The sequence below is a fragment of the Providencia sp. PROV223 genome (assembly GCF_028479245.1).
GTDB lineage: Bacteria > Pseudomonadota > Gammaproteobacteria > Enterobacterales > Enterobacteriaceae > Providencia > Providencia rettgeri.
Window position 1 is genome coordinate 1 of record NZ_JAMPNG010000020.1, and the last position, 57,671, is coordinate 57,671.

General features: G+C 40.8%; 50 protein-coding genes, 1 tRNA gene and 1 pseudogene (1 of these 52 running past the window's edge). 31 read left to right on the forward strand and 21 right to left on the reverse strand.

Going from position 1 to position 57,671, the window contains the following annotated elements; translation table 11 throughout:
* Positions 1 to 243, reverse strand: a pseudogene (locus PR767_RS17880) (hypothetical protein); the annotation flags it as partial.
* Positions 244 to 676: 433 nt separating this feature from the next.
* On the opposite strand from PR767_RS17880, the gene typA reads away from it, so the two are divergent.
* Positions 677 to 2,500 carry a ribosome-dependent GTPase TypA gene (typA, locus tag PR767_RS17885; protein ID WP_272520705.1) on the forward strand — a complete coding sequence of 608 codons (1,824 nt, stop codon included), beginning with the start codon at positions 677 to 679 and terminating at the stop codon, positions 2,498 to 2,500.
* A gap of 76 nt (positions 2,501 to 2,576) precedes the next feature.
* On the opposite strand, the gene PR767_RS17890 is transcribed toward typA, so the two are convergent.
* Entirely contained in the window at positions 2,577 to 3,179 is a 603-nt protein-coding gene (locus PR767_RS17890; protein ID WP_004266094.1) for a hypothetical protein, read from the reverse strand.
* Between the two features lie 350 nt (positions 3,180 to 3,529).
* On the opposite strand from PR767_RS17890, the gene yihX reads away from it, so the two are divergent.
* From yihX to fabY, 3 genes are all read left to right on the forward strand, one after another.
* Positions 3,530 to 4,144 carry a glucose-1-phosphatase gene (gene yihX, locus PR767_RS17895; RefSeq protein WP_004266093.1) on the forward strand — a complete coding sequence of 205 codons (615 nt, stop codon included), beginning with the start codon at positions 3,530 to 3,532 and terminating at the stop codon, positions 4,142 to 4,144.
* A 61-nt stretch (positions 4,145 to 4,205) separates the two neighbouring features.
* On the forward strand, positions 4,206 to 4,643 hold the full coding sequence (dtd, locus tag PR767_RS17900; RefSeq protein WP_004266092.1) for a D-aminoacyl-tRNA deacylase: 438 nt from the start codon (positions 4,206 to 4,208) through the stop codon (positions 4,641 to 4,643).
* A 23-nt stretch (positions 4,644 to 4,666) separates the two neighbouring features.
* Complete coding sequence (gene fabY, locus PR767_RS17905) at positions 4,667 to 5,581, forward strand: fatty acid biosynthesis protein FabY (protein WP_004266091.1); 915 nt, start codon at positions 4,667 to 4,669, stop codon at positions 5,579 to 5,581.
* A gap of 79 nt (positions 5,582 to 5,660) precedes the next feature.
* Here the strand turns inward: fabY and PR767_RS17910 are convergent, their stop codons facing one another.
* Complete coding sequence (locus tag PR767_RS17910; RefSeq protein ID WP_240105550.1) at positions 5,661 to 7,415, reverse strand: AsmA family protein; 1,755 nt, start codon at positions 7,413 to 7,415, stop codon at positions 5,661 to 5,663.
* A 126-nt stretch (positions 7,416 to 7,541) separates the two neighbouring features.
* A complete protein-coding gene (locus PR767_RS17915) occupies positions 7,542 to 8,930 on the reverse strand; it encodes a uracil-xanthine permease family protein (protein WP_004266089.1) in 1,389 nt (462 codons plus the stop codon).
* 235 nt (positions 8,931 to 9,165) lie between these two features.
* Here PR767_RS17915 and gltS point away from each other — a divergent pair, with 235 nt between their 5' ends.
* Positions 9,166 to 10,380, forward strand: coding sequence for a sodium/glutamate symporter (gene gltS / locus PR767_RS17920; protein ID WP_004266088.1), 1,215 nt, complete (start codon positions 9,166 to 9,168; stop codon positions 10,378 to 10,380).
* 97 nt (positions 10,381 to 10,477) lie between these two features.
* On the opposite strand, the gene recG is transcribed toward gltS, so the two are convergent.
* From recG to gmk, 5 genes are read right to left on the reverse strand one after another with little or no spacing between them, the layout of a single operon-like run.
* Complete coding sequence (gene recG, locus PR767_RS17925; RefSeq protein ID WP_272520706.1) at positions 10,478 to 12,559, reverse strand: ATP-dependent DNA helicase RecG; 2,082 nt, start codon at positions 12,557 to 12,559, stop codon at positions 10,478 to 10,480.
* 15 nt (positions 12,560 to 12,574) lie between these two features.
* A complete protein-coding gene (trmH, locus tag PR767_RS17930) occupies positions 12,575 to 13,288 on the reverse strand; it encodes a tRNA (guanosine(18)-2'-O)-methyltransferase TrmH (protein ID WP_109912877.1) in 714 nt (237 codons plus the stop codon).
* Between the two features lie 22 nt (positions 13,289 to 13,310).
* Entirely contained in the window at positions 13,311 to 15,428 is a 2,118-nt protein-coding gene (spoT, locus tag PR767_RS17935; protein ID WP_272520707.1) for a bifunctional GTP diphosphokinase/guanosine-3',5'-bis pyrophosphate 3'-pyrophosphohydrolase, read from the reverse strand.
* A 19-nt stretch (positions 15,429 to 15,447) separates the two neighbouring features.
* Positions 15,448 to 15,723, reverse strand: a complete 276-nt coding sequence (gene rpoZ / locus PR767_RS17940) for a DNA-directed RNA polymerase subunit omega (RefSeq protein WP_004262665.1) — start codon at positions 15,721 to 15,723, stop codon at positions 15,448 to 15,450.
* A gap of 56 nt (positions 15,724 to 15,779) precedes the next feature.
* Positions 15,780 to 16,403 (reverse strand): guanylate kinase, encoded by a 624-nt coding sequence (gene gmk / locus PR767_RS17945; protein WP_004266082.1) that lies wholly within the window; start codon positions 16,401 to 16,403, stop codon positions 15,780 to 15,782.
* Positions 16,404 to 16,755: 352 nt separating this feature from the next.
* Here gmk and ligB point away from each other — a divergent pair, with 352 nt between their 5' ends.
* The gene (gene ligB / locus PR767_RS17950; RefSeq protein WP_272520708.1) at positions 16,756 to 18,480 is read left to right on the forward strand and encodes an NAD-dependent DNA ligase LigB; all 1,725 of its coding nucleotides are present in this window, start codon (positions 16,756 to 16,758) and stop codon (positions 18,478 to 18,480) included.
* Between the two features lie 17 nt (positions 18,481 to 18,497).
* On the opposite strand, the gene PR767_RS17955 is transcribed toward ligB, so the two are convergent.
* Positions 18,498 to 19,112: a trimeric intracellular cation channel family protein gene (locus tag PR767_RS17955; protein ID WP_004266070.1), complete on the reverse strand. Its 615-nt coding sequence runs from the start codon at positions 19,110 to 19,112 to the stop codon at positions 18,498 to 18,500.
* 122 nt (positions 19,113 to 19,234) lie between these two features.
* On the opposite strand from PR767_RS17955, the gene PR767_RS17960 reads away from it, so the two are divergent.
* Positions 19,235 to 20,563 carry a DUF3748 domain-containing protein gene (locus PR767_RS17960; RefSeq protein WP_110731463.1) on the forward strand — a complete coding sequence of 443 codons (1,329 nt, stop codon included), beginning with the start codon at positions 19,235 to 19,237 and terminating at the stop codon, positions 20,561 to 20,563.
* 302 nt (positions 20,564 to 20,865) lie between these two features.
* Here the strand turns inward: PR767_RS17960 and PR767_RS17965 are convergent, their stop codons facing one another.
* Positions 20,866 to 21,180 carry a YceK/YidQ family lipoprotein gene (locus PR767_RS17965; protein ID WP_004266066.1) on the reverse strand — a complete coding sequence of 105 codons (315 nt, stop codon included), beginning with the start codon at positions 21,178 to 21,180 and terminating at the stop codon, positions 20,866 to 20,868.
* A gap of 390 nt (positions 21,181 to 21,570) precedes the next feature.
* Between PR767_RS17965 and PR767_RS17970 the strand changes: the two genes are divergently transcribed.
* On the forward strand, positions 21,571 to 23,229 hold the full coding sequence (locus PR767_RS17970) for a putative transporter (RefSeq protein WP_109912882.1): 1,659 nt from the start codon (positions 21,571 to 21,573) through the stop codon (positions 23,227 to 23,229).
* Positions 23,230 to 23,586: 357 nt separating this feature from the next.
* On the opposite strand, the gene PR767_RS17975 is transcribed toward PR767_RS17970, so the two are convergent.
* Both PR767_RS17975 and PR767_RS17980 read right to left on the reverse strand, forming a co-directional pair.
* Positions 23,587 to 24,825 carry a valine--pyruvate transaminase gene (locus tag PR767_RS17975; RefSeq protein ID WP_272520709.1) on the reverse strand — a complete coding sequence of 413 codons (1,239 nt, stop codon included), beginning with the start codon at positions 24,823 to 24,825 and terminating at the stop codon, positions 23,587 to 23,589.
* Positions 24,826 to 25,030: 205 nt separating this feature from the next.
* Positions 25,031 to 25,594: a DNA-3-methyladenine glycosylase I gene (locus PR767_RS17980; protein ID WP_272520710.1), complete on the reverse strand. Its 564-nt coding sequence runs from the start codon at positions 25,592 to 25,594 to the stop codon at positions 25,031 to 25,033.
* A gap of 202 nt (positions 25,595 to 25,796) precedes the next feature.
* On the opposite strand from PR767_RS17980, the gene glyQ reads away from it, so the two are divergent.
* From glyQ to PR767_RS18040, 12 genes are all read left to right on the forward strand, one after another.
* Positions 25,797 to 26,705, forward strand: coding sequence for a glycine--tRNA ligase subunit alpha (gene glyQ / locus PR767_RS17985; RefSeq protein ID WP_004262647.1), 909 nt, complete (start codon positions 25,797 to 25,799; stop codon positions 26,703 to 26,705).
* Positions 26,706 to 26,714: 9 nt separating this feature from the next.
* The gene (gene glyS / locus PR767_RS17990) at positions 26,715 to 28,784 is read left to right on the forward strand and encodes a glycine--tRNA ligase subunit beta (protein WP_272520711.1); all 2,070 of its coding nucleotides are present in this window, start codon (positions 26,715 to 26,717) and stop codon (positions 28,782 to 28,784) included.
* Positions 28,785 to 29,003: 219 nt separating this feature from the next.
* Positions 29,004 to 29,080 (forward strand) — tRNA-Pro (locus tag PR767_RS17995).
* Positions 29,081 to 29,214: 134 nt separating this feature from the next.
* A complete protein-coding gene (locus PR767_RS18000) occupies positions 29,215 to 29,382 on the forward strand; it encodes a hypothetical protein (RefSeq protein WP_196720010.1) in 168 nt (55 codons plus the stop codon).
* A complete protein-coding gene (locus PR767_RS18005) occupies positions 29,372 to 30,895 on the forward strand; it encodes a ShlB/FhaC/HecB family hemolysin secretion/activation protein (RefSeq protein ID WP_272520712.1) in 1,524 nt (507 codons plus the stop codon). The genes PR767_RS18000 and PR767_RS18005 overlap by 11 nt, the downstream gene beginning before the upstream one ends.
* 620 nt (positions 30,896 to 31,515) lie before the next feature.
* Positions 31,516 to 33,123, forward strand: a complete 1,608-nt coding sequence (gene dppA / locus PR767_RS18010) for a dipeptide ABC transporter periplasmic-binding protein DppA (protein ID WP_109912888.1) — start codon at positions 31,516 to 31,518, stop codon at positions 33,121 to 33,123.
* Between the two features lie 168 nt (positions 33,124 to 33,291).
* On the forward strand, positions 33,292 to 34,311 hold the full coding sequence (dppB, locus tag PR767_RS18015; RefSeq protein ID WP_004262635.1) for a dipeptide ABC transporter permease DppB: 1,020 nt from the start codon (positions 33,292 to 33,294) through the stop codon (positions 34,309 to 34,311).
* Positions 34,312 to 34,321: 10 nt separating this feature from the next.
* A complete protein-coding gene (gene dppC / locus PR767_RS18020; protein ID WP_109912889.1) occupies positions 34,322 to 35,224 on the forward strand; it encodes a dipeptide ABC transporter permease DppC in 903 nt (300 codons plus the stop codon).
* Positions 35,225 to 35,236: 12 nt separating this feature from the next.
* On the forward strand, positions 35,237 to 36,217 hold the full coding sequence (gene dppD / locus PR767_RS18025) for a dipeptide ABC transporter ATP-binding protein (RefSeq protein ID WP_272520713.1): 981 nt from the start codon (positions 35,237 to 35,239) through the stop codon (positions 36,215 to 36,217).
* Positions 36,214 to 37,218 (forward strand): dipeptide ABC transporter ATP-binding subunit DppF, encoded by a 1,005-nt coding sequence (gene dppF / locus PR767_RS18030; RefSeq protein WP_004266044.1) that lies wholly within the window; start codon positions 36,214 to 36,216, stop codon positions 37,216 to 37,218. The genes dppD and dppF overlap by 4 nt, the downstream gene beginning before the upstream one ends.
* A 193-nt stretch (positions 37,219 to 37,411) precedes the next feature.
* Positions 37,412 to 38,110: a HAMP domain-containing protein gene (locus PR767_RS18035; RefSeq protein WP_164528286.1), complete on the forward strand. Its 699-nt coding sequence runs from the start codon at positions 37,412 to 37,414 to the stop codon at positions 38,108 to 38,110.
* Between the two features lie 169 nt (positions 38,111 to 38,279).
* The gene (locus PR767_RS18040) at positions 38,280 to 39,776 is read left to right on the forward strand and encodes a M16 family metallopeptidase (RefSeq protein ID WP_109912890.1); all 1,497 of its coding nucleotides are present in this window, start codon (positions 38,280 to 38,282) and stop codon (positions 39,774 to 39,776) included.
* A 60-nt stretch (positions 39,777 to 39,836) separates the two neighbouring features.
* Here the strand turns inward: PR767_RS18040 and PR767_RS18045 are convergent, their stop codons facing one another.
* Positions 39,837 to 40,841 (reverse strand): serine hydrolase domain-containing protein, encoded by a 1,005-nt coding sequence (locus PR767_RS18045; protein ID WP_117162948.1) that lies wholly within the window; start codon positions 40,839 to 40,841, stop codon positions 39,837 to 39,839.
* A gap of 210 nt (positions 40,842 to 41,051) precedes the next feature.
* Between PR767_RS18045 and PR767_RS18050 the strand changes: the two genes are divergently transcribed.
* Positions 41,052 to 42,113: an NAD(P)H-dependent flavin oxidoreductase gene (locus tag PR767_RS18050; RefSeq protein WP_123382628.1), complete on the forward strand. Its 1,062-nt coding sequence runs from the start codon at positions 41,052 to 41,054 to the stop codon at positions 42,111 to 42,113.
* A gap of 46 nt (positions 42,114 to 42,159) precedes the next feature.
* On the opposite strand, the gene yhjD is transcribed toward PR767_RS18050, so the two are convergent.
* Complete coding sequence (gene yhjD / locus PR767_RS18055) at positions 42,160 to 43,152, reverse strand: inner membrane protein YhjD (protein ID WP_004266030.1); 993 nt, start codon at positions 43,150 to 43,152, stop codon at positions 42,160 to 42,162.
* Positions 43,153 to 43,353: 201 nt separating this feature from the next.
* Positions 43,354 to 43,758 carry a DUF1090 domain-containing protein gene (locus tag PR767_RS18060; protein ID WP_004266026.1) on the reverse strand — a complete coding sequence of 135 codons (405 nt, stop codon included), beginning with the start codon at positions 43,756 to 43,758 and terminating at the stop codon, positions 43,354 to 43,356.
* A gap of 233 nt (positions 43,759 to 43,991) precedes the next feature.
* Between PR767_RS18060 and PR767_RS18065 the strand changes: the two genes are divergently transcribed.
* Both PR767_RS18065 and gorA read left to right on the forward strand, forming a co-directional pair.
* On the forward strand, positions 43,992 to 44,834 hold the full coding sequence (locus PR767_RS18065; RefSeq protein ID WP_004266023.1) for a 23S rRNA (adenine(2030)-N(6))-methyltransferase RlmJ: 843 nt from the start codon (positions 43,992 to 43,994) through the stop codon (positions 44,832 to 44,834).
* 138 nt (positions 44,835 to 44,972) lie between these two features.
* Positions 44,973 to 46,325, forward strand: coding sequence for a glutathione-disulfide reductase (gorA, locus tag PR767_RS18070; protein ID WP_004266020.1), 1,353 nt, complete (start codon positions 44,973 to 44,975; stop codon positions 46,323 to 46,325).
* Positions 46,326 to 46,380: 55 nt separating this feature from the next.
* Here gorA and PR767_RS18075 read toward each other — a convergent pair whose 3' ends face one another.
* From PR767_RS18075 to mobA, 4 genes are all read right to left on the reverse strand, one after another.
* A complete protein-coding gene (locus PR767_RS18075) occupies positions 46,381 to 46,980 on the reverse strand; it encodes a glutathione S-transferase family protein (protein WP_110731460.1) in 600 nt (199 codons plus the stop codon).
* A 49-nt stretch (positions 46,981 to 47,029) separates the two neighbouring features.
* Positions 47,030 to 47,728: a helix-turn-helix transcriptional regulator gene (locus PR767_RS18080; protein WP_109912894.1), complete on the reverse strand. Its 699-nt coding sequence runs from the start codon at positions 47,726 to 47,728 to the stop codon at positions 47,030 to 47,032.
* Positions 47,729 to 47,803: 75 nt separating this feature from the next.
* Entirely contained in the window at positions 47,804 to 48,322 is a 519-nt protein-coding gene (gene mobB / locus PR767_RS18085; protein ID WP_109912895.1) for a molybdopterin-guanine dinucleotide biosynthesis protein MobB, read from the reverse strand.
* A gap of 2 nt (positions 48,323 to 48,324) precedes the next feature.
* Positions 48,325 to 48,912 (reverse strand): molybdenum cofactor guanylyltransferase MobA, encoded by a 588-nt coding sequence (gene mobA, locus PR767_RS18090; RefSeq protein WP_228367385.1) that lies wholly within the window; start codon positions 48,910 to 48,912, stop codon positions 48,325 to 48,327.
* A gap of 216 nt (positions 48,913 to 49,128) precedes the next feature.
* Between mobA and PR767_RS18095 the strand changes: the two genes are divergently transcribed.
* The 5 genes from PR767_RS18095 to PR767_RS21290 all read left to right on the forward strand — a co-directional run bounded on the left by PR767_RS18095 (position 49,129) and on the right by PR767_RS21290 (position 54,648).
* Entirely contained in the window at positions 49,129 to 49,398 is a 270-nt protein-coding gene (locus tag PR767_RS18095) for a YihD family protein (protein WP_272520714.1), read from the forward strand.
* 6 nt (positions 49,399 to 49,404) lie between these two features.
* Positions 49,405 to 50,400, forward strand: coding sequence for a serine/threonine protein kinase (locus PR767_RS18100; RefSeq protein ID WP_272520715.1), 996 nt, complete (start codon positions 49,405 to 49,407; stop codon positions 50,398 to 50,400).
* A gap of 33 nt (positions 50,401 to 50,433) precedes the next feature.
* Positions 50,434 to 51,054, forward strand: a complete 621-nt coding sequence (gene dsbA / locus PR767_RS18105; RefSeq protein WP_004265973.1) for a thiol:disulfide interchange protein DsbA — start codon at positions 50,434 to 50,436, stop codon at positions 51,052 to 51,054.
* A 415-nt stretch (positions 51,055 to 51,469) separates the two neighbouring features.
* Positions 51,470 to 54,262 (forward strand): DNA polymerase I, encoded by a 2,793-nt coding sequence (gene polA, locus PR767_RS18110; protein WP_272520716.1) that lies wholly within the window; start codon positions 51,470 to 51,472, stop codon positions 54,260 to 54,262.
* A 338-nt stretch (positions 54,263 to 54,600) separates the two neighbouring features.
* On the forward strand, positions 54,601 to 54,648 hold the full coding sequence (locus PR767_RS21290) for a hypothetical protein (protein ID WP_438361642.1): 48 nt from the start codon (positions 54,601 to 54,603) through the stop codon (positions 54,646 to 54,648).
* Between the two features lie 111 nt (positions 54,649 to 54,759).
* On the opposite strand, the gene yihA is transcribed toward PR767_RS21290, so the two are convergent.
* Positions 54,760 to 55,371, reverse strand: coding sequence for a ribosome biogenesis GTP-binding protein YihA/YsxC (gene yihA, locus PR767_RS18115; protein ID WP_004265967.1), 612 nt, complete (start codon positions 55,369 to 55,371; stop codon positions 54,760 to 54,762).
* A gap of 323 nt (positions 55,372 to 55,694) precedes the next feature.
* Between yihA and ppiA the strand changes: the two genes are divergently transcribed.
* The 3 genes from ppiA to PR767_RS18130 all read left to right on the forward strand — a co-directional run.
* A complete protein-coding gene (gene ppiA / locus PR767_RS18120) occupies positions 55,695 to 56,267 on the forward strand; it encodes a peptidylprolyl isomerase A (RefSeq protein WP_004265959.1) in 573 nt (190 codons plus the stop codon).
* A gap of 431 nt (positions 56,268 to 56,698) precedes the next feature.
* Positions 56,699 to 57,274, forward strand: a complete 576-nt coding sequence (locus PR767_RS18125) for an aminodeoxychorismate synthase component II (RefSeq protein ID WP_004265957.1) — start codon at positions 56,699 to 56,701, stop codon at positions 57,272 to 57,274.
* A 129-nt stretch (positions 57,275 to 57,403) separates the two neighbouring features.
* Positions 57,404 to 57,671: the start of an aspartate aminotransferase family protein gene (locus PR767_RS18130; protein WP_272520717.1), read on the forward strand. It continues 947 nt past the right edge of the window; the window shows 268 of its 1,215 coding nt (coding positions 1–268); the start codon lies at positions 57,404 to 57,406; its stop codon lies beyond the right edge, outside the window.

A 57,671-nucleotide genomic window follows, 5' to 3' on the forward strand; every position in this document is an offset into this window, starting at 1 on the left:
TTCACCATGTTCATGTCCATGACGGCCTTCGCCGTGGCAGCGTTCACCGTGTCCACGACCATGACGGCCTTCACCGTGGCAGTGTTCACCGTGCCCATGGCGGTCATCACCATAATAGTCATCTCCGTGGTTGCAATGTTCGTGACTATGACGGCCTTCATTGTGGCAACATCCACCGCGATGGCCATGTTGATTTTCATCATGGCGTGCATAATATACATGACGACAAGATTTAATTAGCATATAGTTACTCCTTAGTTTATAACTTTAGATATATCGAATTTGTTTTCTGGTTTTACTATATTTAGATATATCTAATTAGTCAATTTAGATATATCTAAATAACGCAAAAAGATATTTAAACTGGTAGTTAAGAAAGAAAGTCTATTTTTTGTTCTTTTTTTGGGCTGCTAATATTAAGTTTTTAGCGTATTATTCTGCCACTTCGTGGTTTCGCAGAGATGATGCTCATTATTTTGTGAGGGAATCTGGCACTGTTACGCAACTGAATGTTTTTTCGCTAAAAACTTTTTATACAGTGATGGGTTTCACATTTATTCCACTTGTGCGGAAAAACGTGTAAAATAACAGCAAATTAACGTAGAAAGTATGCTTTGGGTGTGAATAACGGCTCAGTAAGCATATTCCTTTCCTGTCAATTAAACGGTAAAAATCCTTGTCAATTCAAAATTTAAGAAACATCGCCATCATCGCTCACGTTGACCATGGCAAGACCACACTGGTTGGTAAATTATTGCAGCAATCAGGCACGTTCGGTGAACGTGAAACTGTTGATGAGCGTGTTATGGACTCCAATGACTTGGAGAAAGAGCGTGGTATTACTATCCTTGCTAAAAATACCGCTATCCAATGGAATGATTATCATATCAATATCGTAGACACCCCAGGTCACGCCGATTTCGGTGGTGAGGTTGAGCGCGTTATGTCTATGGTTGACTGCGTACTGCTGGTTGTTGATGCGATGGATGGCCCAATGCCACAAACTCGCTTCGTAACACAAAAAGCGTTCGACCACGGTTTACGTCCTATTGTTGTTATCAATAAAGTTGACCGCCCAGGCGCACGTCCTGATTGGGTTGTTGACCAAGTATTCGACTTATTCGTGAACTTAGGTGCAACGGATGAGCAACTCGATTTCCCTATCGTTTATGCATCTGCATTAAACGGTATTGCTGGTCTTGACCACGAAAACATGGCTGAAGACATGACTCCACTGTACGAAGCTATCGTGGAACACGTTGCACCACCAGCGGTAGATATCGATGGTCCATTCCAAATGCAAGTTTCGCAATTGGATTACAACAGCTATTTAGGTGTTATCGGTATTGGTCGTATCAAACGCGGTGTTGTTAAGCCTAACCAACAAGTAACGGTTATCGATAGCGAAGGTAAAACTCGTAACGGTAAAATTGGTAAAGTTCTGACTCACTTAGGTTTAGAGCGTATTGACTCACAACAAGCGGAAGCGGGTGACATTGTTGCTCTGACCGGTTTGGGTGAACTGAATATCTCTGACACCATTTGCCAAGTCGGTAGCGTTGAAGCACTGCCTGCATTAGCGGTTGATGAGCCAACAGTTAGCATGTTCTACTGTGTTAACACCTCACCATTCTGTGGTAAAGAAGGTAAATTCGTGACTTCACGTCAGATCCTTGACCGTTTGAATAAAGAATTGGTTCACAACGTTGCACTACGCGTTGAAGAAACTCAAGACCCAGATGCATTCCGCGTTTCTGGTCGTGGTGAGCTTCACTTATCTGTTCTGATTGAAAACATGCGTCGTGAAGGTTTCGAATTAGCCGTATCTCGTCCAAAAGTTATCATTCGTGAAATCGATGGTCGTAAACAAGAGCCGTTCGAACAAGTGACGTTAGACGTTGAAGAACAGCATCAAGGCGACATCATGAAAGCATTAGGTGAGCGTAAAGGCGACCTGCGTGACATGATGCCAGACGGTAAAGGCCGTGTACGTCTTGATTACGTCATTCCAAGCCGTGGTCTGATTGGCTTCCGTACTGAGTTCATGACAATGACATCAGGTACTGGTTTACTGTACTCAACGTTCAGCCATTACGATGATGTTCGTCCAGGCGAAATCGGTGGCCGTCAAAACGGTGTTCTGATCTCTAACGGACAAGGTAAAGCGGTTGCTTATGCACTGTACAGCCTGCAAGACCGTGGTAAGCTGTTCTTGGGTCACGGTGCTGAAGTGTATGAAGGCCAAATCATTGGTATTCACTCACGTTCTAACGACTTAACTGTTAACTGCTTAACTGGTAAAAAACTGACTAACATGCGTGCGTCAGGTACTGATGAAGCGACAACTCTGTCACCACCAATTAAAATGACTCTGGAACAAGCTCTTGAGTTCATTGATGATGACGAATTAGTTGAAGTGACTCCGCAGTCTATTCGTCTGCGTAAACGTCATTTGACTGAGAACGATCGCCGCCGTGCAAACCGTTCTAAAGAAGACTAATTACCATGATGTAATGTTGTTTATTACTTTATTGTAGTTATGAGTATAGTAAGGCGCCTTTCGGCGCCTTACTTATTTATAAAGGCTTATCTTTTTTCATAAAATACAGTGATGAAATAAATAGTCCGAAAATTAAAGGGATTTCGTACAATTCTTCGATAAGGCTTTGAAGTTCAGAATGATATAGAAAAACTGAACTGAGAAACCTATGGTGTTCAACACTGTCTGAAATTAAAAAAGCACACAGGGTTAGTAGTAGGCTCCAAAGTGGAATAGCTGTGTTTTTTAGGTGAAAAACAATACTTTTTCTTAATGGTGAAGCACATAGCATCAAAACTAAACTGCTAATCAAGGTAATAGAAATTAGCCTGAAATAAGTGTGATCCAGATTAGGGAAAAATTCTCGTCCCCAATTTGTTCCTCTGCCAAATAATGTTACCCACCAGATAGTTGCCCATAACCAAAATAATTTCATTCCCTGACTTTTTTGCTGTAATGGTCTCATATAAAACCAAGTGAAAAAGACACAAAAAATTAGAGTGGCGGATTGAAAATGTTCAATAACTTTTGTTGTAAGGTCGATATTGAAATTCAGAGGGAAATAATTAAATAATGGAATTAAAAATAAACTTCCCCATAGAATAGCAATCGGCCAAGAGATTGTTTTATCTATTTTCATAGTCTGGCTTTTATATTTTAAGATTTATTTATTACTGATAATGCATTGATATCAGCTCACATTGCTTATGTGTAACTTGCTACGTACAAGCCATTATGCAAAAAGCCGATAGTGGGACTTAACATTTAGTATCAAAAACCGAGAGTGTGGTGTGAAATAGCACCTTTGGGATAAAAAACGTTTTCTCGGTAACAGAATAAATCGGCTGGTTTTCTGCTCGTTAATTGCGCTAAGTGTGGATTGCTTAATCGATAAATTGACAAAATAACGTGAATTATCACTAATTAGGGCTGTTCAGTTGCCCGAATAATGATTAAAGTAAATTTAGTGAATAACAATGAGGAAAATTTATGCTGTATATCTTCGATATGGGTAATGTGATTATTGATATCGACTTTAATCGTGTATTTGATAAATGGTCTGAACTCAGCGGCACACCAAGTGAAGAAATCAAATCACGTTTTACTTTTGGTAATATCTTTCAATTACATGAGTGTGGAAAAATTTCAGACATCGAGTTTGCTGAGCTGCTTTGTGAAGAAATGGACATTACACTAAGCTTTGAAGACTTTGCTGAAGGCTGGCACGCTATTTTTATTTCGTTACGACCTGAAGTTATTGATATTATGGAACGCCTGCGTGAACAAGGGCACCGAGTGGTCGTTTTATCGAATACTAATCGCCTACATCTCGACTACTGGCCAGCACACTACCCAGAAATTGCAGCTTCCTCCGATTTCTTATATTTATCCCAAGATTTAGGCATGCGTAAGCCTGATCCTGAAATTTACAAATATGTACTGCAATCCGAAGAGTTTGATGCTGCAGATGCTATTTTCTTTGATGATGTCGAAGAAAATATAAAAGCCGCAGAAGCCCTTGGTATTCGCAGTATTCATGTTGTGAATAAAGACACCATTCCTGAATATTTCCGCACTTACGATTTTAGTGCAGAAGTTGAATAATATCCTGATTTTATAGTGGGGCAACGGCTAACGTTGCTCCATCTTTTTGTAAAGAGTCATCATGATTGCATTAATCCAGAGAGTCACTCATGCGAGTGTAGTTGTTGATCAGAAAATAGTAGGACAAATAAATGCTGGGCTGCTGGTTTTGCTTGGTGTCGAAAAAGATGATGATGAACAGAAAGCCAAACGTTTGTGTGAAAAAGTATTAGGCTACCGTATTTTTAGTGATGAACAAGGGAAAATGAATCTCAATGTTCAACAAGCAGGTGGTAGCTTGCTGGTGGTTTCTCAATTTACTTTAGCAGCTGATACCAAAAAAGGTATGCGGCCTAGTTTTTCAGGGGGGGCAGAACCTGAAAGGGCAGATACTTTGTATCAATACTTTGTTGAACAAAGTCGCCAACAAGGGGTTGAAACACAAACGGGTGAATTTGCCGCTGACATGCAAGTGAATTTAACCAATGATGGCCCTGTCACCTTCTGGCTACAAGTGTGAGTCCATTTTTAAAGGGGGAAGCGATGTACCATTTACGTACACCGAAAGACGATATTGAATTTGCAACTTATTACCATTTTCGCTGGGAAATGTTGCGAAAACCGTTTAATCAACCCCTAGGTTCTGAAAAAGATGGCTATGACTTAACGGCACACCATCAAATGGTCGTCGATGATAAAAACCGTATTCTTGCCATTGGTCGTTTGTATATTAATGCTGACAACGAAGGCGCTATTCGTTTCTTAGCCGTTAACCCGGCAATGCAGGGAAAAGGGCTTGGTAAGTTGATTATCATGGCGCTGGAATCTGTTGCTCGGCAAGAAGGGGTAAAACGCATTGTATCAAGCGTTCGTGAAGAAGCAGTTCCATTTTTCAATAAAATGGGGTTTGAAAATCGAGGGCAAGTAGCAGGGCAGCTAAAAACGCCAGTGCGCCATTACTTGATGATCAAACCCATTGAGACATTAGACCAAATTCTGCATCGCCCAGACTGGTGTGGCGAGTTACAACAAGCCTGGTATAAGTATATTCCATTGAGTGAAAAAATGGGTGTCCGAATCGACCAATACACAGGAACTCGTTTTATTACCACCATGCCAGAAGCGGGCAACCAAAACCCTCATGAAACCATATTTGCAGGGAGCCAATTTTCATTAGCTACCCTAACAGGGTGGGGGCTGATTTGGCTATTAATGCAAGAACACCAGCTTGGTGGTGATATTGTGTTGGTCGATGCCAGTATTCGTTATGGTAAGCCAGTAAGCGGTAGGCCGACAGCAACTGCGGACTTAGCCAATATGAGCGGTGACCTTGACCGCTTAGCGCGAGGTAGCAAGGCGCGAGTAAAACTGAACGTTGAGGTTAGTAACCCTGATGGTAAAGTAGGCGCTGTATTCAGCGGTGTTTATATGGTGTTACCTGTAGAAACAGCCAAGTAAAGTTACCCATTGAATATTAAAAAAGAAAGGCAGGTTCGATTGACCTGCCTTTTGTATTTCTATGAATTGACAGTTTTTATTAATTGCTAAGTGCGGGGAGCGGTTCTGCCAAAGAAGGCTCAGTAGGCTGCAAATCGGTTTCGGACTCTACTGAAGAGGTGACAACCCCGTTCACAACAGTACGGAATAGACGTTTACCTTGCAATGGTATGGCCATCAATTCCCCATTCAAACTTTTTTCCACTGATGGGGCGAGCAAATCACCTTGTAATGTTGCATCAAAGTCACCGATGACTTGAGCGGGGAAGCCTGCCCAACCCCATTGATTTAAATCAACGAGGTCAATATTAGAACCTGATGCTCTCAGTAAAAAGGGAACTTTTTTCGGTTCTTGCTTTACCAGCAAGCCAATTTTACTGATGCCTTTATCGGTACTGACCGTTAAGCTCACCGCCGCTGAGGATTTACCACTTTGACGTACTTCAATAAATGGCCGGCGTACGAGAACTTGGTTGATTGTGCCGCTATCTGCAGTAAATGTCGCTTTACCGCTCCAAATTCCCCACTGTTTTTGTTTAATCAAATCGACATTTTCGATATTGCCGCTTAGAGCGGTCAATTCGAAAGGAAATTGTGCCTGGATATTCATCAAAAGTGATTGAGAAAGGGTGAACTTTTTGATGTTTAAACCAGATAACCACGTTGGGGTTGGTTCTGCGAAGAAGGACAACCAATTTTCAGGTAAGGTATATAAGATACCCGCGAGTTTACCTTCGTCAATGGTTAGTATTTGATCATTACGTTGCCAAGACCCACTGAGATTAAAGACACCTTTATTATAGTAACCCGATAACTTATTGATATTAAGGCTGTCGCCATTGATACTTAGCTCACCAATTAAGGTACTCAGTTGCTGGTCTTTTACGACGAATTGGTCGACATTAAAGCTAATATTGCCTTTGGGATTAGTCCAGCTTCCTCTTAAGAAGCTGAGTTGGTCAATTTCGGTACTTAAGCCAGAAAGTGCCCAATCCCTTCCTTGGATATCAACGTTGGTTAATTCTACCTGTTTGACCTGCAGCGATTTTTCACTCGTTATTGCATCAAATAGTGAATCGAAATCAACATTATTTTCCCAGCCGACTTTATTCATGGTGAGGGAGTCAACCATGATAGAGCCATCGCTAAGTACCTTCCCAGCACCCGCAATATAGCCATTATTTAAGTAGGCACTTGCTTGGCTTATTTCTGTTCCTTGCTGCTGCAATTTACCAGTAATGGCAACATTCTTGAAGGAAAGGCCATTGAATTTTAATTGGTTAGAGGTAAATCGAAAATCACCGTAACCAAAAGGGGATTTTTCGGCTGGTTTCCAAGGGGTAATTCCTCCCGTGAAGCCAGTGACTTGCACAGTATCGTTGTCTTTTTTAAGCGTAATTTGGCTATTTTCAAATTGCAAAATATTTGCAGAAATAGGGAACAGCACCGTATTTGGTAAGACGGTTGTCGATAATGTTCCTTGAGTGATAACTAAACGTTTGATAGCCGTACCGCTAAATAGGTTTCGCCAATTAATATCAATTACGACTTGTCGTGAATCTAAAGAGAGATCGCTGTTTTTAGACGTTAATTTAACATCTTGGAAAATGAATTCACCGGGGTTAGAAAACTCATGTCCCATAATTCCTACATCAATATCGTAGTCGGTAAATTTACTTAAAAATTGACTGGAGTAGGATGCACCCCAACGGGTTTGTAGCCCGATATAAGTAAAAATAAACAATAGCAGCAGTAACAAAAGTGCATAGGTAGTAAATTTGATTAACCATTTCACAGTTTACTGCTCCTTTGGTTTGTGGACGAATAGACACAAAAAGAAACCGTCTAATATAGCGACAATTTAAGGATAGCATACAGAAAAACCGCCAGAATGTTCAACACTGGCGGCTAGAATGAAAGATTATTTTTCGAGAGGGAAGACTAAATTCAGAACAATTGCAGTTAAACCACCCGCAGCAATCCCCGAAGAAAATAATGTTTTTAGCCAGTCAGGTGCGAATTGTAAAATCAAAGGTTGTTGTGAAACGCCCATACCCACTGCGAGAGAAAGGGCGATAATCATAATTGCACGGCGATTGAGTGGCTCGCGAGAGACTATCCTTACACCTGAAGCGGCGATGGTACCAAACATCACAATGGTTGCTCCGCCCAGCACAGGTTCGGGAATTTGTTGCACGAAGCCTGCAACGGCAGGGAACAACCCTAATAACACCAACATTAAAGCGACAATGTAGCCGACATAGCGGCTTGCCACCCCAGTTAATTGGATAACACCGTTGTTCTGCCCAAAGCAAGAGTTAGGGAAAGTATTAAATACCGCAGAAACCATTGAATTCAAACCATTGGCGAGTACGCCACCTTTAATTCGTTTCATGTATAAAGGGCCACGAACAGGTTGTTCTGATACGTCAGAAGTGGCGGTAATATCACCTATCGTTTCTAAGGAAGTCACCATAAAAATAAGAATTAATGGGATCAACAGGTTCCAGTCGAATGATAAGCCATAATAAAAAGGCTCAGGGACAGTAATAATTGGCTGATTAGCTTCCACGGGTTGCGCATTTGGCAACATATCCATCCACCAAGCGGCAAGGTAGCCAACCGCCATCGCGATGACGAGAGAAGCAACGCGCAAGTAAGGATTTTTCTGGCGATTCAAGAGGATAATAACGGCTAATACAATCCCCGCTAAAATCAAGTAATCAGGGGAACCAAAAGTATTGTCACTAATAGCACCATAGCCACCACCAATGGACGTTAATCCCACTTGAATTAAGGACAATCCAATAATCATCACGACCACGCCAGAGACCAATGGTGTGATAACGCGACGTGCTAAATGTAAGAAGCGTGAAAGAATGACTTCAGTGAGTGCGGCGACGAGTAAAGTACCAAACAAAGCTGCCATCATGGATGGGATATCAGCACCACCTTGTTTGAGTGCAACACCTCCCATAATTAAAGGTGCAACAAAGTTGAAACTGGTTCCTTGAATCGAAAGCAAGCCTGAGCCAATAGGGCCCCACGCGCGAATTTGAATTAAAGAGGCAATACCGGAGGCAAATAAAGACATACTGATGATGCGCTGAGTGTCGTGGGCTGGTAGCCCCAAAGCTTGGCAAATCAGCATTGCAGGGGTAATAACTGCGACAAACATCGCAAGAAGGTGTTGCCCGGCAGCAAACAAGGCTTGCGGCAGCGGTGGGCGGTCTTCTAATTTGTAGATGAGTTCGCTTTGCGTTTGTGTGGTCGCTTCAGTAGTTTGTTTTTCAGACGTCGCAGTATTCATTGCCTTCATTTCTCGCCAACAAAAAACGCATTGTAATGCGAGGAATTTAAAAAGCAATCGTTTGCGCGTAAAAAATATTGATCAATGTTAAATAAGGCTGTCACATTTTTATATCTTTTAACTTGTATTTATAACAGTTTTTTTTTCTAATCCTATAACCTGCTTTTGGCGTTTTAAGGAAGAAATTAACGTCTTACTAGTTTTTGATAATTTTAACAACAGACGAGGTACGTGAATGTATCATCTCGATGTCTACGGTACACTGGTAGCAGCTACCTTAGTATTATTGCTTGGGCGTAAACTGGTCAAATCAGTCCCTTTTCTTGAAAAATATACAATCCCTGAACCCGTTGCGGGTGGGTTGTTAGTTGCTTTTAGTCTTTTATTGCTTAAACAATTATTTGACTGGAGCCTTTCTTTTGACTTATCACTGCAAGAACCTATGATGCTGGCATTTTTTGCCACAATTGGTCTTAATGCCAACCTTGCAAGCTTGAAGGCTGGCGGTAAGGCATTGTTTATCTTCATTTTTGTAGTTGTCGGTTTATTACTTGTCCAAAATACAGTAGGGATTGCTCTTGCTGAATTATTGGGATTAGACCCTCTCATGGGGCTGTTAGCTGGCTCAATTACCTTATCCGGTGGTCATGGAACTGGTGCGGCATGGGGGAAAATTTTCACTGAAAATTATGGTTTCCAAAGTGCAACAGAAGTTGCAATGGCTTGTGCTACATTTGGGTTAGTTCTTGGTGGTTTAATCGGTGGACCTGTTGCACGTTTTCTAACGCGTAATATCCCAACGCCTGGAACGGCTGAAGATGATAAAGACGTTCCAACTGCATTTGAAAAGCCACAATCCGGCCGCATGATCACTTCAATGGTTTTAATTGAAACTATTGCATTGATCGCTATTTGCCTATTGGTGGGGAGCTTTATTGCAGGTCAGCTCGCTGACACGGTGTTCGCGTTACCTAAATTTGTGTGTGTATTATTTGTTGGGGTGATTTTAAGTAACAGCCTTTCTATCCTTGGCTTCTATCGCGTGTTTGACCGCGCAGTTTCTGTTATGGGGAACGTCAGCCTATCGTTATTCTTAGCGATGGCTTTGATGAGCTTGAAGTTATGGGAATTGGCGTCATTAGCAATTCCAATGATTGTCATTCTTGCGGTACAAGCCTGTGTGATGGCGGGATACGCTATTTTTGTCACTTTCCGTGTGATGGGCAAGAACTATGATGCTGCTATTTTAGCCGCAGGTCACTGTGGCTTTGGTCTTGGGGCTACACCAACAGCAATTGCGAATATGCAAGCAGTAACGGATAGGTTGGGTCCATCCCATCTTGCGTTCCTTGTGGTACCAATGGTTGGGGCTTTCTTTATTGATATTGTTAATGCGATAGTCATTAAATTGTATTTAATGTTGCCAATATTTCCAACGATTGCTGGGTAGTTTTTATTTAATAATAAATCAAGTAAAGCAGGTATTGCCGTGAAAATATTCACGGCAATTTTCATTTTAAGGAACGGATAAAAAGAAGATATAAGATTTAAGCGTGACTGTATTGTTCTCGCTCAGGTAACCAACGCTCAATAAGCTGTTGCGCATTCTCGGGGTAATTTTGTTGAATATGGCGTGCAAGGCGTTGCACTTCTGGCAACATATATTGGTCACGTAATAAATCAGCAACTTTAAATTCTGCATTTCCTGTTTGCCTAGCACCCAATAATTCCCCAGGCCCACGAATTTCGAGATCTTTTTGTGCGATAACAAAGCCGTCATTGCTGTCTCGCAACACTTGTAGTCTTTGTTTCGCGGTATGGGTTAGCGGGGTTTTGTACAGTAATACGCAGTGAGATGCGATAGCTCCTCGGCCGACTCGCCCTCTTAGTTGGTGCAACTGAGCTAAGCCAAGGCGCTCAGGGTTATCTATAATCATTAAACTTGCATTAGGGACATCAACGCCGACTTCAATGACCGTTGTAGCGACAAGCAGCTGAATTTCATTTCTTTTAAAGGCTGCCATAATACTTTGTTTTTCAGCAGGTTTCATCCGACCATGAACTAACCCTACTTTCAATTCAGGTAATGCCAGTGTGAGCTCTTCGCAGGTCACTTGAGCCGCTTGTGCTTCTAATAATTCAGAGTCTTCAATGAGTGTACAGACCCAATAGGCTTGGCGGCCTTCTTCAATACAGGCTTGACGAACGCGTTCAATAATATCGTTACGGCGAGTGTCTGGTATGGCGACAGTGGTGACAGGCGTTCGACCTGAAGGAAGTTCATCGATAACGGAGGTATCTAGGTCTGCATAAGCTGTCATCGCCAATGTACGTGGGATTGGCGTAGCGGTCATGATCAATTGATGAGGGTGATACCCTTGTTGTTCACCTTTTTCACGCAGAGCGAGCCGCTGATGAACGCCAAAGCGATGTTGCTCATCAATTATAACAAGCCCCAGAGCTTTAAAGCTCACTTGCTCTTGGAAAATAGCGTGTGTTCCCACTATCATCGCAACTTCTCCATTTGCGATAGCATCTTGCTGCGCCTGACGTGCCTTACCCTTTTGTTTACCTGCGAGCCAACCGACTTTAATGTCTAAAGGTTCTAACCATTGTTTGAACGTATTGGCATGTTGCTCTGCAAGAATTTCGGTAGGAGCCATCAAAGCCACTTGTTTGCCATTCTCGATGGCACAAACGGCCGCTAAGGCTGCAACGAGAGTTTTCCCTGATCCCACATCCCCTTGAATCAAGCGCATCATAGGGGCGTCTTTAGCGAGGTCTGCTTCAATTTCGCCAACAACACGATTTTGTGCATTTGTTGGTGAAAACGGTAATTGCGCGAGTAACTGAGATTTTAACTGACCACTTGTCACTAAAGGTTCAGCATATAGGCGTTCGTTGCCTGCACGGATGGCTAGCATGCTGAGATGGTGAGCGAGTAGCTCTTCGAGGATTAACCGTTTTTGAGCTGGGTGGTGTCCTTTTTCAAGTTCACTCAAAGCAACATTCGGGGGAGGGTTGTGTAATAAGCGAATGGCATCTGGTAAGCTTATCATGCCCCGGCTAAGTTCTTCCGGTAATAACTCCTTTATATTCCCACTATCGAGTAATCCTAGCGCTTGCTCCATGACTTTACGTAAAGTCACTTGGCGAACACCTTCAGTGGTTGGATAAACGGGTGTTAAGTTCTCTTGCAAGCTGATATTGCTAGTATCTTGCGAAACTTTATATTCAGGGTGAATGATTTCTGGCCCTGTATTTCCTCTGCGAACCTCCCCATAGGCAGTGACCTGTTTTCCTTCCGCTAAGTTATTTTTCATTGCCGCTGAAAAATTAAAAAAACGTAAAGTGAGGTTGCCTGTGCCATCGGAAATTAAGCAGGTCATCATTCTTTTGCGGCCAAATACGACTTTAGTTTGCAGTATTTCACCAGTAATCGTTGCAGTCGTGCCGGGTAGGAGATCTTTTATTTGATATAGACGGGTGTGGTCTTCATAGCGCAAAGGAAAATGGAGAAGAAGGTCTTGAACGGTGTTCAAACCGATTTTACGCATTTTTTCTGACTGGCTTGCTCCAATTCCGTGCAATGAAGTCAGTGAAATGGTATCAAGTAGCCCATTATTCATATTATTTCCTTTTATTTAACCAAACTGCTGTCTTTTCATTTTTTCGGTTAATTGCATTTGCGCCCACCACGTGTCATCAGCTTCAATTTGCCCTTGGTTATTGATAAATGGGCGAGGAAGTCCCTTACGTTTAGCAACTTCAGCCAGTACAGGATAACCGCCTTCAAATAACCAGGTTTGTTGCTCATCAGGTGAGAGTAGACAATGTTCACGCTCGTACATACCCGCTTGCTGCCGTTGCCTTTGGGCTTCATATAAAATCAACGCAGAAGCGACGGAAACATTCAAAGATTGCACCATGCCAGCCATTGGAATGATAATGTGTTTATCAGCCAATGCGAGGGCTTGTTGTGAAATCCCGGTTTTCTCTTGTCCCATCATAATACAAGTTGGCAAAGTATAATCAATTTCACGAAAATCAACGGCATGTTCCGACAAGTTAGTTGCCAAAACCTGCATGTTTTGTGATTTTATTTGGGAAATTGCTTCTTCGGTGGATGTGTGTGAAATAATTTTAACCCAGCTATTACTCCCTGCAGCAGAAGAAACGGATAGTTTGACTTGTTGGTCAGGCCAAATAGCATGAATTTGATGGATCCCTACGGCATCGGCACTGCGTACAATGGCAGAAACATTATGCGGTTTATGAATTTCTTCGAGGCAGAGAGTTAGGTCGGGCTGCCGCATCGCCATCATTTGGCAAATGCGGCGATAGCGGCGTTCATTCATAGTTATTAATTAGGTATGGTCGTTAATTACGGTTTCGGCTAACACGTAGAACGTCAGGCATAATACGGATTTTCCGCATTACGTTTGCCAATTGAACACGGTTTTTAGTCGTAAGGCGAATAAAGGCACAATATACACGGCCATCTTTTTCTTCTGTATTCATACTCTGAATACTTGAATTGGCATCATTAATAGCGGCAGTTAAATTCGCTAAAGCACCTTGATGGTTAATCATATCGACTTTAATTTCAGCAATGAAATCAGTGTCTGTGTCGTTATCCCACTCTACGGCCATAAATTTATCGGGTTCTTTTTGGTAACCACGGATGTTACGGCAAGACTCATGATGGATAACCAGACCTTTTCCAGGGCTAATATGCGCAACAATTGGGTCACCGGGAATTGGACGGCAACATTTTGCGAAAGTAATAAGAACGCCATCAGCTCCTTTAATGGATAGTTTATTGCGGCTTTCGACAACGGCCTGTTCTTCCGGTGTATTTTGTGGGTTGTTTTGTAAATTACGAGCAACAACCATACTCATGGCATTACCCAACCCAATTTCAGCAAGCAAATCATCGATAGAATGCAGCTTCATACGGGCTAATTCTGCATCAATATTGGCTTGAGGGATATCCGTGAGTTTATTTCCTGCCCCTAGGGCATGGTTGAGTAAACGACGACCTAAATTAATAGAGTCTTCACGTTTCAAGTTTTTCAATAACTGGCGAATTTTAGCTCGTGCTTTTGAGCTGACAACAAAATTGAGCCATGCCGCATTTGGACGTGCGCCAGGTGCGGTAATAATTTCGACAGTTTGGCCGCTAGTCAGGGATTGCGAAAGCGGGTAAGGCTGGCGATCAACGCGTGCGCCCACGCAAGCATGACCAATATCTGTGTGCACCGCGTAGGCAAAGTCAACAGGTGTGGCACCAGTAGGTAACTCCACAATGCGGCCTTCAGGGGTGAAAACGTAGATTTCATCTGGAAATAGATCCGATTTAACGCTTTCAATAAATTCAAATGAGCTACCTGCACTTTGTTGTAACTCAAGTAGGCTTTGCATCCAACGTTGAGCTCTAACTTGTGCAGTAGTACCTTGTTCTCCCTGCTCTTTATAGGCCCAATGTGCAGCAACGCCCATCTCAGCCATTTGGTCCATGTCTTCTGTGCGAATTTGCACTTCGACAGGCACACCATGTGGCCCAATGAGAGAGGTATGTAGCGATTGATAGCCGTTAGCTTTAGGGATGGCAATATAGTCTTTGATACGCCCCGGGCGCGGTTTGTATAAGCTATGCATTTGACCCAAAACGCGGTAGCAAGTATCCACATCTTTCACAATTACCCTAAAAGCATAGATATCCATAATGGAATGGAAGCGTTGCTCTTTTTGGTGCATTTTGCGATAGATAGAATAAAGGTGTTTTTCTCTGCCACTTACGCGACAAGGAACACCTGCCTCGGTTAGCCTACCGTCAATTTCCGAAAGAATTTTTTGGATCATCTCTTTTCGGTTACCGCGAGCAGCCTTGACGACTTCCTTAATAACACGATAACGGTTGGGATATAACGCTTCAAAACCAAGCTCTTCAAGCTCTGTTTTAATGTGGTGTATACCTAGCCTGTGGGCTAACGGGCTATATATTTCAAGGGTTTCACGTGCAATGCGTCGACGCTTATCGGGCCTAAGTGACCCTAACGTGCGCATGTTGTGAGTGCGGTCTGCCAGTTTTATCAAAATGACACGGATATCTTTTACCATTGCCATGATCATTTTGCGGAAGTTTTCTGCTTGAGCTTCTTTTTTGTCGCGAAAGTTGAGCTTGTCTAGTTTGGATACACCTTCAACGAGACCGGCGACGGTGGTACCAAACAATTCTTCTATATCTTGAAATGTCGCTGGAGTATCTTCAATCACATCATGAAGTAGCGCTGCCATAAGTGTTTCATGGTCCAAACGCATCTCAGCAAGAATACAAGCAACAGCAACTGGGTGAGTAATATAGGGCTCACCACTCGAACGGGTCTGTCCTTCATGGGCATCCCGTGCAACAACATAGGCTTTTCTTAGTAATTCAACTTGTTCTTTAGGAAGATACTTTTGAATGACTAAATTAAGGCTTTCAAACAGATACAAGGCAGACCCACCTTAGTGATTAGCGACGACCTTCAGCGATTGCAGAAACTGCTTGCATTTCAGCCGCTTCTTGCTCTTGCTGTTCTTGGCGTTCACGCACATCTAAAATGTGACCGTTGATTAAACCTTCTTCTACTTCACGTAATGCGATAACAGTATATTTATCATTTTCTTCAGGAACTAAAGGGTCTTTTCCACCCGTTTGTAACTGACGAGCTCTACGTGCCGCAACCAATACGAGGTCAAAACGGTTACCAATTTTCTCTACTGCGTCTTGAACAGTTACGCGTGCCATAAGTGTGCTACTCCAAAGAAATAAAAAAATGACCTGATATGATACTGAAACTATGCTCAGTCTGCTAGTAATTTGCTGATTAAAGCATCATGTCGCTGAACTTGGCGCTCTAACTTTAAACGCTCAGTACGGATGATAGATTGTAAATCGCTCAGCGCGGTATTGAAATCATCATTAACAATAAGGTAATCATACTCGTTGAAATGTTCAATTTCACCTACTGCTTGTGACATACGTTTTTCAATAACGTCATCGCTGTCTTGTCCGCGCCCTCTTAGGCGACGATAAAGTTCATCTTTTGATGGTGGGAGAATAAAAATGCTGCGTGCTTCAGGCATTGTAGCCCTAATTTGCTGCGCTCCCTGCCAATCGATATCAAGAAAAACATCAACACCGCTGTTTAATACATCTTCAATGATGGGTTTTGACGTCCCATAATAATTCCCAAAAACGCATGCATGTTCTAGGAATTCACCTTTGTCGACCATTTGTAAAAAATCAGTTTCAGATACAAAAAAATAGTGCTCGCCGTGAACTTCTCCTGGACGTGCAGCTCGAGTTGTATGAGAAACGGAAACCTGAGTGTCATACAGTGGTTGTGTTTTTAATAAAGCCTGAATCAGACTTGATTTCCCTGCACCACTAGGGGCAGAAACAATATATAACGTGCCTTGTATCATGATGATTTCTTGAATAGTCGAGGATTAAACATAAAAGATGGCGATAAACCCGACATAGTATACACGGACTTGCATCAACATGCAGCGATATCAATAAATCATGAATTTTAATTAAATGAATTTGATTAGTAACTAAATTGTGAACAGGCTCGAGAAATTAACTTATTACTCATGAAAGCAACATTCGTTTTGCGAAGCTTTTTACAAATAATTCATTTTACGGAGGCAGAGTGAGGGAAGTTGTTTCATGCTTAGCGAATGAGGGCAAAATACTTTAAAGGAATGGCATCCCAATGGATTAGTAATAACTGGGATTAGTAATAACTGGGAATAGTTATAACAAGGAATAGTTATGATTTATATTTTGTATGGTTATTGGTCAGCGTCAGCTTATAGGTTAGGTGGGGTAATCGTTGGGGTAATGGTATGTATTAATATTGCCCAAGCATCGCTGCAAGGTGCTATTAATGAACAGTGTGCAGAACAAAATAGTAAAATAATAAGGCAGGAGAGTTATCGGCTAGGTAAACAACTACAGCAGTGGAACCAAACTTACCGTTTGGCTGGTAGCAGTTCCATTAGTGACGAAGCTTATGATCAGCTCTTTAATTTGTGGCGTTCTTTACAGCGATGCCAGCAACTCCCTGAAGTGTTACCAGACGTACAACTACCTGAAAAATCAAAGTTAGCTACACATCCTATTCCTCATACAGGGTTGAAGAAACTCAATGAATTAGAGGTTTATAACTGGATAAAAACACGTAAAAACATTTGGTTACAACCTAAAGTTGATGGTGTAGCGGTAACGTTGGTTTATAAGAATGGGAAGCTTGTTTCTATGATTAGCCGAGGAAATAGCATTGAAGGAATAGAGTGGCGAGCAAAAGCAGACTTTATTCCTGCGATACCTAAACAAATTAAATATTCAGGGATGTTAGTCCTTCAAGGTGAACTATTTTGGCGTATGAATGGGCATATTCAAGCTAAAAGTGGGGGAGTAAACGCTCGTAATAAAATTGCGGGGTGGTTAATGCGAAAAAATACCCCAACCGTTCCCGAAGAAAATATTGGTATTTTTATTTGGGCATGGCCTGCGGGAGATGCTAATCCAAAAACACAGTTAACACTACTTTCTGAGATAGGTTTTCCGTTAGCTGAGCAATATAGCCATAAAGTTGAAAATAAAACCCAAGCTAAGCAACTGAGGGAATACTATTATCAAGGTCAACTACCATTTGCTACTGATGGTGTAGTACTTAAAAATTTTCCAGCGCCAGCGGCATCAGCTTGGCAATCAAAACAAAATAGTTGGGCAATTGCCTGGAAATATCCATTACGTAGTGTGTTATCAGAGGTCACTAAACTCAAATTTAATATAGGTAGAACAGGAAGGGTTAGTGTCGTTACCGAGATAACCCCCATCAATATTGACTCAAAAACTATTTCAAAGGTAAATGCTGGCTCGTTATCATCATGGGAAAAACGAGATTTAATTGTTGGAGATAAAATACTTGTATCTCTTTCAGGGCTTGGAAGCCCAAAGATTGAAGAAGTTGTTTGGCGGCGAGAGAAGCGCGAATATCCAAATGTATCAACATTCAAGCAATTTCATGCATTCAGTTGCCTGGCTTATACGGAGTCTTGCTCACAGCAATTTGTCGCAAGGTTAACATGGCTAGGTAAACAACTCAGTATTCGAGGCATAAATGAAGCTACATGGCGCCAGTGGGCTGAGAGGCATAATCTTACTCAACTAACAACTTGGTTGTCAGAACAATGGCAAAACGATTTACCTAAAGGTAAAAAGCACCAAATGTTAGTAAAGCAACTGAAAATGGCAAAGGCTCAACCTATTTCGCTGTGGTTAAAAGGCCTAGCGATTCCACTACCTAAATTACAAATAGAAAGGGTGAATGATATAGGTATGCTGTATGACTCTTCATGGGTTAACAGTATAAATTTGACTGAGCTGCAAAAGAAAAAATTAGCTAAATGGTTAGCGGAACCGGAAATTCAATCTATTTTGCGAATTTTGTCAGATATGCAAGCTACTCAGCCATCAATAGCAAACGATTAATGGCTGAAACAGTGAGGCTAATCTTGATTTTCGTAATTAAAGATAGGTAAACCAAGACGATAACGAATGGCTATTAGCCTTGCACTTAAGCCAACAACGAGTGTGATAATTACCACAATATCTTTAGGTAGAGGGGTTTGTAATAGTCCGATATAGATCCAAGCGGCGGCGAAAGAGACACCAGCATAGACCTCTTTTTGGAAAACTAAAGGGATTGTGTTGCACAGCATGTCTCTTAGCACGCCACCAAAAACACCTGTAATCACTGCTGCGATGGCAGCGATGATCGGGCTATAGTTCATATCGAGGGCTATTTGGGCACCGAGTATAGAAAATACAATGAGCCCGATAGCATCTAATATGAGGAATAATCGGCGTAAATGTTTCATCATAGGCGCTATCCAAATTGTCACAATAGCGGCGCCTGCAACAGTCAGGATATACTCAGGGTGTTCCACCCAACCTAAGGGGTAATGGCCAAGTAAGATATCACGGACGGAACCACCACCGATTGCCGTCGCAGATGCAATAATGATGACGCCAAAGACATCCATTTTTCGCCTGCCAGCTGCAAGTGCTCCAGTCATGGCTTCTGCGGTGATACCAATAATATAAAGTACACTTAATAACATGGTAGTTTTGTTCAAGACTAAGGTTATTGCTAAAGGGTAATATTACTTGTGAAACTTCTCGACTGAGATTTTCTAGTATTGACTAAACTAGATTAGTTAAAATAATCCGATAGCGATATTAAATGATGTCAAAGGATAACAGATTGAATAATAAATTGCCCTATAAAGAAACACGTTTAACATACGATGAGCGAAGCCATCAACTAACGAACATTAATGTTTGGACTCCAGATAGCGAATGGTTAGCTTATGATATACGACCAAACGGTAGTTCTTTTACTGGTTTATCTATAGAAAAAATTCATGTAAAAACATTACAGACCGTTGAAATTTATCACGCAAGCCATGGGGCTCACGTTGGGGTGGTAACGGTAAGTCCTCAACCACCAATTCAATATGCTTTTATCCATGGTCCTGAGCATCCAGATGAACAGTGGCAATATGACTTTCACCATCGAAGAGGGGTGTATGTCAAAGAAGAGCAATTAAACGTAGCTCACCCAATTGATGCAATGTGTATTACCCCTCCTTATTTAGTGGGTGCATTACGTGGAGGCACTCATGTCCATGTTTATAGTCCAGACGGAAAGTGGCTGAGTTTTACCTATAACGACCACGTAATGCATGAATTAGATGTGCAATTAGACCAACGAAATGTTGCAATTGCAGTGCCTATTGGGCCCGTTAATGTGAGCCCTAAAAAACATTTTCGAGAATATAATGGCGATTACTTTTGTTGTGTTGTGACGCGAACAACGCAACAACCTAAACCAAGCAGCGATGAAATTAGCCGTGCATATGAAGAGGGTTGGGTTGGCCAAAAAGGCTATCAAAAAGAGAATGGAAAGTGGCAGGAAAGAGCGCTGGTGTTTATTGGCGATACTCATTCTACAGATGGAGAAATTATTCCTGAGATCTACATTGTCGATCTGCCTTCACAGCCGGAGGATTACATGGTTGCGGGGGAATTACCTATCCAAGGAACAGAATCCAGTATGCCTTCTCCACCAAAAGGTATACAGCAAAGGCGCTTAACCTATACGTACAATAGAAAATTTCCTGGTTTATCAAAAACCCCTAGGCATTGGCTTAGAACTTCGCCAGATGGTAAATCGATCGCTTGTTTAATGAATGATGATAGCGGTAATGCTCAGTTATGGTTAGTTGATACGCTAACTGGAATACAAAGGCAAATAACGCATGCTTCTTCACCCATTCAGTCTGCTTTTAGCTGGGATAGTAAAGGTCAGAACATTTGCTTTATTCGTGACAATAGTGTCATGTATTGTCATGTCGAGACCGGAGCCATACAAAAATTAACGCAACGGACTGAGCTTGCCCCTGTTGTTGATGCAGTTGTATTTTCACCTAATGATGAGTTGATCGCATTTATGCGTGATATTGATGGATTTAGGCAAATTTATACAGTAGAAACCGGTTTAAATCGGTAAATGCAATAATTAGATTATTACAATTACGGGTACAAAAATTCTGGTTAACTTTTCTATTCGTAATTGTTTTGATTTGGCTCTAATTGGTATTTAGAACACTTAATTGCTAATTATTCATATGTTGAGTACAAAGAAACTTATAAATAAAATATTTAGTTAAAAATGGTTCTTATCAAAATAAGATAATAATTAAAGAAGTATTATATAAATGATTACTCAGATCTTAGATTAAAAATAATGTATTAGTAAATACATTTATTACACAGTAAAATTTTAATTACAAACGTTTGATTTAACCTAAATTATTTTTTAGTTTTATCTTTCTTTTCAAGTTCTTCTAGGCGTTTTTTTGGTGAATCAGCTTTATCATCATTACCCGATTTCGCGTAATCTAAAGGAATTAAAAGAGTATCCATAACAACAGAGAAAGGTAAATCAATAGCAAGCAAAGGCTTAACAACCCAGCCAGTTTCATCATCTTTAATCATTTTAATACTATTTTTCGAACCAGGGTAATAACCTTCTGATGGGCCTGCATGAGTCATAATACTCGAGCAACCACTCAAAATAAGCGGTGCGATAAGGAAACATAATCGTATTGAAATTAAACTCGGCATAGACGTTGTTAACCTGTATTTAGCTTGTTATTCCTAATATTGACTTATAATAACGAAAAACAAGAAATTCACAATAATAGTATCATATTATTATTTTATTTAACCGTATGTATTTTTTTAGTTAATAGTTTACTTGTATCTATTAACTAAAAATGTTTGTCTTCAGTATCTATTAGATGAATAATAAATAACGTTAAGAAATAAAGACATACTATTTTATATTTGTTATCAGTTTGAAAATTCTAAAAAAATAGATCATTTATTCATTCTGAACTGTGCTCTATGGCACATATTACCCTTATGCTATTTGGCATAATCGATTCAGTAGTATGTTTTATCACCTATTTGGGTGTGTTTAACGGGTAACTTGTCGTCAAAAGGATGCGGTCTATGAGTGAATTAGCTCTTACTGTAAGTTTGTTGGCGTTAGCTGCTGCTTTAGGGCTATGGATTGGTAATTGGAAGATCCGTAGTGTTGGGCTGGGGATTGGTGGTGTCCTATTTGGGGGGATCATCGTTGGGCATTTTGCTCAAAGTTACGGCTTACAACTGAATAAAGACATGCTGCATTTTATTCAAGAATTTGGCTTGATACTGTTTGTATACACGATTGGTATTCAGGTTGGACCTGGATTTTTCTCCTCTCTACGTGTTTCTGGTCTCAAACTAAATGGTTTCGCGTTGATGGTTGTTGTCTTAGGTGCGGTGGTAACAGCAATCATATATAAAGTCGCAAATATTCCATTGCCGATTATCTTAGGTATTTTTTCAGGGGCAGTAACGAATACGCCATCTTTAGGTGCTGGTCAGCAAATTTTAACTGACTTAGGCTCTGACCCTAATCTAATTGGCCAAATGGGAATGGGCTACGCCATGGCTTACCCTATGGGAATTTGTGGCATCTTACTGGTGATGTGGTTAGTACGCATCATCTTTAGAATTTCAGTAGAAAAAGAAGCTTCTGCATTTAATAATTCCTCTTTTCAACAGCGCGACTCTCTGCAGACTATGAATATTGCCATTCGTAACGCCAATCTTGATGGCTTAATTATGCAAGACATCCCACTACTTGGTAGCGAAGCGATTGTTTGTTCAAGATTAAAACGTGGAGACATGCTCGTTGTTCCTCAACCCACAACAGAAATACATTTAGGTGACTTATTGCACGTTGTTGGTTTAAAAGATGATTTAAATAAAGTTCGCTTAATATTAGGCGAAGAAGTTGATGCATCTCTGTCTACATCAAGCTCTATTTTACATTCCGTTCGTGTGGTTGTGACGAATGATGCTGTACTAAGTAAAAGGCTTAAGGACTTAAATTTAAAACAAAAATATGACGTTGTTGTGACACGATTAAACCGTACGGGTATTGATTTAGTTGCTAATAACAATTCAGTTTTACAATTTGGCGATATTTTAAATATTGTTGGTCGGCCTGAATCAATTGAAGCAGTCACCGCTTTATTAGGTAATGCAAAACAAAAACTACAGCAAGTTCAAATGTTACCTGTGTTCCTTGGAATCGGGCTAGGGGTTGTGCTGGGCTCAATACCCGTTTTTGTTCCTGGTTTCCCAGCAGCGTTGAAACTTGGACTAGCAGGAGGCCCACTAGTTGTTGCATTAATTCTTGGTCGTATAGGGACTATTGGGCGCTTATATTGGTTTATGCCTCCGAGTGCTAACCTTGCGTTAAGGGAGCTAGGGATTGTCATGTTCCTTGCAGTGGTAGGGCTCAATTCTGGTGGTGGCTTCATTGATACTTTAATTAAAGGTGATGGGTTGACTTGGATTGGCTATGGGTTATTGATTACGTTTGTACCGTTGTTTATTACAGGTGTAGTAGCTCGAATTTTTGGCAAAATGAACTATTTAAGCCTTTGTGGAGTGCTAGCGGGTTCCATGACAGACCCTCCTGCATTAGCATTCGCAAATAATATACATTCGACCAGCGGTGCTCCGGCATTATCTTATGCAACGGTTTATCCATTAGCGATGTTTTTAAGAATTATTTCACCTCAATTGCTGGCTATTTTATTTTGGGCTGTTTAGTACCCATATGATGATCAACCAAAATTTTATTGAAATTTTAAAAATTATAATTTTTTCAATGTGATAAGTGAGTTTCGATAATTGGAGTATAAGCGAGTAATGAAAGGTATCACGATATATAGGGGCAAAAAGTGCTTTTGTTCAAGCAATGACCAAATAGAAAAGATGTTCTAATAGTTTTGAATGATATTCGTATTGAAAAGTTAATTTGATTTCAATTACGGAGTTCTCGCTAATTTTTAGCCCTTTCTACATGAAAGGGCTTTTTTTTTACCTAACTATTGTAATAACAGGGTTAAAACCCTTGTTATTTCATAATCTAACAGGTTACTTCTTGATAAGCTTTTTCAAGCTTTTTCAAGCTTTTTCAAGCTCTTCAGCTAATATTTTGATCCCCTGTTCGATTTTTTCTGGCTCAGGGACATAGTTCATACGCATACATTGATGCGCATGTGGCCAATCCTGTTCAATACCAGGGAAGAAGTAATGTCCGGGAACCATCAATACACCACGTTTTTTTAAGCGTTGGTATAATTCTAAGCAATTAATTGGTAGGTCTTTAAACCATAACCAGAGGAAAATGGCACCTTCTGGCTTATGAATTAAACACTTATCTTCTGGGATATAGCGGCGAATAATTTCGATGGCTTCTTCTACACGCTGCTTATAAAAAGGACCAATTACATTCTTAGATAACGAGATAAGGTCATCTTTTTTAAGCATTTCTAAGGCAAGTGCAGGGCCTATGCCACCAGGGGCGAGGCTGATGATACCATTCATGTTACTAACAGCTTCAATGATTTCTTCGTTAGCGATGATAATGCCGCATCGAGTTCCAGGTAAACCAAGTTTAGATAAACTCATACAAAGAATGACATTTTCGTTCCAAAATGGCGTAGCTTCGCTGAAGATAATGCCAGGGAAAGGAACACCATAAGCATTATCTATTAATAGTGGGATATTATGTTGTTTAGCTAGTTGGTCTAAATGCTCAACTTCTTCATCAGTAATGACATTACCAGTCGGATTTGTTGGGCGAGACACACAAATCACACCAATATCATCAGTAACCTCTAATGTGTTGAAGTCTACTCGGTATTTAAATTGACCATTAGGTAAAAATTCAATTTGTGGCTTATTAGCAACGAATAAGCCATCATCAAGACCTGAGTCTGCATAACCGACATATTCAGGGGCAAGAGGAAATAGCACTTTACGGGTGATACCATCTTCAAAGCGACCGGCTAGCAAGTTAAATAGATAGAAAAAAGCACTCTGACTGCCGTTAGATAGGGCAATATTTTTCGCGCTAATATTCCAACCTAGTTTTGCTTTTAGCGTTGCTGCAAGCGCTTTCAACATGGCATCTTTACCTTGAGGACCATCATAATTACATAAAGTGTCCGTCAATTGGCCATTAGCACACATCTCAGATAATAGATCTTGAAAATACTTATCCATTTCAGGGATATGAGCAGGATTTCCTCCCCCTAACATAATGGAGCCAGGGGTTCTTATGCCTTCATTCAAGTCTTTCATTAATAATGAAATACCTGAATTTTGAGCAAATTTATTACCAAATTTAGAAAATATCATCGCATTTATTCACATATGTTTATTAGATTGTTAATGGAATTTAAAACATACTCCGCTGCATCTCAGAGTTCAACCACTCATTTCTATCTTTTTTTAAGTTAAAATATCAAATTAAATCTATTTAATGGTCTAAAATATCGTAATGTTAATGCTTTGGTAGTTTATTTTTCTTTTTACTCGATGAGTTACACCGATAAAAACTAATTTATTTAAATTGGCAACAATTCACTAAATGGTCATTTATCATGCCAGTTGCCTGCATAAAGGCATAACAAGTGATCGAACCGACAAATTTAAACCCACGTTTTTTGAGCGCCTTGGAAAGAAGCTTAGAAATTTCAGTTTCCGCGGGAACTTGCGATGGTTTTTCCCAACCATTGATAATGGGTTGACCATTTACAAATTGCCAAATAAAACTGGAAAAATCTTCACCATTTTCTTTCATGGTTAAATAGGCTTTTGCATTCGCAATAATCCCATTAATTTTTAATCGGTTACGGATGATGCGAGTATCTTGCATAAGTCGCTCAATATCGTCTTCATCCATTAATGCAATTTTTTCGGGATCGAAATGATGAAATAAATCACGATATCCTTGGCGTTTTTTTAAAATAGTGTACCAAGAGAGCCCGGCTTGTTGGCCTTCAAGACAGATCATTTCAAATAATGCTAAGTTGTCATAAGTGGGTTTACCCCATTCATGGTCGTGATAAGCGATATATTCAGGATCTTGATTGACCCAATGGCAGCGTGTCAGGGGAGTATCCATTTTTCATCCTTTTTACAGTTTCGATAACCTTGTTTCAAAAAACAAACCATTTATACTGTATAAATAACCAGCTTTAAAGGGGTGAAAGTATTTTTTTTTATTTTTAGAATAAATACAGGCATATTCAATGCTGTATATCTTGCGGTCAAAGGGTATACTGGCGTACTTTCATTAAATTTTACGTATCGCGTGCGGATCTAACATGCAAAAGTTTGATACCAAAACCTTCCAAGGTCTTATCCTGACATTACAGGACTACTGGGCGCGTCAAGGCTGTACCATTGTTCAACCATTGGACATGGAAGTCGGCGCAGGAACCTCTCACCCAATGACGTGTTTGCGTGCATTAGGCCCTGAGCCTATTGCTGCGGCTTATGTTCAACCATCTCGCCGACCAACTGATGGTCGCTATGGTGAGAACCCAAACCGTCTACAACATTATTATCAGTTTCAGGTGATCATCAAACCATCACCAGACAACATCCAAGAATTATATCTGGGTTCTTTAAAAGAATTAGGTGTTGACCCAACAGTTCACGACATTCGTTTTGTTGAAGATAACTGGGAAAACCCAACATTGGGCGCTTGGGGATTAGGCTGGGAAGTGTGGCTTAACGGGATGGAAGTGACTCAATTTACTTACTTCCAGCAGGTCGGTGGTCTTGAATGTAAACCCGTAACAGGTGAAATTACATACGGCCTAGAACGCTTAGCGATGTATATTCAAGGCGTGGACAGCGTGTATGACCTTGTCTGGTGTGATGGCCCATTGGGTAAAACCACTTATGGTGATATTTATCATCAAAACGAAGTAGAGCAGTCAACCTATAACTTCGAATACGCAAATGTTGATTTTCTTTTCAAATGTTTTGAAGAGTATGAAAAAGAAGCTCAACACTTGCTGGCTTTGGAAACGCCACTTCCACTACCTGCATACGAACGTATCTTGAAAGCGGCTCACACTTTCAACCTACTAGATGCACGTAAAGCCATTTCTGTTACTGAACGCCAACGCTATATTTTACGTATTCGTACCCTAACTAAAGGGGTTGCCGAAGCGTATTATGCTTCTCGTGAAGCGCTTGGATTCCCTATGTGTCATAAGAACTAAGAGGCTGTCATGACTCAACAGACTTTCCTTGTGGAAATCGGCACCGAAGAGTTACCGCCGAAGGCTCTTCGTTCATTAGCTGAATCATTTGCTGCAAATTTTACGGCTGAACTTGATGGCGCTGATATTGCCCATGGTGCAGTAACGTGGTTTGCTGCCCCTCGTCGTTTAGCACTTAAAGTAGCTGATTTAGCGGCTTCACAGCCAGACCGTGAAGTTGAAAAACGCGGTCCTGCTATCTCTCAGGCATTTGGTCCGGATGGCCAACCAACTAAAGCTGCTGAAGGCTGGGCTCGTGGTTGTGGTATTACCGTTGACCAAGCTGAGCGTTTAACCACAGATAAAGGTGAATGGTTACTATACCGTGCCCAAATGAAAGGGCAGGCTGTCAGCGAATTATTGGTTGATATGACTAGCCGTGCGCTAGCAAAACTCCCAATCCCAAAATTAATGCGCTGGGCAGATAAAGACACTCAATTCGTGCGCCCTGTTCATACGGTCACATTACTGTTAGGTAGTGATGTTATCGAGGGTGAAATTTTAGGTATTAAGAGCGGGCGCACAATTCGTGGCCACCGTTTTATGGGTAAAGCTGAATTTACTATTGATAACGCTGAACAATATCCAGCCATTTTACGTGAACGCGGTAAAGTCATGGCGGATTACGCAGAACGTAAAGCGGTTATTAAAGCGGATGCGGAAAAAGCGGCTCAGGCTCTTGGTGGCCAAGCTGACTTAACGGATAGCTTACTTGAAGAAGTGACTTCATTGGTTGAATGGCCGGTCGTTTTAACGGCTAAATTTGAAGAGAAATTCTTAGATGTTCCTTCCGAAGCGCTAGTTTACACCATGAAAGGGGACCAAAAATATTTCCCAGTTTATGATAAGGCTGGCAAGTTAATGCCTAACTTTATCTTTGTGGCAAATATTGAGTCTTCTGATCCTCAACAAATCATTTCAGGTAACGAAAAAGTTGTACGTCCGCGTTTAGCTGATGCCGAATTTTTCTTTAAAACTGACCGTAAACAACGTTTGGAAGATAACTTACCACGTTTAGAAACTGTATTGTTCCAAAAACAATTAGGTACGCTGCGTGATAAAACAGATCGTTTAGAAGCCCTAGCGGGCTGGATTGCGAGTAAAATTGGTGCAGATGTCAATCATGCAACACGAGCTGGCTTATTAGCCAAATGTGACTTAATGACTAACATGGTGTTTGAGTTTACAGACACTCAAGGTGTTATGGGAATGCACTACGCACGCCATGACGGTGAGTCAGAAGACGTTGCATTAGCTTTAAAAGAGCAGTATCAGCCACGTTTTTCAGGAGATGCACTTCCATCGACAGATGTGTCAGCTGCATTAGCATTGGCTGAAAAAATGGATACGCTTGCTGGTATTTTTGGTATCGGCCAACATCCTAAAGGTGATAAAGATCCATTCGCTCTGCGCCGTGCTGCACTAGGCGTCCTACGCATTATCGTTGAAAAAGGCTACCAGCTTGATCTCGTTGAAATGACAGAAGAAGCGGCTCGTTTATATGGCGATAAATTAACCAATGAAAATGTAGTTAATGACGTTGTAGAGTTTATGCTTGGTCGTTTCCGTTCTTGGTATCAAGAATTAGGCTATAGCATTGATACCATTCAAGCGGTATTAGCTCGTCGTCCAACACAACCTGCTGACTTTGATGCACGAGTGAAAGCAGTTACTCACTTCCGTTCATTAGAAGAAGCACAGGCACTTGCAGCGGCAAATAAACGTGTTTCCAATATTCTGAGTAAATCAGAAGAAAAACTGGCTGACAACGTTTTAGCATCTGTTTTAAAAACGCCTGAAGAAGTCAAGTTAGCGACTCATGTTGTGGTGCTACAAGATAAGCTTGCGCCAATGTTTGCAGAAAGAAATTATCAAGAGGCTTTAGTTGAATTAGCTTCTTTACGCGATATCGTGGATGAATTCTTTGCAAATGTTATGGTAATGGATGAAGACCAAGCGGTGCGTATTAACCGTTTGACGCTATTAAGCCAGTTACGTGAGTTGTTCTTGAAAGTAGCAGATATTTCTTTGCTGCAATAGGCTTTAAATTAGGTTTTTAGCTTATTGTTAACGCTATTTTTATAAATGCTAACCTGTTTGATAAATAAGCACTAAAATACTCTAGTGCTTATTTTTACTTTAAATAAGGTGATTAGCTTATAAACCTTACCATTTTGGTGGTTTTATCAGCAAACGAACCGAATTGGCGAAAAATGGGTTGACGATCTCCGTTCTTGGCAGTATTATTCACACCGTTTTCGGCGAGTAGCGCAGCTTGGTAGCGCAACTGGTTTGGGACCAGTGGGTCGGAGGTTCGAATCCTCTCTCGCCGACCAAATTCTAAGACCCACCTCATTGAGGTGGGTTTTTTCGTTTTTATCTTCCTTTTTCTATCTATAATTTCAGACTAACTTGCCTTGCTCTCCATAGCCTATTTCTGTTGATATATAACCAGTTCATGGTTGAACTGATGAGTTATTTATTGTTCGCAGATAGCTCATTATTTATGAATATCATTATTCATTTTTATGTTGTTTCCAGTAAAAAAGCTTTTTCATTACAAGGACTCGTTAATGAAAGCCAACAACGTTTTATCAATATACCTTTATTTCTTTTTTTGGGCGTTCATGCCCAATAAAGCTTATAGCCATGCTATAACGCCTGTTACTGCCATTACTCAAACATTACCTACATGTATCATAATTAACCAAGTTTATTTAATCGATGCTCAGCAGCTAACTGAAGTTTCATCTAGGCATATTGATGGATGGCGAAAAAAGCTAGAAGGTAAGTGTATTAGCGAGCAAGGTTTGCTCGACTATGCAGACTATATTAGGGCTGAGCTTATTAAAGCTGGCTACCTGACCTCTTATTTATATTATCCAGAGCAAACTTTTCTGTTTGGTATCCTGCAAGCAAAAATAATAGTAGGAACCGTTTCTTCGGTGGTTTATCAAAATGAACCGAGGGAAGACAACTTACTGCCACATGTATTTCCTTTTAAGCCAGGGGACGCGCTTAACCTTTTGCATCTTGAGCAAGGCTTATACAATTTACAAAACACTTCTTTGCTTCCCTTTCAAATTAAATTAATTCCAGATGAAACCAATGAAAACGGCACGCAAATATTGGTGATTGGTCAACACCGACGTGAATTTCAAGGGATTCTATCTTTTGAGTCACGCTCAATTGCTCGGCAGGTAGGTAATACAGTCAGCCATACTTTTATGGCCGCTAATCCTTTGCTACGCAGTGATTTTTTATATTCGGAAGTCAGTCGTCAGCTAAGCGGTTCGGAAGACACTGAAATAACATCAGCAGCATTGTTCTATTCCCTTCCATATCATTATTGGCTTTTTTCTGTATCTGGTGGGTATCAGGAAAATAAATCCGTTCTTACCAGCTATGATATGGCTTTACCACTACAACAGTACCACTGGTTCCTCTTACTAAATGCAGAATACTTATTAAAGCGAACTGAACATTCGGTTACCTCAATAAGCATAGGGTCTCAAACCCAAAAAAGTGACACTTTTTTGTCTGATTTATACTTACAAACACAACAGCGCTATGCTAATTACATTATTGGTGAATTTTCTCATCAAACTAATTTTTCACAAGGCAATACCTTACTAAAATTAAAATATAAGCAAGGAACTGACTGGTTTGGTGCTAATGCACAGCAAATAACGGGATTGCGTAAGCCTCAAATTTTGAAAATATCACTTTCAACGTATAGAGAAGTGCTTCCTTTTCAATATCAAGGCCAATTTGAGGTGCAGCTGAGCCGTGACAAGTTAGATGTGTTACTAGACCAAGAATCATTAGTTGGAGCTGGTGGTATTAGCGGTTTTACTGGCGGACCGCAATATACTGATATGGGGGATAATAGCTTAAGGTTGGAAAATGAACTGTTATGGAATACTCCTTGGCAGCAAGTGGCTCTATATACTTCATTGGGTATAGGAGCAACGGCAAATGATAAAGCAACATTTTGGAAGGAAAACGTATTACTAGGTGGAAGGATAGGAGCAAAAGGCCAATTAGGGCGTTTGTCATATCACTTATTTGCGGAAATGCCTTTTTGGCAAGGAAACCAACCTGTTATGCGTGATGTCAGTTCGGGCCTTCATGTTGCATATTATTATTAATAAAATCAGTAGATTGTATTGTTTGTCGCGTCATCTAAGTGGTGTTTTTTATACAAATTAGCTAATTGTAGTTTTTATCGTATGTATTAGAGCATTTTCTGTACGCCAATAAATCGGCTGAAATAATACGGCGAGTATTATTTTATTCTTTAAGTTATCAAATGGTTAAAATTATGTTTAGCATAGGCAGTTGAATGTTTTTTATTTGCATAAAAAACAAACTAAATAGTTACATACTAAAATAATTTCCACATCGATTCTCTTTAGTGTTTTATTTCGTATCACACCAATAAAAGCACTATATTCGTTCAGTAATTCAGCACTTAATCACAAATATAAAAATAAATAACCTCGATATAAAACCCTATTCATTACTAATTATATGGTTATAACGCCTGCGTCTCATTCTTTATTATGAAATTTTAAGCTAAATTGCAGTGTTAATTGTTTCTAATATGTTACATGAATTGAAGGTGGGTCGTAAATGTGGCTATTGACGAAGCGAGTGACAGTTGATTAATTGCACAATGAATAACAAAAAATACAGATACTACATCTGTCGCTTTTATGACGGATTTAGACATCAAGCAAAACAACATGAACACCATAGGAGCATACAGATGCGCTCTATTAAAAAGACCGGCCTACTGACAGTAGGGCTTACATTGGCAGCATTAGCGGTATCCGCATCAGTACAGGCAAAAACATTAGTTTATTGTTCAGAGGGCTCCCCTGAGGGCTTTAACCCACAGTTGTTCACATCAGGAACGACTTATGATGCAAGCTCTATCCCACTGTATAACCGTTTAGTTGAGTTCAAATTAGGAACAACTGAAATTGAACCCGGTTTGGCTGAAAGCTGGGAAGTGAGCGATGATGGTAAAGAGTACACTTTCCATCTGCGTAAAGGTGTCAAATGGCACTCGAATAAAGAATTTAAACCAAGCCGTGATTTGAACGCAGACGATGTAATCTATACATTTATGCGTCAAAAAGATGCTAACCACCCATATCATAAAGTTTCAGGCGGTAGCTATGAATACTTTATGGGAATGGATATGGATAAAATCATCGATAAAGTAGAGAAAGTTGATGATAATACGGTAAAAATTACCTTAACTCGCCCTGAATCTCCATTCTTAGCTGATATGGCAATGGACTTCGCATCAATTCTTTCTGCTGAATATGCAGACCAGATGCTGAAAGCGGGCACGCCAGAAAAAGTAGACTTAAACCCAATTGGAACGGGCCCATTTGTTCTGCAACAGTATCAAAAAGACTCTCGTATTCTTTATAAAGCCAATGATCAATACTGGGGCACGAAACCTAAACTTGACCGCTTAGTCTTCTCTATCACACCAGATGCTTCCGTTCGTTATGCAAAATTGCAAAAAAATGAATGCCAAGTTATGCCATATCCAAACCCGGCTGATTTAGAGCGCATGAAGCAAGATAAAGACATTACGTTAATGGAGCAACCAGGGCTGAACGTCGGTTATCTCTCTTATAACGTTGAGAAAAAACCACTGGATAATCAAAAGGTTCGCCAAGCACTGTCTATGGCGGTGAACAAAGATGCAATTATCGAAGCGGTTTATCAAGGTGCAGGCCAAAAAGCGAAAAACCTTATCCCACCAACAATGTGGGGCTATAACGATGCGGTGAACGATTACGAATATAATCCTGAAAAAGCAAAAGCATTATTAGCAGAAGCGGGCTTCCCGAATGGCTTTGAAATTGACCTATGGGCTATGCCTGTTCAACGACCATATAACCCAAATGCCCGTCGCATGGCGGAAATGATCCAAGCGGACTGGGCAAAAGTTGGCGTTAAATCAAAGGTTGTCAGCTATGAGTGGGGTGAATACCTCAAGCGAGCGAAAGATGGCGAGCCACAAACGGTAATGATGGGTTGGACGGGTGACAATGGGGACCCTGATAACTTCTTTGCAACCTTGTTTAGCTGTGCAGCAAAAGAACAAGGTTCTAACTACTCAAAATGGTGTAATCAAAGTTTCGAAAACTTGATCCAACCAGCACGTCAAACAGCAGATCACGACAAACGAGTCGAGCTGTACAAACAAGCGCAAGTTGTGATGAATGAGCAGGCTCCAGCCCTCATTATCGCGCATTCCACAGTGTTTGAACCAGTACGTAAAGAAGTCAAAGGCTATGTGGTTGACCCACTAGGCAAACACCACTTCGAAAACGTCGATATTGAGAAGTAATCGTATCTAATCTGTCTATGCCCTTCGTTGCTGGTTTAGAGCGGAGGGCGTTTTCTTCTCTAGAAGAAGCAGAGAAGTTGAGTTGTTTGTGAGCACCCGGAAAAGCGATTTTCTGAGTAGCCAAACGGACTAAGAGCCGTCAACGGCATTATTAAAGAGATTCAGGATATGTTGCAATTTATCCTCCGACGATTGGGGCTTGTGATCCCCACGTTTATCGGTATTACATTATTGACTTTTGCTTTTGTCCACATGATTCCGGGTGACCCGGTGATGATCATGGCTGGTGAAAGGGGGTTATCCCCTGAAAGGCATGCTTATTTAATGGCTGAACTAGGGCTTGATCAGCCACTTTGGAAACAATATCTCCATTATATCAATGGGATATTTCATGGTGATTTGGGGATTTCCCTAAAAAGTCGCATCGGGGTATGGGAAGAGTTTTTACCTCGTTTTTTAGCAACAGTCGAATTGGCAACTTGCGCCATGATTTTTGCGATTTCTGTTGGTATCCCAGTTGGGGTGTTAGCCGCAGTAAAACGTGGGTCAATTTTTGACCATACCGCAATTGGCCTTTCTTTAACGGGTTACTCAATGCCTATCTTCTGGTGGGGGATCATGCTCATCATGTTAGTGTCGGTACAGTTAGACCTCACCCCGGTTGCAGGGCGAGTCAGTGACACCGTTTTTCTTGATGATTCTCAGCCTCTGACCGGTTTTATGTTAATTGATACCCTAATTTGGGGTGAAGATGGCGATTTTATTGATGCCGTAGAGCACTTAATATTGCCTTCCATTGTTTTGGGAACGATCCCATTAGCCGTCATTGTACGTATGACTCGCTCATCAATGCTAGAAGTGCTGGGAGAAGATTATATTCGTACTGCTCGTGCCAAAGGTCTTGGCCGTGCGCGCGTAATTTTAATTCATGCATTACGCAATGCATTATTGCCTGTGGTCACGGTAATTGGCTTGCAGGTGGGGGTGATGTTAGCAGGGGCTATTTTGACAGAAACTATTTTTTCATGGCCCGGATTAGGACGCTGGTTAATCGAAGGGCTACAGCGTCGAGACTACCCTGTTGTACAGGGGGGAGTTCTGCTGGTTGCGACATTGATTATCTTCGTAAACTTAGTGGTCGACGTGCTGTATGGCATTGTAAACCCACGTATTCGTCATAAAAAATAAGGAGCGCTAAATGTCTCAATCTACTGAGCCAACTGTTGTCAGCGCCCCGCAGCCGATGACACCATTACAAGAATTTTGGCACTATTTTAAACGTAACAAAGGGGCAGTTGTCGGGATGTTCTACATCATCCTGATGGTACTGATTGCGATTTTTGCGGGTGTATTAGCCCCACATGCCCCAGACGAACAATTTCGTGATTTCTTACTTGCTCCACCCGTTTGGGAAGATGGGGGAAGTTGGCAGTTTATTTTAGGGACTGATGATGTTGGGCGCGACCTACTCTCTCGTTTAATGTATGGCGCCCGCCTGTCACTGTTAGTTGGCTGTTTAGTGGTTGTTTTATCATTAATCATGGGGGTCACTATTGGTGTGATCGCTGGCTATTTTGGTGGTGTCGTTGACGCATTAATTATGCGAGTTGTCGATATCATGCTGGCATTACCAAGCTTATTATTAGCCTTGGTGCTGGTCGCCATTTTTGGTCCTTCTATTGTTAATGCCTCGATTGCTTTGACGTTTGTTGCATTACCTCACTATATTCGATTAACACGAGCAGCGGTTTTAGTGGAAGTAAACCGTGACTATGTGACGGCTTCTCGTGTTGCGGGGGCCGGGGCAGTACGCCAAATGTTTGTGAACATCTTGCCTAACTGCTTGGCTCCATTGATTGTGCAGGCCTCTTTAGGTTTTTCGAATGCCATTTTAGATATGGCTGCTTTGGGTTTCCTTGGAATGGGCGCACAGCCACCGACTCCTGAGTGGGGAACGATGCTGTCTGATGTGCTGCAATTTGCACAAAGCGCATGGTGGGTTGTGACTTTCCCTGGACTGGCAATTTTATTGACGGTGCTTGCGTTTAACCTGATGGGTGATGGGTTACGTGATGCATTTGATCCAAAACTCAAGCAGTGATGAGGTAACCAAATGGCATTGTTAAATGTAGAACAACTTTCGGTACATTTCGGAGACGAAAAAGCACCGTTTCGCGCCGTTGACCGCATCAGTTATAGCGTTGATAAAGGCCAAGTCGTTGGTATCGTTGGTGAATCGGGTTCAGGTAAATCCGTTAGCTCACTCGCGATTATGGGGTTAATTGATTACCCCGGGAAAGTAATGGCTGATTCTTTAAAATTTAATGAACGTGATTTACTGTCGATCCCTGAAAAAGAACGCAGGCAGATTGTTGGTGCCGATGTAGCAATGATTTTCCAAGACCCGATGACCAGTTTAAACCCATGTTTTACTGTGGGTTATCAAATCATGGAAGCGTTGAAAGTTCACCAAGGAGGAAGCAAAAGTACACGTAAACAGCGGGCTATTGACCTCTTAGATATGGTAGGGATCCCTGATCCACAATCACGTTTAGATGTGTATCCCCACCAGTTGTCCGGTGGAATGAGCCAGCGTGTAATGATAGCAATGGCAATTGCATGTCGTCCTAAGTTATTGATTGCGGATGAACCGACAACAGCGTTAGATGTCACTATTCAAGCGCAAATTATTGAATTGCTGTTGGAATTACAGCAACAAGAAAATATGGCGTTGGTACTTATCACTCATGACCTCGCTTTAGTGGCAGAAGCTGCACATCATATTATTGTGATGTATGCGGGGCAGGTGGTTGAGTCAGCCAAAGCGAACGATATTTTTAAGCATCCTCGTCATCCTTATACACAAGCGCTACTACGTGCTTTGCCTGAATTTGCGACGAATAAATCACGTTTAGCCTCACTCCCGGGTGTAGTGCCCGGAAAATATGATAGGCCTGTGGGTTGTTTATTGAATCCACGTTGTCCGTATGCAACGGAGAAATGCCGTCAAGAAGAGCCAATGTTACAAACCGTTGGTGATCGCCAAGTCAAATGCCATATGCCGCTGGATGATATGGGGAGGCCAACATTATGAGTGACAAACAACATGCTCCATTGCTCAAAGCGGTGGATTTGAAAAAATATTACTCTGTCAAAAGAGGGGTTTTTGCTGCGGAAAAAACCTTGAAAGCATTGGATGGCGTTTCTTTTGAGCTAGAAAGAGGCAAAACATTGGCAGTAGTTGGAGAATCGGGTTGTGGTAAATCGACATTAGGTCGTTTATTAACCATGATTGAGCAACCCTCTGAGGGCGAGTTGTATTACCAAGAGCAAAACTTGTTAGTAAAAGATAAGTCTGCAGAGAAACTGCGTCGTCAAAAAATCCAAATTGTGTTTCAAAACCCTTATGGCTCTTTGAACCCTCGTAAAAAGGTGGGGCAAATTTTGGAAGAGCCGTTATTGATTAATACTTCATTGTCGAAAGAGCAGCGCAAAGAAAAAGTATTATCTATGATGGCAAAAGTGGGTTTAAAAACAGAACACTATAGCCGGTATCCTCACATGTTTTCTGGCGGGCAGCGTCAACGTATCGCGATAGCACGGGGTTTAATGCTTGACCCTGACATCGTGGTTGCTGATGAACCGGTTTCCGCGCTGGATGTTTCTGTTCGTGCTCAAGTATTAAATCTGATGATGGATTTACAGCAAGATCTAGGTTTGTCTTATGTCTTTATTTCACATGATTTATCGGTGGTAGAGCATATTGCTGATGAAGTTATGGTGATGTATTTAGGGCGCTGTGTGGAGAAAGGGACAAAAGAGCAGATTTTTAATAACCCTCTTCACCCTTATACCCAAGCGTTATTATCAGCGACACCAAGGCTGAATCCAGATGCTCGGCGTGAACGTATTAAGTTAACGGGAGAGTTACCAAGCCCTTTAAACCCACCACCGGGATGTGCATTTGCAGCGCGGTGCCGTAGAGCATTTGGCCAATGTACGCAATTCCAGCCAACATTGAAGGAATATGACCAACAGTTGGTTGCGTGTTTTGCAGTTGATGAAGATGAAAAACAGACGATAACGGTGAGCTGATATGTGAAACGGTAGAAAGGTTAACTTTCTGCCGTTTTTTATTTCATCGTGCCTTTAAATGGCGTTAACATGCTGTTTGTCCTAAATACCCAATCTTTCTTTTTAAACTACTCTTTTGCAGATAAAATCAAGTATACTGGCTGATGTTTCCATTTTCTTTAAAAAGCTGCTTGATTAGAAAGGTTGTGGCCAAATGAATACCCGAGTCCAACGCTCACTAACATTAAAAAGTATGGTCGTATTCTTTATGATTACGTTGCTATCACTTGCGCTTTTTTTAGCTATTCAATTCAGTTACTTAGTTGAGCAACGTAAGCAAGATTATTTAGACCAACTCAGTAACGCTGTAGTACAAATTCAAAAACCATTAACAGATTCATTGTTAAGCTCTGACCTCAACGAAGTTAAACGGCTACTGATAAGTTTAAAGACATCAGGCATTATGGGAAATGCGATTATTACTGTTGATGGTACAACGGTAATGAATCTAAGCTTTGCAACGCCTAAGCCGATACCTAATTGGGTGACTCATTTTGTGGGTATCCCTGTCGAAATGACCGTGCCACTGTATGCATACGGGAATGTTGTGTTGCAGGCTAAGCCTCAAGGGTATTTGACATTACAAGTTGACCCGAACCGTGTTTATCGGTTTGCGCTCAACACCCTTGCTTTGATGACGACAACTTATTTGTTGTTGGTGCTCATTATTGCTATTGGAATGACGTGGTGTGTCAGTCGTATGATAATAAGGCCACTGCGTAAAATCGCAATTGAGTTACAGACAAATTCTGAAGTTAATAAAATTGCTGTGTCTGAATATCATCGTGACGATGAGCTAGGTTTGCTAGCAAAAGGGTATAATCGTCAAAGAAAACAGCAAAAATCAGACTAAGCCATGAACATGGACTCAGCTTTATGGTCTAATATCGTTATAGTGGTGACAATGAAAAATGGAATAAAGCCAAACTATATCGTTTAACCCGATAAGTTCGCGTTTTTCGTTAATTTATCTGTCGTTATTTGCGGTTAAATATAAAGATATAAAACACATAGGGGTTTACATGCAGGGCTTGAAAGTTCGGTATATCATTGGTGTTGTATTATTCTCAGTCGCGCATTTAGCCAGCGCTGAGCCTTTACAACCTGATCCAGCATGGCAGCAAGGGAAGCTAGAAAATGGCTTTAGCTGGCAATTATTACAAACACCACAACGTCCAAATGACCGTATCCAGCTCAGGTTAGCAATTAAAACAGGCTCATTAACAGAAAAAGCGAGCGAGAAAGGATACAGTTACCTTATACCTAAAATGGCGTTGTTTCATCAAACTGAAGCATTTCCAACAACAACATTGCAAGAATTCTGGCGCCAGGCCGCAGACCCTGATATGCCAATTCCACCCGCGGTTGTTTCCTATGACTACACTATTTATAGCTTAAGCTTACCAAATAATCGCCCCGACTTAATTAAGCAAGCCCTAAGCTGGCTAGCGACTTCTGTTGCAGGTGCTGAGTATACAGAAACGACATTGCATAACGGCTTGACGGCACAAAATGTCCCAGTTGCAACACTACCTTTAAATGCCAACGATCCTGTTTGGCGAGCGCGTTTAAAGGGTTCAACGATGATGGGGTATGACCCTGGCCAAAAACCGAATGGTACTGTCGCTCTTGATAGTGTGAACTCGTTTTATCAAAAATGGTACACACCGGATGTGATGACATTGTATGTTGCGGGCCATGTAGATTCTCGAATGTTATCTGATTCAATCTCACAAACGTTCTCTTCATTGGAAGGTAAGCGCTCTGAGCCTGTTTCTGTTGCGGTATTATCAGCAGTAAAACCGCAATCTATTGATATTTTGCAGGAACAACCTGCGCAGGATACGCTTTCATTAATTTGGGACATTGATTGGCTACCCATTAAAGATTCAAACGTTTTACTGCGTTATTGGTCGAGTGACTTAGCGCGTGAGGCAGTTTATCGCTCTTTGCAAAAAGCGTTCAATCAGAAATTTAATCAAGGGGAAGTTGTTCCAGGGCTAGATTGCCGCGTGCAATATCAAAAAGCCAGTTGCACATTAACGGTGACGGCAGCGCCTGAAAAAATGGAAGCGGTGACAGATATCGTCGCGAGTGAACTTGCATCGATTAACCAAAATGGTATTGCTGCTGAGTTATTTGACGACATGCTCAAAGAAAAACAGGTGCAGTTATCGCAATTATTTGCCGCCTACGCGCGTACAAGTACCGATGTTTTGATTAGCCAACGTCTGATTTCCCAACAAAATGGGGTCGTTGACATCGCCCCTGAACAGTACCAGCGGTTAAGGCAAACTTTCTTGGCTTCACAAAGCCTTGAACAGGTAAATATGGAAGCCCGTCGGTTGTTATCTCAAGAAGCTGCTTTTGTATTAGCGCAGCCAAAAGATAAGCAAATGATGGATGCAGAACGAATTCGTCAGAAATTTACCAAGGTGTTATGGCCGCAAATTGCCGCGCCAGCATCAACAGAAGTGGCTCCTGTTAAGCCTGTTGCAGAAAAGCCAGCCGCACAATAAGTGGGCAAAAATAGAAATATGAAAGATAGCTATTGAATGATTCAGTGGCTATCTTTTAATTTAATGTTGTTGGCTTAATAGCGATTCAATCACACAAATTAGCGTTTCTCGTGATTCTTTGTCATCAACAAACCCTGCTGCACTGGTTTTTGCTTCAGGTGCGTAATAGGCGACAGACCCCCAAAAACCCAAATGGGAATACAAGGTGATGCCATTGACAACATTCACCATAATGCCCAATCGATAGTGTTCTGCACCTTCGTGAGACCCCATACTTAGCATCGTCTCTAGTGTATTCGGTGATGAAAAAATATTCCCCTCAAACAGTGCTTCTAAAAATATCGCCATTTGTTTCGATGACATAACTAAGCCACCGCCACCATAGGCATCCATGGAGGCGTGAATATGAGTTCCATCCCATTTCCCTAAATATTGACGTGCTCTTGGGGCTGAGTCTTGGGATGGTTGTTCTAATGATTCCCAATAGGCACTTTCAAGACCAATAGTGTCGAAATGCAAAAGCTCTCTAACAGCTAGGCCAAGGGATTTACCCGTGATCCTCTCAATAATATCACCGAGCAAAATATATCCAGTATCTGAATAGATAAAGGATTCAGCAGGCGAAAATGTTGGAAACTGTTTACGCATGTACATTTCGATTTGTTCGGTTCGGCTCCAAACATAATTAGGTTGTTTAAGAACGGCTTTGAGGTAGTCACCATCTGCATGGTCTAGTAGACCACTACTGTGCTCCAGTAAATGGCGGATAGTGATAGCTTGAGTGTTATATTGGCTACTGAGTAGTGCATTATACTGCGGGTCAATATATTTAGGTATTGCATCATCAATACTGAGTTTTCCCATTTCAGTAAGGCGTAAAATGGCAGCGGCGGTAAATGTCTTTGTATTACTGGCAATTCGCAGCGGTGTATCAACAGTAAGAGGCATACCTTCAATATCCGCCCCTCTAGCACAGAAGGTATTCACGCTATTTTTGGTTTGATTATGGTAGTAAAGGACGACACCACAAGTTAAATTTTCGAGCTGTTGAATAGGGAGGGGCATAATAATCTCATTATTAAATGATTAAGATGAAGATGCATGCCATCTTAATCATATTTATACAATTCAATGTACGCTTTAAATGCGCTTAAAGAAACAAGTTGGCGACCATATGATGGCAAGTGTTTTTTCTTTTTATATAAATTTGGTGCTATGTTTATCTTCAATATAAGAACATAAAATGTACCCGGATATTGAAGTAAAGGAAAGAACATGAACAACTCGAATATATTTCTACAACGGTTAGGTTTGCGTTATCCCATCATACAAGCGCCGATGGCGGGTGTTTCTACTCCAACACTAGCCGCTGCGGTCTCAGAGGCTGGTGGGCTTGGCTCGCTAGGCTTAGGCGCAAATTCAGTGGAACAAGCTCGCCAATTGATTACTCAAACGCAAGCACTGACAAGTAAAGCATTCAATGTCAATTTATTCTGCCATTTACCGGCTAAACGTTATCCCGCTAATGAGCAGGGATGGATCCAGTATTTAGCACCTTATTTCGCCCAATTTAATGAGACTCCTCCTACTTATCTCAGTGAAATTTATCAAACTTTTTTAGATAACTCAGAAATGTTATCGATGTTACTCGAAACAAAACCTGCAGTAGTGAGTTTTCATTTTAATATTCCATCCACCGAGGTGATACAGCAATTCAAGCAACACGGTATCTATACCATGGCGACGGCTACTAATTTGCACGAAGCACAACAAATTGAATTGGTTGGAATTGACGCCGTTGTTGCACAAGGTATTGAAGCGGGAGGGCATCGAGGCATGTTTGATTTGCAAGCTTTAGATGAAGAACTCACCACTTATGAATTAGTGACGTTAATCTCTCAATATATTGATTTACCAGTGATTGCAGCTGGTGGCATGATGGATGGACAAGCTATCAATATGGCTTTAGAGTGCGGTGCTGCCGCCGCGCAATTAGGAACGGCATTTTTGCTTTGTCCTGAATCTGCTGCGAATGCAGGATACCGAGCTAAGATCAAGCAGCAAACTGGGGATCACACTCAACTCACTTCTGCAATTTCAGGGCGTCCAGCGAGAGGGATTATTAATCAATTTATTCAAGTAGGCAACGGCTACGAGACAAGTAAATTACCTGATTACCCATTAGTTTATGATATTGGTAAGCAACTTAATGCGGCGGCAATGAAGTCAGGTAGCGATGAGTTTGCGGCATATTGGGCGGGGCAGAGTGTGGCGAAAGCTCGCGAGATGCCAGCGTCTTTATTGGTTAAAACGTTAGCAGAAGAAATGAAACGCTAGTTTTAAGCGTGGTAGGGCGGGTTACATCACCGCCCTCAATAAGCTGCTATTCAACCATTTCGTTATCCAATGAACCTTTTGGCTCATCAGTGGCTATCCAAGCTGCACAAAATAAAGTTAAACGCGCAAAGAAGTAGAAGAAGGCCATTAGCCCAAGGACTGAACCAAATGCGGCTCCAGAAGGCGATGAAGCAAGGTTAGGTAAAATCCAAGTCATAATGGATTTTATGATTTCAAACCCAATGGCCGCCAGCAATGTTCCTTTAAATAGTGATCTGCGGCGATGTTGCATGCGCGGTAGGATCCAAAAAATCCATAAAAATAATAGGAAGTTGGCTGTAATGGATATGGTTAAACCAATCAGTGTCCAAGCAGGTTTTAGCCATTCTATACCGTCTAGCCCAAGCGTACTGACAATCGTCGCCTGTGCAGAGCCAGCAACAGAAGTCAGGGTAATTGTCACAATTAAGGCAATAAGTAGACCAATTAAAGCAAAGAAGTCGCGAATGTAGCGGAAAATAATATTTTCATGTTCATCTTCATTACGTTCCCATACAGAACGTGATTGAGCCAAAATAGCCAAGCGTAAGTTATTAACCCAATTAACTCCGGAGTATACGGCTAAAGCTAACCCGGTTAATCCAACTGTCGTACGTTGACGTATTGCCGTATCGATTGTTCTTTCTAATGTATTTGCGAGCGTAGGGTCAGTAATATTTGCAGAAATTCCACGAACTAATTTTTCAAGTAATTCAGGATTGCTGGCTAATACAAAACCGGCAGCGGCGAATGAAAACATTAAAACAGGAATTAAAGAGAGAAAGGAAAAATAGGTAATTGCAGCCCCAAACTGGTTTCCCATTCGGTCGTTAAAACGTTGTGCAGTACGAATGATATGAGCAATAAAAGGAATCGCACAAATAAAGTTCACAACTCGCATTGAGAAGGTCAATGCTTTTTTACTGCCATCAATACTTTTATTCAGTGTCGCTTTCAGTTTATTGGTATCTTTTTGTTCTTCTTCCTGCGTATTCGACATTTAATCCCCTTTTCCCGCAACTAAAATTGTCTGACTTTTCGACCTATTTAATGCCTATAAATGAATGATATGCACAATACTATAGCTTAAATTGGCCAATAAATTCATCCCAATGACTGTGTTATGAGATAAATAGTCATTGGGATGTTTGTTTAAAGTTAAAGTAACTAATTAATTAATCAGAGGAAAAGGGGCGATAGGCTAAAGCGCATCTTTATAAACTTTCAGCTCAGCTTGGGCCTCTTTTAATTCAGCTTGTGCTTCTGCTAATTTTCTCTCGCGCTTTTCAATTTTGCTACGGTCATTGCCCTCTAGTTTTTCTTCTTGTAATTCAGCTTCGCGTTCTTGCACTTTTTCTGTTTTCTCTGCTACCTCTTTTTGGCTATCACGGTATAAAGATTCAGGCGTACAATAACGATTCACATTATCTAATGCTTCTTCTAAGCCTCTTACTCGATGCTGATTTCCATGTTGCTTAGCGTAATTGATTTGTTCTTCGATGCGTTGTTTTTTTATTTCGCAGCCGTTTTGTGTTTTTGCTGCCATTGCCGATGAGCTAGCAAAAAATAAAACACAAGCGCTGGTGGTGATAAGTAACTTATTCATAATTTACCTCTGTTTATTTTTAAATTTGTGTTTAGGATAGCGTTTTCTTTCATTCTGGTCATGTGAATTTTAGCATGACTATGGTTATGACATTTGTTGCTAAATTTAGCTATAATGAGGCGGAAGAATAAATCCGGTCTATTTTTTGTTCAAAAAGGCTATCTTTAAAGAACCTATTTAATAATAGTCATCTTAGTGGCTAATATTGAATTTCCTCAGGAAATAAACGTTACATGTTAAGTTATCGTCACAGCTTTCACGCAGGCAACCATGCCGATGTGCTAAAACACACGGTACAGAGCTTGATCATTGAATCTCTGAAAGAGAAAGAAAAACCATTTCTGTATATAGATACGCACTCAGGTGCGGGCCGTTATCAATTAACGGGGGAACATGCGGAAAAAACAGGTGAATATCTTGAAGGGATTGCGCGTATTTGGGAGCAACCGGATTTACCTGAGGAATTATTGCCGTATATGAATATTGTGCGCCAGCTGAATGATAATGGGCGTTTACGCTATTATCCAGGTTCACCATTATTGGCAAAATATTTATTACGTGAACACGATAAGCTGGTATTAACTGAATTACATTCGAGCGATTATCCATTATTACGTACGGAATTTTCACGGGATAACCGCGCGCAGGTTTTCAGAGAAGATGGTTATCAACAACTGAAATCTAAATTACCCCCACAGAGTCGACGTGGCTTTGCGCTAATGGACCCACCTTATGAGATGAAGACGGATTATGAAGCGGTCGTGAAAGGGGTGGTGGAAGGCTATAAACGCTTTGCAACAGGAACATATGCAATTTGGTATCCTGTTGTATTGCGTCAACAAATTAAGCGTATGGTCAATCAATTAGAAGCAACAGGCATTCGAAAAATACTACAAATTGAATTGGCGGTACGTCCTGATAGCGATCAACGTGGAATGACGGCATCCGGTATGATTGTTATCAACCCACCTTGGAAACTTGAGCAGCAAATGAAGAATGTGCTGCCGTGGTTACACAAAACACTCGTCCCTGAAGGGACTGGACATACGTTAGTTGAGTGGATTGTTCCAGAGTAAACTGTATTTTTGATAGGTAATACCGATTAAATTAACAGGTGTTATCTATCGTAAAGCGCTATTTATGCCATGACAATCAATAGCATGATGCGAGAAAATGCATTCATAAATCATTCAATCAATGGGAATAACCAAATTATGAGCAAACATTACGACTATATCGCAATTGGTGGCGGAAGCGGTGGTATTGCGTCGATGAACCGTGCAGCAATGTATGGGCAAAAATGTGCCTTAATTGAGGCGAAAGCATTAGGTGGGACTTGTGTTAACGTGGGCTGCGTACCGAAAAAGGTGATGTGGCATGCAGCACAAATCTCAGAAGCTATTCGCAATTATGGTCCTGATTATGGTTTTGATGCGACAATTAATCGTTTTGATTGGAAAACACTTATTGATAGTCGTACTGCTTATATTGACCGCATTCACCAGTCTTATGACCGTGTCTTAGGTAATAATAAAGTTGATGTCATCAATGGTTTTGCGCGTTTTATTGATGCACACACTGTTGAAGTAAATGGTGAAACCTACACCGCAGACCATATTTTGATTGCGACGGGTGGCCGCCCAGTGATCCCTGCTATCCCAGGTGCAGAATATGGTATGACTTCTGACGGTTTCTTTGAACTTGAAGCATTACCAAAACGTGTTGCGGTTGTGGGTGCCGGTTATATTGCCGTTGAACTCGCCGGTGTATTAAATGGTTTAGGTGCAGAGGCGCATTTATTTGTGCGCAAACACGCCCCGCTGCGCTCATTTGACCCGCTGATTGTCGAAACATTAGTGGAAGTCATGAATACCGAAGGCCCTAAACTGCATACGGAATCAATTCCAAAAGAAGTCGTGAAAAATGCAGATGGCTCACTAACATTAAAACTGGAAAATGGCCAAGAACAAACGGTCGATGCATTAATTTGGGCTATTGGTCGTGAACCAATGACAGATAACCTGAATATTGAAGCAACAGGCGTCGCACTGAATGAAAAAGGCTATATCAAGGTTGATAAATACCAGAACACCAATGTGCCGGGTGTTTATGCGGTTGGTGATAACACTGGCGCGGTTGAGTTAACTCCTGTAGCGGTTGCGGCTGGTCGTCGTTTATCTGAACGTTTATTTAATAATAAACCGGATGAACACTTAGATTACAGTAATATCCCAACGGTGGTATTCTCGCACCCACCAATTGGCACTGTTGGTTTAACTGAACCTGAAGCGATTGAAAAATATGGTGCTGATAAAGTGAAATGTTATAAATCATCTTTCACTGCAATGTATACCGCCGTCACTTCACATCGTCAACCTTGCCGTATGAAATTAGTTTGTGTTGGTGAAGATGAAAAAATCGTTGGCATCCATGGTATTGGTTTCGGAATGGATGAAATCCTACAAGGTTTTGCGGTTGCATTAAAAATGGGTGCAACCAAAAAAGACTTTGATAATACGGTGGCTATTCACCCAACAGCGGCAGAAGAATTTGTGACAATGCGTTAAGCATTGGTTATCTAAAATTAAAAGCTAAGTTCATCTGAACTTAGCTTTTTTTGTATTATTTTGCCAACAGCTCTGCAATCGCAGGAATGACTGCTAAGCTATCAAGGTATTTTTTCATCGCAGGAGTCGTTTCCATGATTTGGTATTTGACTAAAAACATGACAAACGCCCCGACATACACATCCACTGCGGTAAATTGCTCACCACAAATAAACGGTTTAGCGTTATTTAAGCCGATTTCTAAGCAAGCCATGGTGCGTTCGACAGAACCAAAACCAGAAGATTTTTGCTGCTCTTCATCTAATCGAATACCTAAGTTATTGATAGTGAATGCAGATTCAATGGGCCCTGCAGTAAATAGGAACCAGCGATAATAATCTGCACGTTTAGGGTCATTCAATGCAGGCGCTAAGCCTTTTTCAATAAATTTATCGGCTAGATAGAGACAAATCGCCGCCGTTTCCGTCACAATCGCATCACCATCAACAAGTGCAGGAACTTTCGCCATCGGATTAATTGCAAGATATTCAGCCGTATGCATATCTGCACCATAACCTAATTCAATACGCTTGTAAGGAACATCTAAAATTTTTAATAGTAGGTCGACCGTGTTGCCACGTGACATTGAATTAGTAAAAAGAACCAGTTCGCTCATGGTGATTTCCTTATATGAAGTTGAGCACTTACTATAAGGGAGTTGAGTGTCAGAAATTGTCAGGAGAGACGCACAATACTTCTTTTTGCCAGCGTTCTAGCAGGTAGTTTTTTGGATAAGGGAGTTTGTCAGTAAGAGCACAATAAGATTGAATGCGGTCTAAACGAAAATGGCGATAACTTTTCCGTAATTCACACCAAGCAGCCAGTACTTGTGAATCTTTCATATAACCAATTGCAATTGGCCAAATAATTCGTTCACTAGGCTGGTTTTGTCCATCAAGATAAGTCATTTTGGCTTTGCATTCTTCTCGTAAACTTAAACGTAAGTCTTTAACGATGATATCGTTAATTTCATAGAAATGTGTGGTAGGAGCAAATAAGGTATTTTGATTTAGAATTTTCTGTGAATGACCTGCCACCACGGAGTTAATCTTACTTATCGCCCGTATTGCGGAGTTTTTTAGTTCACTATCTGCATTACTTTTTACCCAACGTAAACCTAATATTAAGGCTTCAAGTTCATTTTCATCGAAAGCTAAAGGCGGTAGTAATAGACCCGTTTTTAATTGGTAGCCAATACCGGCTTCCCCGACAATTTCAGCACCTTGGTCTCGTAGGGATTCAATATCTCGATAGATAGAACGCACGCTGACTTGCAGTTGTGATGAAAGTGCTTCAGCGGTAATAGGATAGCGATTCTCTTTGAGTATCTGTAATAAAGTCAGTAAACGTTGGGTACGGGTCATTCGCGTATGTAAATTCTTTAGGTTGAAGGTCAATTGCGCCTATTTGAGCTATAAAATAGACGCAATATGACGATGTTATTGGCTTTTTTGCCACCAAGACACAATGTAATCAGCGATTTGCTCAGGGTTATTGATATCTAATTGTGGCACATGAGTCTCAATGATTTCATTACTGGCAATGGCAACGACATAGTTATCGATTAACCCATTGAGGGGTTTGCCAACTTCAGCACGAAATAATGCGATTTTATCGATCGGCTCATGTTTAAACCCTTCAACGAGGATCAAGTCCAACGAAGCTGGATCGAAACGGCTGGCTAAATAGCGTAGATCCATTTCATTAGCGTCGGGGGTTTCGGTCATTAACGCCCAACGTTTTTCACTAGCAACGAGCGTTTGGTCTGCACCTGCCTTACGTAATTCAAAGCTGTCTTTGCCCGGTTTATCCACTTCCATATCATGGTGGGTATGTTTAATTAAACCAACGCGAACATTACGTTTGCGAAGTAACGGGATCACTTTTTTTAATAATGTTGTTTTGCCAGTGCCGCTATAAGCGGTAATGCCAAGTAGAGGTAGAGTATTCTGATTCATGGCTATTTTCGTTGCCGCTCCCATAGACGGCTATCTTCCGGAGTATTTAAATTAATAAACGTGTCAGACTCTGACGTGAAAATGATACCTTTTGCGTCGATTTCACGCATAAATAGCATCAGTTTGCGATCGCCTCTTGCAAGGTAATCATCAAGGCGAGTTTTAAGCGAGCTGTGTAGTAAAGCGAATGTTGGATGTTCTCGCTCATTATCTTGTGCATAGCAGGCAAGGTGAGTGCCTTTCTCACTAAACATTTTTTTAGCTAAATTAAGTGGAAAATCAGGAACGTCACAAGGTACAAATAGCAACCACTCTGTCTTAGCATAGTGTAGTGCAGCTTGCATTCCAGCGAGTGGACCAGAAAAATCACTATTTAAATCAGAAATAACGGTCAACTGGCTTTCTCGATAACGCGCTTGATTGCGGTTTGCATTGATGATGACTTGGCCCACTTGGGGGCTTAAACGCGCTAAAATATACTGGTAGAGTGGTTTACTGAGTAAAGGAACTAAGCCTTTATCTTGCCCACCCATCCTGCTTCCTCGGCCGCCTGCAAGTATGACACCGGTTATTGACTGACGAAATGACATGTTCAATATCCTTGAATATCTTCAAGAAAATGTTTCAACATTCGTAGAAAACACTTTCGAGTATAGTAATTACTAAAATTTATTCTATTTTGCTATAAAATCAATGAATATTCCCGCGTATTGCAGTTAAACTTTACGTAGATTGACAACAGTTCGCTTTTTCTCTTGTATGATTATTGGTAACTTGTATCGAATATTCGTGATAAAGGAATAAACATGAAATGCCATCGCTTAAATGAAGTTATTGAGCTTCTGCACCCTGTCTGGAAAGATAATTCAGATTTAAACTTAGTAGAATTATTGCAAAAACTGGCTGACGAAGCGGGTTTTAAAGGCAGTTTATCTGAGTTAACAGATGATGTGCTGATTTATCATTTAAAAATGCGTGGCTCGGACAGCAATGAAGCGCTCCCTGGTTTAAAAAAAGATTATGAAGATGACTTTAAAACCGCTATTTTGCGTGCCCGTGGCATTATTAAAGATTAAAACGTGATGGATCAAATAGAACATTCGAATTTCCATTTTAGTGGAATTTCCCCCGACTTAATTTTAGACGCCTTAATGGAAGTTGGGGTTTATCCCGAATCTGGGCTGCTTGAATTAAATAGCTACGAAAATCGAGTTTATCAGTTCCAAGACGAAAATCGGCAACGCTATGTGGTTAAATTTTATCGTCCCGAGCGTTGGAATCGTTCGCAAATTCAAGAAGAACATGATTTCACTTTAGAGCTACGAGATGAAGGGTTATCTGTAGCTGCACCTCTTGAATTTGCAGGGCAAACGGTATTGGAATTTGGTGGGTTTATATTTGCAATTTTTCCGAGTGTCGGTGGCAGACAATATGAAACAGATAACTTGTTTCAATTAGAAAGTGTCGGCCACTTATTAGGGCGTATACACCAAATTGGTCAGCGTAAAAATTTTGCATTTCGTCCGACAATAGGTCTCGATGAATATTTGGCACAACCTCACCAAGTGATAGCATCGAGTCCTTTGATTGCAGAACGTTATAAGTCCCAATTTATGACGTCTTTAGATGCATTGATTGCACAAATAAAATTGCAGTGGCCTAGCTCAATTTCATCTATTCGTCTACAAGGTGATTGCCACTCAGGCAATATTCTATGGCGCGATGAAGCCTGGCTGGTGGATTTTGATGACGCCCGAAACGGGCCTGCAATCCAAGACCTTTGGATGCTACTTAATGGCTCTCGCCAAGAACAAGTCATTCAATTGGATACGTTATTAGAAACGTATAATGAGTTTTGTGATTTTGATGTAAAACAGCTGAAGCTTATTGAACCTCTTAGAGCAATGCGTATGGTACATTATCTCGGGTGGATTATCCGCCGTTGGCAAGACCCTGCATTTCCTCGAGCATTTTCTTGGCTACAAGCTGATGATTTTTGGCAAAAACAATCGCTCGAATTTAATCAACAGATTAAACGGTTGCAAGACGCCCCTTTGCAGTTAACCCCTCAGTTTTAACTTTTAAGTTTTTGTTTTTGGAGAATGTAGTCTATGAAAAAAATTATGTTGGCTTTGCTTGGTATTGCCATGTCTTTTAGTGCTGCAGCGGCAAACTACACAGAAGGTAAAGAGTATACTGATGTTAAAGCTGTACCAAATTTACCGCAAGTTCTGGAGTTCTTCTCATTTTATTGCCCACACTGCTATCAATTTGAGAGTGTGTATAAAGTGCCTCAAACCGTAGAGAAAAACTTGCCAGAAGGCGTGAAAATGGAACGTTATCACGTTGATTTTCTTGGTCCTTTAGGTGCTGATTTAACCCAAGCTTGGGCCGTTGCGATTGTCCTGAAAGCAGAAGACAAAGTGACGCCTATTCTGTTTGAAGGTATCCAAAAAACGCAAACTATCAACAGCAAAGCAGATATTCGTAATGCCTTTATCAAAGCGGGTATTTCTGGTGATGAGTATGATGCAGCTTTAAATAGTTTCGTTGTAAAATCTATCGTTGCGAAACAGCAAAATGCAGCGCAAGACTTAAAATTGCGTGGTGTTCCTGCATTATTTGTTGATGGTAAATACCAAGTTCGTAATAACGGTATCTCAGTTGATAATGCCGCTGATTATGGCAAAGAGTTCTCTAACGTTGTGAACTTCTTAGTCAGTAAAAAATAATCGTAAATAGACGGTGGTAAATTTACCATCGTCTTTTTTCTCCTATCAATATCCACAATTCTAAGACGTTCTCTCTGGTGTATTAAATCTACTCAATCTTGTGCTAACTCTTTGATTTTACTTTCCTGTTCATACTGTTAATCATCATATTACTTATTGAATTTACTGAGTAACACAAATTTACACACAAGGTTATCCACAGGATGTTAATCAGGTATTTAGTACATTGGTGTGATTAATTTAATTGTAAATAATAATTTTAACTAATCGTAATAAATAATGTATTTGAAATCGTGAATGATTTGATGTGCTTTTAACAATGCGATTAAGCGGAATATAAAACTTGGGATGTATCTGAGGCGACATTATGGCATCCTATTAGCATTCGTTCCTGACTAAAAGATGATGACAGATTATGGCTCAGATTGCAGAAAACCCCCTTATTTTGGTTGATGGTTCCTCTTACCTATACCGTGCTTATCATGCATTCCCTCCACTGACCAATAGTGCTGGTGAGCCTACAGGGGCAATGTATGGCGTGCTTAATATGCTACGCAGTTTAATTATGCAGTATAAACCTAGCCATGTAGCGGTTGTCTTTGATGCGAAGGGAAAAACATTTCGTGATGAATTGTTCGAAAGCTATAAGTCTCATCGCCCACCTATGCCTGATGACTTGCGCGCTCAAATCGCTCCATTGCATGAAATGGTAGAAGCGATGGGGTTACCTTTACTTGTTGTTTCAGGGGTGGAAGCCGATGACGTCATCGGGACATTAGCTTGTGAAGCAAGCCGAAAAGGTATGCCAGTATTAATCAGTACGGGCGATAAAGATATGGCGCAATTAGTTGAGCCTAATATTACGCTCATTAATACCATGAATAACACTATTCTAGGGCCTGATGAAGTCAAAGAAAAATACGGTGTGCCCCCTGAACTTATTATCGACTTTTTAGCCTTAATGGGGGATTCGTCAGATAACATTCCTGGCGTGCCTGGTGTCGGTGAAAAAACAGCACTAGCCTTACTGCAAGGCATTGGTAGCTTAGAAGCAATTTATAATGACCTTGAAGCTATCGCTCCATTAGGTTTTAGAGGCTCTAAAACCTTAGCCCCTAAAATGGCTGAAAACCGTGATGTTGCTTTTTTATCATATCAATTAGCGACAATTAAAACGGATGTTGAGCTGGAAAAGACCTGTGAAGAGTTACAAGTTGCTCAGCCAGATGTGGATAAGCTACATCAATTATTCAGCCGTTATGAATTTAAACGTTGGTTAACGGATGTTGAAAATGGGACTTGGATGGAGGGGAAAGGCACAAGTACAAAAGTGAGCCCAACGCCAGCAACGTCAGCTGCCAAGCCATCAATCCCAACAGCGCCAACATTGAGTGCTGAAAATTACCAAACGATTTTAGAAAAAGCGGATTTAGAGCGCTGGGTTGAAAAACTGAGCAAGGCATCGTTATTTGCTTTTGATACTGAAACCGATAGCTTAGATACCCAAGAAGCCCGTTTAGTGGGCATGTCATTTGCAATTGAGCCAGGACATGCCGCTTATTTGCCATTAGGTCACGATTACCTTGATGCGCCAGTACAACTCCCTCTGGAAGAGGTTTTGGAAGTTATGAAACCTTTACTTGAGAGTGAAAAAATTCTCAAAATTGGCCAGAACTTGAAATATGATGCAGAAGTTCTTGAAAACTACGGCATTGAATTAAAAGGTATTGGCTATGACACCATGCTGGAATCGTATGTGTTAAATAGTGTTGCGGGAATGGGGCGCCATGATATGGACAGCTTGGCCGATCGCCATTTGAACCACAAAACTGTGAGCTTTGAAGAAATCGCGGGTAAAGGCAAAAAACAGCTGACATTTAATCAAATCGCCTTAGAAGAAGCAGCTAATTATGCCGCAGAAGATGCGGATGTCACGTTATTATTGCACCAAGCGTTATACCCACAATTAGAAGCTGAGCCAACGCTTAATCATATTTTCCAAAATATTGAAATGCCACTTGTGCCTGTGTTAGTCCGCATGGAACGCAAAGGTGTTTTAATTGACGCAAACGTACTTGCTGCGCAGTCAAAGGTGATTACCGCTCGTTTAGCTGAGCTGGAAAAAGAGGCTTTCGAGCTTGCGGGGGAAGAGTTTAACCTCGCTTCGCCAAAACAATTGCAAACTATCTTATTCGAAAAATTGCAATTGCCGGTGATAAAGAAAACACCAAGTGGGGCAGCGTCGACTAATGAAGAAGTGCTTGAGGAATTGGCGCTGAATCATGCATTGCCAAAATTGTTGCTCGAGCACCGTAGTTTAGCCAAATTAAAATCCACGTATACGGATAAACTGCCGCTAATGATTAACTCGCGTACTCAGCGCGTTCATACTTCTTACCACCAAGCCGTCACAGCAACAGGGCGTTTGTCTTCTCGAGATCCTAACTTACAAAATATCCCTGTTAGAACTGAAGAGGGGCGCCGGATCCGCCAAGCCTTTATTGCTCGTGATGGCTATAAAGTGATGGCGGCGGATTACTCGCAAATTGAATTGCGTATTATGGCGCATTTATCCCAAGATAAAGGCCTATTAACTGCGTTTGCGGAAGGGAAAGATATCCATAAAGCAACAGCCGCTGAAGTCTTTGGTGTACCACTGGAACAAGTCACTAGTGACCAACGCCGTAGTGCCAAAGCGATTAACTTCGGGCTTATCTATGGCATGAGTGCGTTTGGTTTAGCGCGTCAATTAGGGATACCTCGTGGTGAGGCGCAGCGCTATATGGATCTTTACTTTGAACGTTACCCTGGTGTATTACGTTATATGGAAAACACACGCTTGCAGGCGTCTGAGCAAGGTTATGTAGAGACCCTCGAAGGTCGCCGTTTATATCTGGCAGATATTAAGTCCAGTAATGGGATGCGCCGTAAAGCCGCGGAACGCGAAGCGATCAACGCACCAATGCAAGGAACTGCAGCGGATATCATTAAAAAAGCCATGATTGCTGTTGATAATTGGTTGCAAACCGAAAAGCCACATGCAGATATGCTAATGCAAGTTCATGATGAATTGGTTTTTGAAGTGAAAGAATCTGAGTTAGAGCGTGTCCAAGCTCAGGTCCAATTGTTAATGGAACAAAGCATGAAATTGGATGTACCATTAAAAGTGGATGTGGGGATAGGCGATAACTGGGATGAAGCCCATTAATTTTTAACAATATTGAATCTACAAAACCTCCAATATGTTATTGGGGGTTTTTTTATGTTTAAGCGAATACATAACAGATAATTATGCATTTGAAATTATTAACTAGAAATTTAATATAATTCTGTAATAAATCAATTATTTCATGATGAAATTTGAGGATATGATTAACATTTTTATGCGACATATATCTCATAAATATGTAATTAAAATCCGTTTTTTGTCTTATTTCATTCGTATTATCATGCTGAATCGTAGACAGCTTTGAAAAAAAATTACAAAAAGGCTTTTTTTCGAGCGAAAAATAAAGTACATTAATAGGCGTAGGGTACAGAGGTAAGATGTTCTATCTTTCAGACCTTTTACTTCACGTAATCGGATTTAGCTGAATATTAGCTGCTCCAGTCAAGTATTTGACTGGAGCATTTTTTTATCTAAAATTCAGTGAATTAGAAGGTATGAGGGTGTAATGAACCATTTCTGGCTCACTACTAAAGAAATCAAGCCGGTGTGTTATACCAACTATCTAGCTTAATGCGGAGTTTATCGACACCAATCTTTTTCAGTGCTGAAAAGTATTCGACTTCAATATCCCCTTCAAGTGGAGCAAGTGCTTGACGCACTTCTATTAACTGTTTCTTTCTTGCTCCAGAAGCCAATTTGTCTGCTTTAGTGAGTAAAACCAGAACTGGCACATTCATTGCGACAGACCACTCAATCATTTGCATATCGAGGTCTTTTAATGGATGACGGATATCCATTAATACAACAAGCCCCTTAATGCATTCGCGTTTTTGGAGATATTCCCCGAGTGCTTGTTGCCACTTACGTTTCATTTCTTCAGGAACTTCGGCATAACCATAACCTGGAAGGTCAACAAGGCGAACGCCTTCCTCAACTTCAAATAGGTTGATTAGCTGAGTTCTTCCTGGTGTTTTACTGGTGCGTGCTAAGCTTTTTTGCTGTGTTAATGCGTTTAACGCACTGGATTTCCCCGCATTAGAACGGCCAGCAAAAGCCACCTCAATTCCGGTATCTTTAGGTAGATGACGGATATCGGGTGCACTGATGACAAATTTTGCCATCTGGTAGTTATGATTTTTAATTGCCATTTGTCTTTCTCCCTGAGTTAGCCTCAAAAGGCTCGAGGATTATAGCTTTGCTTAGCGCTTCCCGACAACTCGAAATATCCTCTTAACCGCTTTTCCCTTGGTGTCAGGTATTATTTTTTGTGTGTTGTAGTCTGCGAAATTGTAATAATAGAAAAATAACCATTATTAATGACGTTTTTCACTAAAATTGGTCTAGAATTTAGCGCATTTGGTGTGTTTTTATTTTTTGGCGTAAATATAGGTAAATCTTCAGCATTCTTGTTGGCTTCACTCTAGAATTGCTTGATTGCAGTTGTAATGAGCTATAACGAAAGGGACCTTACATGTTAAAACGAATTTTTGTGCCACTTTTGGCCATCTGCGCAATGAGCGCATCTTCTCTTGCATTATCTGCGGGTGAGACTTATGTTAAATTAGTCACGTCGGCGGGTGATATCGAATTAGAACTGAATAGTAAAAAAGCCCCTGTTACGACAGAAAATTTTGTTCAGTATGTTAATGAAGGTTATTACAACGGAACCACTTTCCACCGTGTAATCCCAGGTTTTATGATTCAAGGTGGTGGCTTTAATAAAGATTTACAGCAAAAACAAACCCGCGCTCCAATCAAAAATGAAGCGGATAACGGTTTACGTAATTTACGCGGTACTATTTCTATGGCGCGTACTGCAAATAAAGACAGCGCAACGAGCCAATTCTTTATTAATGTAGCTGATAATGCTTTCTTAGACCACGGCCAACGTGACTTCGGTTATGCTGTATTTGGTAAGGTGGTGAAGGGGATGGATGTTGCAGATAAAATCTCTAAAGTAAAAACGGAAAACGTAGGGCCATATCAAAATGTCCCAGTTGAACCGGTTACAATTATTTCTGCTGAAGTGATTAAAAAACCGTAGCGATTAAAAACGATAGTCATTAAAAACTGTCGTGTCGAATACTGTGGGTAGGTTGTTTTAACGTGCCCACTTTTCTTAAAAAACGCTTTTCCTTCCTCTTTGAGTTTTTCTTCATTAACTATGTTAGTTAAAATGTGTCAGCGCTTGCTACTTTTTAACAGCCTTTTATTTCATTGTATTTAAAGTAATTCTTAACCAAAATACAGCTTTGTTATAGGGATGTAAATATAATTCCATGATTTTTATATGGAAATTTTCTCTGAGAAAAAACAATCATTGACTTAAATAGGCTATTTTCCTGCTTTGGCTGTGCTATGATAGCCGCCCTTATTATTTTTATGGTGTTTTAATCATCGTTCTGATTGCCAACATGATAAAAATATGCATAAGAAAATAATATATAATGATAAAAATCAGTCGGATAGGCTAATATGCTTCTACTTATTGATAATTACGATTCATTTACTTACAACTTATACCAATACTTTTGTGAGTTAGGGGCTGAAGTTGTAGTAAAACGTAATGATGAAATTACCATCGAAGAAATTGAACAGCTTTCGCCTACACATCTTGTGATTTCACCTGGGCCATGTACACCGGATGAGGCTGGCATCTCCCTTGAGGCGATAAAATACTTTGCAGGTAAATTACCCATTTTGGGTATTTGCTTAGGGCATCAAGCGATTGGGCAAGCTTTTGGTGCATCAGTCGTCAAAGCACGAGAAGTCATGCACGGTAAAACTTCAGCTATTCACCATAACCATCAAGGTGTATTCAAAGGCTTAAATCGTCCCTTAACAGTGACACGCTATCACTCGTTGGTGATTGCTGCAGAGACACTCCCTGTTTCTTTTGATGTATCAGCATGGTCACTGAATAATGGCGATGTTGATGAAATCATGGGAATACGGCACAAAACCTTACCTATAGAAGGTGTTCAGTTCCATCCTGAAAGCATTCTGAGTGAACAAGGCCATGAATTACTAAACAATTTTCTAAAATATTAATTTAGCAATCGTATTCAGAAAAAATTAATTATGCATAGTATGCCCTTTACTATTGCTCTTTTTTGATTTTTTATTCATATTTAATGCTTGTATTTTCATAATTGCATTAAATAAGAGCAGGTGAGGGGTATGTCTGAGCAACCAGTAGTAAATCGGCAAACTTTTGATCAAGTTATGTTACCTATTTTTTCGCCAGCGGAATTTATTCCAGTTAAAGGCGAAGGTAGCCGCGTTTGGGATCAGCAAGGTAAAGAATATATTGATTTTGCTGGTGGGATCGCTGTTCTTGCTTTGGGGCATTGCCACCCTAGTTTGGTGGCTGCGGTGCGTGAACAAAGCGAAAAGCTATGGCATGTCAGTAATATTTTCACCAACGAGCAGGCGTTGAAGTTAGCAC

What these genes read in the sequence shown, in the direction of transcription:
- PR767_RS18100 (WP_272520715.1), top strand. Translation starts at nt 49,405, where the DNA reads ATGGATCAAATAGAACATTCGAATTTCCATTTTAGTGGAATTTCCCCC.
- ligB (WP_272520708.1), top strand. Translation starts at nt 16,756, where the DNA reads ATGATTTATATTTTGTATGGTTATTGGTCAGCGTCAGCTTATAGGTTA.
- PR767_RS17890 (WP_004266094.1), bottom strand. Translation starts at nt 3,179, where the DNA reads ATGAAAATAGATAAAACAATCTCTTGGCCGATTGCTATTCTATGGGGA.
- ppiA (WP_004265959.1), top strand. Translation starts at nt 55,695, where the DNA reads ATGTTAAAACGAATTTTTGTGCCACTTTTGGCCATCTGCGCAATGAGC.
- PR767_RS17915 (WP_004266089.1), bottom strand. Translation starts at nt 8,930, where the DNA reads ATGAATACTGCGACGTCTGAAAAACAAACTACTGAAGCGACCACACAA.
- gltS (WP_004266088.1), top strand. Translation starts at nt 9,166, where the DNA reads ATGTATCATCTCGATGTCTACGGTACACTGGTAGCAGCTACCTTAGTA.
- mobA (WP_228367385.1), bottom strand. Translation starts at nt 48,912, where the DNA reads ATGTCATTTCGTCAGTCAATAACCGGTGTCATACTTGCAGGCGGCCGA.
- PR767_RS18075 (WP_110731460.1), bottom strand. Translation starts at nt 46,980, where the DNA reads ATGAGCGAACTGGTTCTTTTTACTAATTCAATGTCACGTGGCAACACG.
- PR767_RS18060 (WP_004266026.1), bottom strand. Translation starts at nt 43,758, where the DNA reads ATGAATAAGTTACTTATCACCACCAGCGCTTGTGTTTTATTTTTTGCT.
- dsbA (WP_004265973.1), top strand. Translation starts at nt 50,434, where the DNA reads ATGAAAAAAATTATGTTGGCTTTGCTTGGTATTGCCATGTCTTTTAGT.
- yihX (WP_004266093.1), top strand. Translation starts at nt 3,530, where the DNA reads ATGCTGTATATCTTCGATATGGGTAATGTGATTATTGATATCGACTTT.
- glyS (WP_272520711.1), top strand. Translation starts at nt 26,715, where the DNA reads ATGACTCAACAGACTTTCCTTGTGGAAATCGGCACCGAAGAGTTACCG.
- fabY (WP_004266091.1), top strand. Translation starts at nt 4,667, where the DNA reads ATGTACCATTTACGTACACCGAAAGACGATATTGAATTTGCAACTTAT.
- PR767_RS18095 (WP_272520714.1), top strand. Translation starts at nt 49,129, where the DNA reads ATGAAATGCCATCGCTTAAATGAAGTTATTGAGCTTCTGCACCCTGTC.
- recG (WP_272520706.1), bottom strand. Translation starts at nt 12,559, where the DNA reads ATGAATAATGGGCTACTTGATACCATTTCACTGACTTCATTGCACGGA.
- PR767_RS17955 (WP_004266070.1), bottom strand. Translation starts at nt 19,112, where the DNA reads ATGTTATTAAGTGTACTTTATATTATTGGTATCACCGCAGAAGCCATG.
- dppA (WP_109912888.1), top strand. Translation starts at nt 31,516, where the DNA reads ATGCGCTCTATTAAAAAGACCGGCCTACTGACAGTAGGGCTTACATTG.
- PR767_RS17970 (WP_109912882.1), top strand. Translation starts at nt 21,571, where the DNA reads ATGAGTGAATTAGCTCTTACTGTAAGTTTGTTGGCGTTAGCTGCTGCT.
- gmk (WP_004266082.1), bottom strand. Translation starts at nt 16,403, where the DNA reads ATGATACAAGGCACGTTATATATTGTTTCTGCCCCTAGTGGTGCAGGG.
- PR767_RS18035 (WP_164528286.1), top strand. Translation starts at nt 37,412, where the DNA reads ATGAATACCCGAGTCCAACGCTCACTAACATTAAAAAGTATGGTCGTA.
- trmH (WP_109912877.1), bottom strand. Translation starts at nt 13,288, where the DNA reads ATGAATGAACGCCGCTATCGCCGCATTTGCCAAATGATGGCGATGCGG.
- PR767_RS17965 (WP_004266066.1), bottom strand. Translation starts at nt 21,180, where the DNA reads ATGCCGAGTTTAATTTCAATACGATTATGTTTCCTTATCGCACCGCTT.
- PR767_RS18050 (WP_123382628.1), top strand. Translation starts at nt 41,052, where the DNA reads ATGAACAACTCGAATATATTTCTACAACGGTTAGGTTTGCGTTATCCC.
- gorA (WP_004266020.1), top strand. Translation starts at nt 44,973, where the DNA reads ATGAGCAAACATTACGACTATATCGCAATTGGTGGCGGAAGCGGTGGT.
- PR767_RS18045 (WP_117162948.1), bottom strand. Translation starts at nt 40,841, where the DNA reads ATGCCCCTCCCTATTCAACAGCTCGAAAATTTAACTTGTGGTGTCGTC.
- yihA (WP_004265967.1), bottom strand. Translation starts at nt 55,371, where the DNA reads ATGGCAATTAAAAATCATAACTACCAGATGGCAAAATTTGTCATCAGT.
- dppD (WP_272520713.1), top strand. Translation starts at nt 35,237, where the DNA reads ATGGCATTGTTAAATGTAGAACAACTTTCGGTACATTTCGGAGACGAA.
- yhjD (WP_004266030.1), bottom strand. Translation starts at nt 43,152, where the DNA reads ATGTCGAATACGCAGGAAGAAGAACAAAAAGATACCAATAAACTGAAA.
- glyQ (WP_004262647.1), top strand. Translation starts at nt 25,797, where the DNA reads ATGCAAAAGTTTGATACCAAAACCTTCCAAGGTCTTATCCTGACATTA.
- PR767_RS18040 (WP_109912890.1), top strand. Translation starts at nt 38,280, where the DNA reads ATGCAGGGCTTGAAAGTTCGGTATATCATTGGTGTTGTATTATTCTCA.
- PR767_RS17960 (WP_110731463.1), top strand. Translation starts at nt 19,235, where the DNA reads ATGATGTCAAAGGATAACAGATTGAATAATAAATTGCCCTATAAAGAA.
- PR767_RS18080 (WP_109912894.1), bottom strand. Translation starts at nt 47,728, where the DNA reads ATGACCCGTACCCAACGTTTACTGACTTTATTACAGATACTCAAAGAG.
- PR767_RS18005 (WP_272520712.1), top strand. Translation starts at nt 29,372, where the DNA reads ATGCCCAATAAAGCTTATAGCCATGCTATAACGCCTGTTACTGCCATT.
- mobB (WP_109912895.1), bottom strand. Translation starts at nt 48,322, where the DNA reads ATGAATCAGAATACTCTACCTCTACTTGGCATTACCGCTTATAGCGGC.
- PR767_RS17980 (WP_272520710.1), bottom strand. Translation starts at nt 25,594, where the DNA reads ATGGATACTCCCCTGACACGCTGCCATTGGGTCAATCAAGATCCTGAA.
- PR767_RS18125 (WP_004265957.1), top strand. Translation starts at nt 56,699, where the DNA reads ATGCTTCTACTTATTGATAATTACGATTCATTTACTTACAACTTATAC.
- PR767_RS17975 (WP_272520709.1), bottom strand. Translation starts at nt 24,825, where the DNA reads ATGATATTTTCTAAATTTGGTAATAAATTTGCTCAAAATTCAGGTATT.
- rpoZ (WP_004262665.1), bottom strand. Translation starts at nt 15,723, where the DNA reads ATGGCACGCGTAACTGTTCAAGACGCAGTAGAGAAAATTGGTAACCGT.
- PR767_RS18000 (WP_196720010.1), top strand. Translation starts at nt 29,215, where the DNA reads ATGAGTTATTTATTGTTCGCAGATAGCTCATTATTTATGAATATCATT.
- polA (WP_272520716.1), top strand. Translation starts at nt 51,470, where the DNA reads ATGGCTCAGATTGCAGAAAACCCCCTTATTTTGGTTGATGGTTCCTCT.
- dppC (WP_109912889.1), top strand. Translation starts at nt 34,322, where the DNA reads ATGTCTCAATCTACTGAGCCAACTGTTGTCAGCGCCCCGCAGCCGATG.
- dppB (WP_004262635.1), top strand. Translation starts at nt 33,292, where the DNA reads ATGTTGCAATTTATCCTCCGACGATTGGGGCTTGTGATCCCCACGTTT.
- dppF (WP_004266044.1), top strand. Translation starts at nt 36,214, where the DNA reads ATGAGTGACAAACAACATGCTCCATTGCTCAAAGCGGTGGATTTGAAA.
- PR767_RS18065 (WP_004266023.1), top strand. Translation starts at nt 43,992, where the DNA reads ATGTTAAGTTATCGTCACAGCTTTCACGCAGGCAACCATGCCGATGTG.
- dtd (WP_004266092.1), top strand. Translation starts at nt 4,206, where the DNA reads ATGATTGCATTAATCCAGAGAGTCACTCATGCGAGTGTAGTTGTTGAT.